The 57,153-nt window shown below is 68.9% G+C and carries 49 protein-coding genes (1 of these 49 only partly in view); 30 read left to right on the top strand and 19 right to left on the bottom strand.

Annotated elements, in window-relative coordinates:
* Together BQ2383_RS00675 and BQ2383_RS00670 are read right to left on the bottom strand one after the other, a co-directional pair.
* Positions 1–14, bottom strand: the 5' end (the start) of a protein-coding gene (locus BQ2383_RS00675) for a beta-N-acetylglucosaminidase domain-containing protein (RefSeq protein ID WP_091027633.1). The gene continues 2,968 nt to the left of window position 1, outside the view; the window shows 14 of its 2,982 coding nt (coding positions 1–14); the start codon lies at positions 12–14; its stop codon lies beyond the left edge, outside the window.
* Between the two features lie 99 nt (positions 15–113).
* Positions 114–899, bottom strand: coding sequence for a GntR family transcriptional regulator (locus tag BQ2383_RS00670; protein WP_091027630.1), 786 nt, complete (start codon positions 897–899; stop codon positions 114–116).
* A gap of 187 nt (positions 900–1,086) precedes the next feature.
* Here BQ2383_RS00670 and BQ2383_RS00665 point away from each other — a divergent pair, with 187 nt between their 5' ends.
* The 6 genes from BQ2383_RS00665 to BQ2383_RS00640 are packed head-to-tail and all read left to right on the top strand — an operon-like array spanning position 1,087 to position 7,167.
* Positions 1,087–2,364 carry an ABC transporter substrate-binding protein gene (locus tag BQ2383_RS00665; RefSeq protein ID WP_091027627.1) on the top strand — a complete coding sequence of 426 codons (1,278 nt, stop codon included), beginning with the start codon at positions 1,087–1,089 and terminating at the stop codon, positions 2,362–2,364.
* Positions 2,361–3,287 (top strand): carbohydrate ABC transporter permease, encoded by a 927-nt coding sequence (locus BQ2383_RS00660; RefSeq protein ID WP_244175837.1) that lies wholly within the window; start codon positions 2,361–2,363, stop codon positions 3,285–3,287. The genes BQ2383_RS00665 and BQ2383_RS00660 overlap by 4 nt, the downstream gene beginning before the upstream one ends.
* Positions 3,287–4,192 carry a carbohydrate ABC transporter permease gene (locus BQ2383_RS00655; RefSeq protein WP_091027623.1) on the top strand — a complete coding sequence of 302 codons (906 nt, stop codon included), beginning with the start codon at positions 3,287–3,289 and terminating at the stop codon, positions 4,190–4,192. Before BQ2383_RS00660 ends, BQ2383_RS00655 begins: the two co-directional genes overlap by 1 nt.
* Positions 4,189–5,136 carry an N-acetylglucosamine kinase gene (locus tag BQ2383_RS00650; protein ID WP_091027620.1) on the top strand — a complete coding sequence of 316 codons (948 nt, stop codon included), beginning with the start codon at positions 4,189–4,191 and terminating at the stop codon, positions 5,134–5,136. The genes BQ2383_RS00655 and BQ2383_RS00650 overlap by 4 nt, the downstream gene beginning before the upstream one ends.
* On the top strand, positions 5,130–6,395 hold the full coding sequence (locus tag BQ2383_RS00645; RefSeq protein WP_091027616.1) for a hypothetical protein: 1,266 nt from the start codon (positions 5,130–5,132) through the stop codon (positions 6,393–6,395). Before BQ2383_RS00650 ends, BQ2383_RS00645 begins: the two co-directional genes overlap by 7 nt.
* 22 nt (positions 6,396–6,417) lie before the next feature.
* Positions 6,418–7,167, top strand: coding sequence for a sugar isomerase domain-containing protein (locus tag BQ2383_RS00640; RefSeq protein WP_208617594.1), 750 nt, complete (start codon positions 6,418–6,420; stop codon positions 7,165–7,167).
* Positions 7,168–7,204: 37 nt separating this feature from the next.
* On the opposite strand, the gene BQ2383_RS19270 is transcribed toward BQ2383_RS00640, so the two are convergent.
* Positions 7,205–7,420, bottom strand: a complete 216-nt coding sequence (locus BQ2383_RS19270) for a hypothetical protein (RefSeq protein WP_091027609.1) — start codon at positions 7,418–7,420, stop codon at positions 7,205–7,207.
* A gap of 167 nt (positions 7,421–7,587) precedes the next feature.
* Here BQ2383_RS19270 and BQ2383_RS00630 point away from each other — a divergent pair, with 167 nt between their 5' ends.
* Positions 7,588–8,160 carry a hypothetical protein gene (locus BQ2383_RS00630; RefSeq protein WP_140403274.1) on the top strand — a complete coding sequence of 191 codons (573 nt, stop codon included), beginning with the start codon at positions 7,588–7,590 and terminating at the stop codon, positions 8,158–8,160.
* Positions 8,161–8,505: 345 nt separating this feature from the next.
* Positions 8,506–9,090 (top strand): recombinase family protein, encoded by a 585-nt coding sequence (locus tag BQ2383_RS00625; RefSeq protein WP_091027604.1) that lies wholly within the window; start codon positions 8,506–8,508, stop codon positions 9,088–9,090.
* A 30-nt stretch (positions 9,091–9,120) separates the two neighbouring features.
* Here the strand turns inward: BQ2383_RS00625 and BQ2383_RS00620 are convergent, their stop codons facing one another.
* Complete coding sequence (locus BQ2383_RS00620; protein WP_167381503.1) at positions 9,121–12,087, bottom strand: NACHT domain-containing protein; 2,967 nt, start codon at positions 12,085–12,087, stop codon at positions 9,121–9,123.
* 229 nt (positions 12,088–12,316) lie between these two features.
* On the opposite strand from BQ2383_RS00620, the gene BQ2383_RS00615 reads away from it, so the two are divergent.
* Positions 12,317–12,823, top strand: a complete 507-nt coding sequence (locus tag BQ2383_RS00615) for a DUF1016 N-terminal domain-containing protein (RefSeq protein ID WP_244175834.1) — start codon at positions 12,317–12,319, stop codon at positions 12,821–12,823.
* Positions 12,824–12,836: 13 nt separating this feature from the next.
* Here the strand turns inward: BQ2383_RS00615 and BQ2383_RS00610 are convergent, their stop codons facing one another.
* A complete protein-coding gene (locus tag BQ2383_RS00610; protein WP_091027597.1) occupies positions 12,837–13,346 on the bottom strand; it encodes a hypothetical protein in 510 nt (169 codons plus the stop codon).
* A 238-nt stretch (positions 13,347–13,584) separates the two neighbouring features.
* Between BQ2383_RS00610 and BQ2383_RS00605 the strand changes: the two genes are divergently transcribed.
* Positions 13,585–18,780, top strand: coding sequence for an isopeptide-forming domain-containing fimbrial protein (locus tag BQ2383_RS00605; RefSeq protein ID WP_244175832.1), 5,196 nt, complete (start codon positions 13,585–13,587; stop codon positions 18,778–18,780).
* A 94-nt stretch (positions 18,781–18,874) separates the two neighbouring features.
* Here BQ2383_RS00605 and BQ2383_RS00600 read toward each other — a convergent pair whose 3' ends face one another.
* Positions 18,875–21,406: a LuxR C-terminal-related transcriptional regulator gene (locus BQ2383_RS00600; RefSeq protein ID WP_244175831.1), complete on the bottom strand. Its 2,532-nt coding sequence runs from the start codon at positions 21,404–21,406 to the stop codon at positions 18,875–18,877.
* Between the two features lie 151 nt (positions 21,407–21,557).
* On the opposite strand from BQ2383_RS00600, the gene BQ2383_RS00595 reads away from it, so the two are divergent.
* Positions 21,558–22,055 (top strand): ECF transporter S component, encoded by a 498-nt coding sequence (locus BQ2383_RS00595; RefSeq protein WP_167381502.1) that lies wholly within the window; start codon positions 21,558–21,560, stop codon positions 22,053–22,055.
* Positions 22,056–22,069: 14 nt separating this feature from the next.
* Here the strand turns inward: BQ2383_RS00595 and BQ2383_RS00590 are convergent, their stop codons facing one another.
* From BQ2383_RS00590 to BQ2383_RS00575, 4 genes are all read right to left on the bottom strand, one after another.
* Positions 22,070–23,413 (bottom strand): threonine/serine ThrE exporter family protein, encoded by a 1,344-nt coding sequence (locus tag BQ2383_RS00590; RefSeq protein WP_091027590.1) that lies wholly within the window; start codon positions 23,411–23,413, stop codon positions 22,070–22,072.
* 1 nt (position 23,414) lies between these two features.
* Entirely contained in the window at positions 23,415–24,770 is a 1,356-nt protein-coding gene (locus BQ2383_RS00585; protein WP_091027589.1) for an anaerobic C4-dicarboxylate transporter family protein, read from the bottom strand.
* The gene (locus BQ2383_RS00580) at positions 24,767–25,507 is read right to left on the bottom strand and encodes a peptidase E (RefSeq protein WP_091027587.1); all 741 of its coding nucleotides are present in this window, start codon (positions 25,505–25,507) and stop codon (positions 24,767–24,769) included. The genes BQ2383_RS00585 and BQ2383_RS00580 overlap by 4 nt, the downstream gene beginning before the upstream one ends.
* A 104-nt stretch (positions 25,508–25,611) precedes the next feature.
* Positions 25,612–26,349 (bottom strand): SGNH/GDSL hydrolase family protein, encoded by a 738-nt coding sequence (locus BQ2383_RS00575; RefSeq protein ID WP_091027585.1) that lies wholly within the window; start codon positions 26,347–26,349, stop codon positions 25,612–25,614.
* A 173-nt stretch (positions 26,350–26,522) separates the two neighbouring features.
* Here BQ2383_RS00575 and wecB point away from each other — a divergent pair, with 173 nt between their 5' ends.
* From wecB to BQ2383_RS00545, 6 genes are all read left to right on the top strand, one after another.
* Complete coding sequence (gene wecB, locus BQ2383_RS00570; RefSeq protein ID WP_091027583.1) at positions 26,523–27,674, top strand: non-hydrolyzing UDP-N-acetylglucosamine 2-epimerase; 1,152 nt, start codon at positions 26,523–26,525, stop codon at positions 27,672–27,674.
* A gap of 36 nt (positions 27,675–27,710) precedes the next feature.
* Positions 27,711–29,057 carry a glycosyltransferase gene (locus BQ2383_RS00565; protein WP_091027580.1) on the top strand — a complete coding sequence of 449 codons (1,347 nt, stop codon included), beginning with the start codon at positions 27,711–27,713 and terminating at the stop codon, positions 29,055–29,057.
* Complete coding sequence (locus BQ2383_RS00560) at positions 29,057–29,587, top strand: hypothetical protein (protein WP_140403273.1); 531 nt, start codon at positions 29,057–29,059, stop codon at positions 29,585–29,587. Before BQ2383_RS00565 ends, BQ2383_RS00560 begins: the two co-directional genes overlap by 1 nt.
* A 159-nt stretch (positions 29,588–29,746) precedes the next feature.
* Entirely contained in the window at positions 29,747–30,877 is a 1,131-nt protein-coding gene (locus tag BQ2383_RS00555) for an MFS transporter (RefSeq protein ID WP_091027576.1), read from the top strand.
* 37 nt (positions 30,878–30,914) lie between these two features.
* On the top strand, positions 30,915–31,442 hold the full coding sequence (locus BQ2383_RS00550; RefSeq protein ID WP_091027574.1) for a cytochrome C5: 528 nt from the start codon (positions 30,915–30,917) through the stop codon (positions 31,440–31,442).
* Between the two features lie 12 nt (positions 31,443–31,454).
* Positions 31,455–31,880 carry a hypothetical protein gene (locus BQ2383_RS00545; RefSeq protein ID WP_091027572.1) on the top strand — a complete coding sequence of 142 codons (426 nt, stop codon included), beginning with the start codon at positions 31,455–31,457 and terminating at the stop codon, positions 31,878–31,880.
* Between the two features lie 115 nt (positions 31,881–31,995).
* Here BQ2383_RS00545 and BQ2383_RS00540 read toward each other — a convergent pair whose 3' ends face one another.
* Positions 31,996–33,000, bottom strand: coding sequence for a magnesium and cobalt transport protein CorA (locus BQ2383_RS00540; RefSeq protein WP_091027726.1), 1,005 nt, complete (start codon positions 32,998–33,000; stop codon positions 31,996–31,998).
* Between the two features lie 353 nt (positions 33,001–33,353).
* Here BQ2383_RS00540 and BQ2383_RS00535 point away from each other — a divergent pair, with 353 nt between their 5' ends.
* From BQ2383_RS00535 to BQ2383_RS00520, 4 genes are read left to right on the top strand one after another with little or no spacing between them, the layout of a single operon-like run.
* Complete coding sequence (locus BQ2383_RS00535) at positions 33,354–33,920, top strand: SipW-dependent-type signal peptide-containing protein (protein WP_091027570.1); 567 nt, start codon at positions 33,354–33,356, stop codon at positions 33,918–33,920.
* A 19-nt stretch (positions 33,921–33,939) separates the two neighbouring features.
* Positions 33,940–34,563 carry a SipW-dependent-type signal peptide-containing protein gene (locus tag BQ2383_RS00530; protein WP_167381501.1) on the top strand — a complete coding sequence of 208 codons (624 nt, stop codon included), beginning with the start codon at positions 33,940–33,942 and terminating at the stop codon, positions 34,561–34,563.
* Positions 34,560–35,798, top strand: a complete 1,239-nt coding sequence (locus BQ2383_RS19430; protein ID WP_208617593.1) for a S26 family signal peptidase — start codon at positions 34,560–34,562, stop codon at positions 35,796–35,798. The genes BQ2383_RS00530 and BQ2383_RS19430 overlap by 4 nt, the downstream gene beginning before the upstream one ends.
* Complete coding sequence (locus tag BQ2383_RS00520) at positions 35,795–37,837, top strand: hypothetical protein (RefSeq protein WP_140403272.1); 2,043 nt, start codon at positions 35,795–35,797, stop codon at positions 37,835–37,837. Before BQ2383_RS19430 ends, BQ2383_RS00520 begins: the two co-directional genes overlap by 4 nt.
* A 27-nt stretch (positions 37,838–37,864) precedes the next feature.
* Here BQ2383_RS00520 and BQ2383_RS00515 read toward each other — a convergent pair whose 3' ends face one another.
* A complete protein-coding gene (locus BQ2383_RS00515) occupies positions 37,865–38,659 on the bottom strand; it encodes an SDR family NAD(P)-dependent oxidoreductase (protein WP_091027723.1) in 795 nt (264 codons plus the stop codon).
* A 432-nt stretch (positions 38,660–39,091) separates the two neighbouring features.
* On the opposite strand from BQ2383_RS00515, the gene BQ2383_RS00510 reads away from it, so the two are divergent.
* The gene (locus BQ2383_RS00510) at positions 39,092–39,406 is read left to right on the top strand and encodes a hypothetical protein (protein ID WP_091027562.1); all 315 of its coding nucleotides are present in this window, start codon (positions 39,092–39,094) and stop codon (positions 39,404–39,406) included.
* A 27-nt stretch (positions 39,407–39,433) separates the two neighbouring features.
* Here BQ2383_RS00510 and BQ2383_RS00505 read toward each other — a convergent pair whose 3' ends face one another.
* Genes BQ2383_RS00505 through BQ2383_RS00480 form a run of 6 tightly spaced genes read right to left on the bottom strand, consistent with a single transcriptional unit; the run spans position 39,434 to position 45,449 of the window.
* Entirely contained in the window at positions 39,434–40,234 is an 801-nt protein-coding gene (locus BQ2383_RS00505; RefSeq protein WP_091027561.1) for an amidohydrolase family protein, read from the bottom strand.
* Entirely contained in the window at positions 40,231–40,980 is a 750-nt protein-coding gene (locus BQ2383_RS00500; RefSeq protein WP_091027560.1) for an amidohydrolase family protein, read from the bottom strand. Before BQ2383_RS00500 ends, BQ2383_RS00505 begins: the two co-directional genes overlap by 4 nt.
* The gene (locus BQ2383_RS00495; protein ID WP_091027559.1) at positions 40,977–42,194 is read right to left on the bottom strand and encodes an aminotransferase class III-fold pyridoxal phosphate-dependent enzyme; all 1,218 of its coding nucleotides are present in this window, start codon (positions 42,192–42,194) and stop codon (positions 40,977–40,979) included. Before BQ2383_RS00495 ends, BQ2383_RS00500 begins: the two co-directional genes overlap by 4 nt.
* Before the next feature lie 38 nt (positions 42,195–42,232).
* Positions 42,233–43,258 (bottom strand): Gfo/Idh/MocA family protein, encoded by a 1,026-nt coding sequence (locus tag BQ2383_RS00490; RefSeq protein WP_091027557.1) that lies wholly within the window; start codon positions 43,256–43,258, stop codon positions 42,233–42,235.
* The gene (locus tag BQ2383_RS00485; protein WP_091027555.1) at positions 43,255–44,268 is read right to left on the bottom strand and encodes a Gfo/Idh/MocA family protein; all 1,014 of its coding nucleotides are present in this window, start codon (positions 44,266–44,268) and stop codon (positions 43,255–43,257) included. Before BQ2383_RS00485 ends, BQ2383_RS00490 begins: the two co-directional genes overlap by 4 nt.
* Positions 44,265–45,449, bottom strand: a complete 1,185-nt coding sequence (locus BQ2383_RS00480; protein WP_091027552.1) for an ROK family transcriptional regulator — start codon at positions 45,447–45,449, stop codon at positions 44,265–44,267. Before BQ2383_RS00480 ends, BQ2383_RS00485 begins: the two co-directional genes overlap by 4 nt.
* A 189-nt stretch (positions 45,450–45,638) precedes the next feature.
* Here BQ2383_RS00480 and BQ2383_RS00475 point away from each other — a divergent pair, with 189 nt between their 5' ends.
* From BQ2383_RS00475 to BQ2383_RS00440, 8 genes are all read left to right on the top strand, one after another.
* Complete coding sequence (locus BQ2383_RS00475; protein WP_091027550.1) at positions 45,639–46,880, top strand: ABC transporter substrate-binding protein; 1,242 nt, start codon at positions 45,639–45,641, stop codon at positions 46,878–46,880.
* Between the two features lie 75 nt (positions 46,881–46,955).
* On the top strand, positions 46,956–47,861 hold the full coding sequence (locus tag BQ2383_RS00470; protein ID WP_029263160.1) for a carbohydrate ABC transporter permease: 906 nt from the start codon (positions 46,956–46,958) through the stop codon (positions 47,859–47,861).
* Positions 47,858–48,775, top strand: a complete 918-nt coding sequence (locus tag BQ2383_RS00465) for a carbohydrate ABC transporter permease (protein ID WP_029263159.1) — start codon at positions 47,858–47,860, stop codon at positions 48,773–48,775. The genes BQ2383_RS00470 and BQ2383_RS00465 overlap by 4 nt, the downstream gene beginning before the upstream one ends.
* A gap of 19 nt (positions 48,776–48,794) precedes the next feature.
* A complete protein-coding gene (locus BQ2383_RS00460) occupies positions 48,795–49,829 on the top strand; it encodes an NAD-dependent epimerase/dehydratase family protein (protein ID WP_091027548.1) in 1,035 nt (344 codons plus the stop codon).
* Complete coding sequence (locus tag BQ2383_RS00455; RefSeq protein WP_091027546.1) at positions 49,829–50,890, top strand: dihydrodipicolinate synthase family protein; 1,062 nt, start codon at positions 49,829–49,831, stop codon at positions 50,888–50,890. The genes BQ2383_RS00460 and BQ2383_RS00455 overlap by 1 nt, the downstream gene beginning before the upstream one ends.
* Positions 50,887–51,912 (top strand): hydroxyacid dehydrogenase, encoded by a 1,026-nt coding sequence (locus BQ2383_RS00450; RefSeq protein ID WP_091027544.1) that lies wholly within the window; start codon positions 50,887–50,889, stop codon positions 51,910–51,912. Before BQ2383_RS00455 ends, BQ2383_RS00450 begins: the two co-directional genes overlap by 4 nt.
* 13 nt (positions 51,913–51,925) lie before the next feature.
* Positions 51,926–52,864, top strand: coding sequence for a GNAT family N-acetyltransferase (locus tag BQ2383_RS00445; RefSeq protein ID WP_244175830.1), 939 nt, complete (start codon positions 51,926–51,928; stop codon positions 52,862–52,864).
* 109 nt (positions 52,865–52,973) lie between these two features.
* Entirely contained in the window at positions 52,974–55,127 is a 2,154-nt protein-coding gene (locus BQ2383_RS00440) for a peptidase C14 (protein WP_244175829.1), read from the top strand.
* Between the two features lie 339 nt (positions 55,128–55,466).
* Here the strand turns inward: BQ2383_RS00440 and BQ2383_RS00435 are convergent, their stop codons facing one another.
* Positions 55,467–56,909 carry an APC family permease gene (locus BQ2383_RS00435; protein WP_091027543.1) on the bottom strand — a complete coding sequence of 481 codons (1,443 nt, stop codon included), beginning with the start codon at positions 56,907–56,909 and terminating at the stop codon, positions 55,467–55,469.
* Positions 56,910–57,153: the final 244 nt, after the last annotated feature.

Below are 57,153 nucleotides of genomic sequence, written 5' to 3'. Positions count from 1 at the left end.
GGAGAGGACTTCATGGGAGAGCGCCCTTCTGGCAGGGCCGCACGGATTGCGGCGCGTACGCCAGATACTGGTCTAGAGCAGTTTGGCTGTCAAGGGTGCTCTTCGATTCCGCGTCATCCGTCGGCGGCGCGCCCTACGTGCATCTCGATCACGTAGCGGTCCCCGCGATAGAGCGATCGACCGAACTCGACCGTCTTGCCCATGTTGTCGCGCGCCTTGCGCTCGATCGCGAAACAGGGCTCGCCGGCCTGGGTCTCCAGGCGCACCGCATCCTCAGGGGAGAGCCGGTCGATGGCCACGGTCTGCTCGGCGTTCTCCGGGCGCACGCCGTAGGAGCGATCGAGTACCTCGTAGAGGGAATCCGTCTCGGACATCTTCTCGATCAGATCGGGAAAACGCGAGGCTGGCAGGTTCGTCGTCTCGTATGCCATGGCCGTGCCGTCGGCGGTCCTGACGCGCTCGATGCGCACGACCGGGTCGCCTTCGGCGATGTCGAGCGCGGCCGCGACGGCCTCGGTAGCGGCTTCGAGGCGGGCGGAGAAGTCCCGCGCGCCGGGCTCCATCCCGCGGAATCGCATGTCCTCCGTGAAGGATCGGAAGATCTCCGAATGGGTCAGTCGCGGGTGCTGCACGAAGGCGCCGCGACCGGGCTCCCGGCGGACCAGGCCCGCCGATTCCAAGCTGTCGATCGCCCCGCGGACCGTCATCCTCGCGACCCCGAACTGCTCGGCGAGAACCCGCTCGGACGGCAGTAGGGTGTCTGGCCGGGAGGAGGCGGCGAAGGCCGCGAGCGCCTTGCGGATCTGCTCACCCTTGCCCGGTTCGCCGGTGAGGTCTCCCACCTGCACGGCCAGCAGGCCAATCTCCTCGCCGCCGTCGGAATGCTTCGACCGTGCCACCGTGGAAAGCTCCTTCTCATGCGCTTGCGCGCGTAGTGAGTCATCTTAGGCCGGTGGGGTGGGAGATTGGTCTATACCGGACCGTTGACAAACGGTATAGACCAGTATTACGGTGGCCCCACCTACACATGCACCGCCTCATCACTGACCGAATCCGATTCGGAACAGTCCCACCAAGAGGAGCACGATGTCGAAGTTCAGAAAGGCCACGCTGGCGGCAGGAGCACTGACCGTCAGCACACTCGTCCTCGCCGCATGCGCACCGAGCGCCGGTCCCGCCGGCGCGGAGGGCGACGACTCCACGATCACGGTATGGGGATGGAGGCAGGAGGACGCCAAGACGTACGACAAGATCTTCGCCGCCTTCGAGAAGGAGCACCCCGGCGTGACCGTCGAGTACGTGCCCTACCTCAACACCGAGTACGACACCATCCTCTCGACCGGGCTCAAGGATGCGAGCGGCCCGGATGTCGCCCAGCTGCGCTCCTACGGACTGCTGCAGCCGCTCGTGGAGTCCGGTGACCTGGTCGCCCTCGATGACGAGGTCTCCGAGCTCGCCGACTTCTCGCCGTCGGTCCTGGACGGCGCCCGCGGCGTCTCGGACGGCGCGGTTTACGGTGTTCCCTTCGCGATCCAGACGCTGCACGTCATCTACAACAAGGCTGTCTTCGACGAGCTCGGGCTCGAGGAGCCGACGACCTGGGACGAGATGATCAGCGCGTTCGACGAGATCAAGGCCTCGGGCGTCACCCCGCTCGCCAACACGGTGACCGACACCTGGATGCTGCCCATCGAGCAGGAGATCTTCGGCGCCGGCACCTATGGCGGCACCCCCTACCTCGAGAAGATGCTCGACGGCGAAGCATCTTTCACCGATACGCCGTGGGTGGACTCGGTCGATGCGTGGACCAGCACTCGCGACTACTGGGGGGACGCCTACCAGGGCACCAGCTATGAAGACGCACAGGCGCTCTTCACCTCCGGCAAGGCCGCTGCATTCCCCGGAGGCATCTGGGAGCTGGCGAACTTCCGCAAAGCCAACCCCGACCTCGAACTCGGCATCTTCAACGCGCCGGCTCCCGACGGCTCGGGTGTGCCGGTGCCCGGATACGTCGATGGCTCCTTCGGCGTCTCGGACGCCAGCGACAACAAAGAGGCCGCGCTCGAGCTCGTGCAGTGGATGGCGACCGCCGACTTCGGCCAGGCGTTCACGGATGAGCTCGCGCAGATCTCGCCCGTCCCCGGTGTGACGCCGTCCGATCCGCTGCTCGCCGAAGCGGTGGAGGCGTACGCCGCCGAACCGAGCCCGTACATCACCTATGCCTACTTCTCCGGTGGTACCCCCGGTGCCTGGGACCTCGCGTCCTCCTCGTTCTCGAGCCTGATCCTCGACGAGATCGATGCGGGCGGCGCGGCGGACAAGATCCAGCAGGGTGTCGATCAGTGGTTCAAGCCCCGCTCATGATGCGGACACGAGCGCGGGGCCGCTACTCGCCCGAGCATGTCTCGTTCGGGTGGATCGCGTTGTTCAGCGGCCCCGCGCTCGTGTTGTACACCGTGCTGGTGATCGTCCCGATCTTCACCGCGTTCGTCTACGGCCTCTTCACCTGGAAGGGGACCACGCCGGATGCCTTCGTGGGATTCGGGAACTACGTCGAGCTGTTCACGCGCTATCCGGTGAACGAGCAGCTCGGCGCCGCGCTCTGGCACAACGTGCTCTTCTTCATCGGCACGATGGCGGTGCAGAACACGATCGGCCTGGGACTGGCGGTACTGCTGCATCGGACGAAGCGCGGCAAGCGGCTGTTCCAGACCCTGTACTCCACGCCCTATCTGCTCAGCCCGCTCATCGTCGGCTACCTGTGGGCGATGCTCCTCAGCCCCACGTTCGGGCCGATCAACGAGGCGCTCCGGGCCATCGGTCTCGACGCCTTCGCACTTCCGTGGCTCGGTCAGCCGAACACCGCGCTGCCCGTGCTCATCCTGATCAACGCCTGGCAGTGGATCGGCGGGCCGCTGCTGATCTTCGGAGCAGCGTTGGGCGGCATCCCGGCCGAACTCGAAGAGGCGGCCCAGTTGGACGGGGCCTCCCACTGGCGTCTCTTCTGGGCGGTGCGATTCCCGCTGATCATGCCGGCCGTCGGCGTCATCACGGTGCTCACCTTCATCGGATGCTTCAACATCTTCGATCTCGTCTACGCCCTCGGCGGTTCGAACGGCGGACCGTCCGGGTCGATGGACGTGCTCGGCCTCCTGTACTACCGACTCGCGTTCGATGGCGGGACCAACGCCATCGGAGACTCCTCGGCTATGGCCGTGCTCATGTTCATCCTCGTGTTCGGTGTGGCGATCGCCCTCGAACGACTCCTTCGGCGCCGGGAGGCCTGATGACTTCCACACTCACACGGCCGCGCACGCCGAAAGCCCCGCCCCCTGAGTCGGCAGCCTCCTCGTCGCCGCGCCGTCGCGCTCGGGCCGGGCTCGGCACCCGCATCGGGGTGCAGGCGGTGCTGTGGATCTACGCGGCGATCGCGTTCGGACCGATCCTGCTCGTGCTCCTCGGATCGCTGCGACCCACCAACGAGATCCTGCAGAATCCCATCGCGCTGCCGACGAGCTTCGATCTGTCGAACTACGTGCGGGCGTGGGAATCCGCGTCGCTGGGCACCTATTTCATCAACTCCGTGTTCATCACCATCTGCTCGGTCGCGCTGTGCGTGACCGTCTCGGTCGCTGCGGCCTTCGTCATCACGCGACGGGTCTTCCGCGGACGGGCGTTCCTGGCCGCCTTCTTCATCGCCGGTCTGATGGTCCCCGCGAAGCTGGGCCTGCTGCCGATCTATTACATGTTCCAGGCGGGCGGCCTCGTCGACACCCATCTCGGACTCATCCTGCTCTACGCCGCCAGCGGCATCCCGTTCACGATGTTCGTACTGATGGGGTTCATGCGCGGGCTTCCGGTCGAGCTGGAAGAGGCGGCTCGTCTGGATGGTGCGAACGACGGACGCATCTTCTGGTCGGTCATCCTGCCTTTGGTCAGACCCGCACTGGCGGTCGTGACGATCTTCCAGTTCGCGCCGACCTGGAACGACTTCTTCTACCCGCTGGTGCTCCTGCGCGACACAGACAAGTACACGATCCCCGTCGGTCTCACCCAGTTCTTCGGGGAGTACTCGGCCGACCGCGGCACCCTGTTCGCCGGTCTGATCATCGCGCTGCTTCCGCTCGCCCTGGTCTTCGCGTTCGCCTCGAAACAGATCATGTCGGGCCTGACCGCGGGAATCAGCAAGTGAGCGCGGTCGCTGCGATCGACGGCGGCAAGTCCGGCCTCCGGATGCGCATCGTCGGCGCGAACGGCGAGTCGGAGGGACGTGGATCGGGGTTCGTCTACGCGGGTGAGCGTGAGGACCACGCTTCGATCGTCGCCTCGGTGCAGGAAGCGCGGGCCGACGCCGATGCGGCGCAGACCCTCGACCATGTCGTCCTCGGCCTCACGGGTGTTCCCGGCGAGCCTGCGGAGCGTGCAGCCCTGGCCGCCGCCCTCGAGCGCGAACTCGCAGCGCCCGTGCTGCTGCTCGACGATGCCATCCTCGCGCACGCCGGCGCGATCGCCGGACCGGGGACCATCGTGTGCGCGGGGACGGGAAGCATCGTCCTCAGCATCGACGAGCAGGGATCGGCGAAGTCAGCCGACGGATGGGGGCCGACGCTGGGGGATCGCGGCAGTGCCTACGCGATCGGTCTCGCCGGCCTGAGGGCGGCGGCGGCGGCGATCGACGGCGCCCACATCCCCACCACCCTCTCCGCGGAACTCCGCGGCAGGCTGGGGGGAGACGTCTCGATCGCCGCCCTGCAGCGGTTCTACCGGGACGGCTCGACCTCGACCCCGTCCGTGGCATCGTTCGCCGTCGACGTCGCGCGGGCGGCTGAGGCCGGCGATGCGGTGGCGGGCTCGATCCTGAACGGTGCGGCCGTCGATCTCGCCGAGACGATCGCGGCGACGGCGGCGCACGCTCCGGGGTTCCCGATCAGCTACTCGGGCCGGATGCTCGCCGCCAACACGTACCTCCGCGCGACGCTCGACCGTGAACTGCAGGCCAGGGGGCTCACTCTCTCGGATCCCCTGAGCGACGCACTCGCCGGCGGGATCCACATCGCGCAGGAGCGGGCTCGCGGTGAACGCGCGGGTCTTTATGAGAAGGCGATCCGCGCCTGGGAAGAGGGGTCGCTGTGCTGATGATCGGACACGGGGAGGCCAGGCTGAGCGTCGTCCTGGGCGAGCCTCTCGGAGGCTATATCGACCGGACGGAGGGCGTTCTCGGCTCGATCGAACCGCTCGAGGTGCACGCCATCAGCGTCGGCGGAGACTCCTCACGGCTGGTGCTCCTCATCATCGACCTCATCTGCGTCAACACCGACCTCGTCGCGCGGATCCGTGCGGCCGCCGACGACCTCGGCGTCTCGCGGGTGTGGGTCTCCGCGACTCATGCGCACTCCACTCCCGAGGCCGGATGCTACCCCGGTGGGGCGGCGACTCCGGAGGCGCTGGCCGAACGGGTCGTCGCGTCGGCACTCGTCGCGATCCGGAGCGCGATCGCCGCGGAGGAGCCGGGCCGGGTGCGAGCCGTGCGGAGCATCGTCTCCGGTGTCGGCGGGCGCCGCAACGTGCCACCGGACGAGACCCCTCAGGTGCCGATCGATGTCCTTCTCTTCGAGGCGAGCGGCCCCGCGGGCCAGGCGCCTCGCCTGCGCGGGATGCTCGTGGTCTCGCCCGTGCATCCCACCGTCCTCCCTCCGGACAACAGACTCACGAGCGCTGATCTCACCGGCGGAATCCGGCGGGCGCTGGCATCCGAGGCCGAGTGGGTGGTCGCTGCGACCGGCGCTGCCGGCGACATCAGCACGCGGACGACGCGGCAGGCGCGGGACACGGCCGAGATCGACCGCATCGCGTCACGGGTCGCCGACGCCGTGCGCTCCACGCTCCGCGCGGGCGCCGACGACGAGCATCCAGAAGGGGACGCATCGCTGGCGGCCCCGCTGGCGGTGACGCTCGACCTCCCGGCGAGACCCCCGCTGCCCGACACGGCCGACCACGCCGCGGAAGCATCGCAGGACCCGTTCTCGGCGCGCCGGCAAGCCGTGCTCGAGCAGGGCATCGCGCTCGCCGAGGAGAGCCGGACCAGGTTGTCGACCACCCAGCACAGCGTCACGATCGAGGTCGGCGTCATCGACGCCGTGCGCCTGGTCGCGGTCCCCGCCGAGCTGTATCTCGGGCTGGCCGAGCAGATCCGCGCGGGGTACCCGGCGTACCCGACCGTCGTTCTCGGGTACACCAACGGCTACCTCGGCTACGTTCCGGATCGCGAAGCTCCGCTGAGCTATGAGACCGTCGTCAGCCCGGTGGCCGCGGGAAGCGGCGAGGCGATCGTCGAGGCCGCCCTCGGTCTGCTCGCCGAGGCTGATGCCGATGCGAACACCACCGTCGCCACATGAACGCTCTCCTGAAAGGGGCATGATGACCGAACTCGCCTATCCCAGGATGGCGCTCGACCACATCGGTCGGGTACTGGAGACGCAGCAGGAGGCGATCGCGCAGGCGACCGTTCTGCTCACCGACGCCATCGGCCGCGGTGGCATCGTCCAGGCGTTCGGAACGGGTCACTCCCGCGCCGTCACGCTCGAGCTCGCCGGTCGCGCCGGGGGTCTGGCCGCCGTGGGGATGATGGCGGTCAAGGACCTCGTGCTGTTCGGCGACGTCGCGGCCGCCGACATCCTCGATCCTAAGTACGAACGCACCCCCGGTCTCGCGGCACGGATCTACGAGCTGGCGGCACCGCAGCCCGAGGACGCGTTCGTCATCGTGTCGAACTCGGGCATCAACGCCGCGATCGTCGAGATGGCGGCGCTCGCTCGCTCGCACGGGCATCCGATCGTGGCGATCACCTCCCGCATCCACAACGCCAGCGTCGCCACGAGGGACGACTCGGGTCGCAACCTCGCCGATCAGGCGGATGTCGTCATCGACAACTGCGCTCCTGCGGGCGATGCCACCATCGATCTCGGCGACGGAGTGCGCATCGGTGCGGTGTCGAACCTCACCGGCATCCTCATCGCGCAGATGCTGGCCGAAGGGATCACCCGCGAGCTGAAGCGGAGTACCGGTGCCGCACCGGTCTTCATCTCGGCGAACCTGCCCGAGGGGGACGCGCACAACGCTGCGCTGTACACCGCCTACGGTTCCCGGGTGCGGCCGATCGAGCCCTGAGCGGGAGGTCTTGTCGTCGGGCGGCGTCCGGAGAGAGTCAGGCGACCGGCGTCAGGGTGACAGGTCGCCGTGACGCCACTGCTGACTGCGCCGCGTGCGAGCGCGCGCAGACAGCCACGTGGAACGCCGCAGACAGCGTCGACGTCAGCGGCAGTGCGACGATCGCCACCGTCGGGAGCACCCAGCTCCCGACAAAGGCGAAGGTGGCAGTAAAGCTGAACATCACACTGACGAGCCAGCCTCCGGTCGCCACACCTGTCGTTCCAGACCGGCGCTGAGTTCGCGAGGAGCCGGCGCCAGTTTCGGCACGGTGCCACTGCAAGCGGGTGAACCGGACCGACTTTGCATCGATGCGAACGCGCCCTCCGCTCGAGGTCGCGTGTCCAGCACGAGCCGGGTCACGCGGATAGGATCCATCGAGTGGAATGGTCAACGGCGCTGGCAGTGGTTCCCGCTGTGACGGCAGGTGTAGCGGTCCTCAGTGCGATCGGCGGCTGGTGGAGAGCGCGCAACTGGTCATCGCTCGACGATGCGCGGAAGATGCTTGAAGAGGTCAGCGTCTCGAAAGACCCGCGCGTGGGCTCCGAGATCACTGACCGGGCTGCGGAAGCAGCGACCGGTCTGATGCTCGAGCTCGCCACGCGAGCGCAACTGCGCGCGAAGCGTGTCGCAAGACGCAACGACGGTTCTCACCTCCTCTGGTCGACAATCGGCGCGTGCGTGCTTGTATTCGGAATGTCGGCTCTCTGCTCCTGGGGGTTCGTCGCCACAATTCTCGGGGAATCGATCCTTGATGTACCGCTGTGGGCGACGTACGTCTGCTTCGGGCTCTTCGCCGCGGGAAGCGCCGCGATTGGGGTAATGCTCATCAGAGAACGAGTGGGTATCTGGCGGCGAACAAGAAGCCTGCGCAGCCTCTACAAGGACATCAGCTGGCAGAACACCTTCCTTCATATGCCTGACACACCAAAACCGGCGGAGCGCGCACAGTAGGCTGCGCCGCGCCCAAGCGACGGGCTCGATTAGGGGCGAACTCTATCGACCAGGCGAGCCCGGCTACAGAGCCCGTCACCGTGGAGAAAGTGGGGGCCTCGTCCCCTTTCTCGCCCGTCCACTCGAAGTAGCCTCACATCGGGACGATGCAGCGCGCGGCGGGGAACGCCGGAGCCCAGAGCCCGGTCGCGAGTTTCACTGAAATACGCAGGCACTCACCGAAACGATCGTTTCCGGCAGTCTCGTCACCTCCAGTCACCAGGTGGGCGACACGCCGATGATCGAACTGCCGAACCCCCTGCCGAAACTTAAACGCGCCGGAACTTCGGCGGTACCGTTTTCGGCATGGCACACGAAGTCGGGTACGCCCGCGTCTCGAAGCGAGAGCAGAACCCTGAGGCGCAGGAAGCCGAGTTGCGCGCCGCGGGCTGCGCAAGAGTGTTCGCGATCACGGCGAATCCAGCCGCGTCACCGAACGACCGCAATGGCTCGCGTGTCTCGACTACCTCAGACCGGGGGGACACCCTCAAGGTCCGCCGCCTCGATCGCCCTGCAGGCAGTGAGCGCATTCTCATCGAGACGCTACAGGACCTCGACGCCCGCCAGGTTAACATCGTCAGTCTCACCGAACCCATGATCGACACGACAACCCCGATGAGGCGGGCGCTCTACGGCATCGTCGCCGTATTCGCACAGCTCCGCGTCGACACCATCCGAGACAACACACAGCGCGGCCTCAATTACGCACGCAGCCAGGGCCGCGTCGGCGGCCGGCCGAGCGTGATGACGCCCGAGCGGATCGCGACCGCCGAGAGGATGCGCGCCGAGCACCAGAGCTGGGAGAGCATCGGGCGTGTACTGGGTGTGGGAGCGTCAAGTGTCAGGCGCGCCCGGGCTGATCGCCCCACTGAGGCGGTTGCAAGGGCTTGAGAGCGCGACGAGCCTCGCCGCTGACAAACTTCAGGCAACTGTCGCTGCGCCGCTGCGGGCCACTGTGGGGCGGATAGTCCTTCCGGGGTCGTTGATTAAAGAGTTCTCGAATACAGTTTTCTCGCGGTCGAACCATTGCCTCGCGAACTCAGCGATCGGTGCGCTTGCGCCTGCGCGTAGAGCAGCGAGCGGTTCTCCGTCGTCATCCCGCTGCCAGTGCCTGGTGAAGAGTTCGCGGTGGGAGGATTGATTCCTTCGGTTCGGAGCGGCAGAGACGAACAGTTCGATAGACGCGAGATGCGTGATGAGGACTGCATCTGTCACAGATTGGTTCGATGGAACCGTCGCGCCGTAGAACATGAACACCCGACGCGCTGACAGGCGGCGTCGCGCCGGAGAATCAGGCAGCCGGCGGTTCATACTCGCGAAGTCCTCGACGAACCCGCCACAGAAGGCCGCGAACCAGTCCTGTTGGCGACTGCTATACACCTCCCAATGGAGGTTCGTCCCGTAGAAGAACAGCTCGCTTAGGGAGGGTCCGACATAAAGTCCCGATGTGAGTTTCTGTTCGTCAAAATAGCGAGAGCAGAAGTCACTCGAAGACTCGCTCACGGAAACTCGGGCCTCTTCGACAGGGGCGATCCCATGCCAAGCAAAAAGCTGAGGGATCATGAAGACCGGGTCGGCGACAGAGGCAAGAAGCTCACGGTTTTCCTCAGCGAAGGACACATCCGCGGAGAGCCATTCCACTTCCGGACTCACGCCCATCATCTCATTGAGCTGATCACGCGCAAGCCAATACAGAGCGATGTAGAGAGCCGCGCGCCGGTGGGGTTCGCTCCCGAGCGCAGCCCCTAGATCAGTCTTGACCTGGTCGGCAGCGTATTCGGCTTCGAGGCCAAGAGTGGAGCCCCTCAAAATATGCAGCGGCTTTCCCCCCTCACCCATCATCCGCAAACTAGGTGATTGGTTGAGGGCGTGCTGCACGCAGGCGCTTGCTATCTTTCGGACAAGCGCAGGCGGAATGACCGCAAAAGATAGGCATCGGGCGATGAAAGCTAGCACGTTGCCTCGGTTGCTAGTTGACCGCTTCCGCCGTTCCCCAAGCATGGCCCCTAGAGCACGTGCGGTGCCCTGATCGGTCTTGCCATCTACCTGCTGAAGAGCGAGCTGAGCCACTACGTCCCACTCTTCACGAGCGACGTACGGCAGTAGAAGGTTTGCGAGCGCCTCCGGAGTATCTGTGATGCGCGTCAAGTGAACCGCGGCAAAATACTCCATGAAGGTTCGGTGGGTGAACGTGAAGATGGGTTCGTCATCGCTGGTCAGCCCAGCGTCCGTAAAGACCCATGCGCGCCCCGCGCAGTAGTCGACAAATTCTTTAGCGGCTCGAGCTGCGCTCTCAGCGCTATCCACGGCGCGGGGGTGAAGATACTCAGCAAGCATGCTGACCACGAGCTTCTCTTCGATTCCAGAGTCGCCAGAACCGGAAGTGATGAACCGATACGCGATGTACTTCATTGCGGAGTCGACGTGATCCCGAGCTTGCAGCGGCACCTCGATACCGCGATGACCGTCCCACTTCTCGAACAGAAGGGTGGCGCATTTTTCGTAAACAGCGGGTCTGTTCCGGGGGATGTAGTTCTCGCCGCGAAAGATGATGCACATGAGAGCAAGCATCAGTGGGTTCGTCCGCAGATCCGGTACGGCTGCGCTCTGCTGCACGAACGCCTCAGCCTGCTCAGCGGCCTCTTGTTCGTCATACTCGTCTTGCAGCTGGAACCAGTTGTTCACGTAGCGCTCGACTTCCGAGTCTTCGAAGCCATCTATGAGGTACGCATCGAAGATTGCCGGGTCGAGCCGAGCTTGATCGTACCCGACGCGACGCGACGTGATGAGGATGGGGGTGTTGGGGTATCGCACGCCGAAAAGCTCTACGCTCTTCGTCACTTCCCTTCGTTTCGATGCGTCAATCAGCTCGTCTAAGCCGTCGAAGATGACGATGGCTTTCCCGGTTACGAGTAGATCTTCGACCAGTCCGGGGACGGGTGCGACCTGGTAGCGAGGCTTCAACTCGCGTTCGATGAAGTCGAGTAGTGAGATGTCTTCGCTGAAAGCAGCGAAGTTTCGTAGCGTGACATGGAACGGGACCGGGCCGTCTTGCTTCGCGAAAGTTGAGGCGATGAAAGCCGAAAGTGTTGACTTACCACCCCCCGGGTCTCCGAGCACTACCGAGCGATCAATGGTTAACGCAAATTCAGCGACAGACTTGCCTTGCTCGCGATCGGGTGCGCCCCTCTCGCGGATGTTCGGTGCTACGTACAACTGCTCGATCGGGAGCTTTCGATTAGTCTCAAAATCCGGCGGTGTGATGTAGCCATGTCTCTCGATGCAAGCTCGACGGTAGGCCTCGACGAAGACGCGCCGAGGCTCGCGGGTGTCAGGGTCGGCGAGGCGCACCAATGCATCATGATGGGCCGAGACAACATCAAGCATGGATACAAGTCGCTTGAGTAAAGCGGTTTGCTGGAGCTGCTGAGCGAGCGATGGGTCCGCTTCGTGAAGAGTGCGCGACGCCACCTGCGACAACTCAACTAGCCGCGTCGAAAGAGCCTCCCCGAAAGCGCGCGCGTCCTCACGCGAAGCCTCCGGCTGCAAACCGATCTCCGAGTACAACTGGAGAGACGCCCTTGCCGTTTCCGTGGTCGTCGAGCCTGCGGGATCCGCAACGCATGCCAGGAAGAGTTCGCGGCTAAGGGCGTTGAACTCGGTCTGTTCCATCATCTTCTTGACGGCGTTCGCGGAAACACCGCCTCGCATGAACGTTGCGAGAGACACTGGGCTGATCGAGTCCCAGAGAGCCTGCGGATCGAGCGAGCGGAACGCTTCTGAGAGGCGAAGGTTGTCCTTCGTCTTCTTACGACGAACTGCCTCGAAGCTCAGGTTGACCCCAGACTCGACCATCTGCACAAATAGCGCTAGCAGCTCAGCATCCATGATTCCCCCGTGTAAGCAACATTGCTGTACGAAGCATAGAGGTACTGCTAGCGGATCGAGGACCGGCGTCGGAACGGACAGGTTCGCAACGCAGCTGACAAGATTACGCCTTTCAGTGGCGCTCGCGGCCGCAGCCGTGGCTGCAGGGGAGGGGCGCGAGTCATCTGCCCAACGGCCCGTTGGGCTCTTCGTGTTCGGCCCTGCGGTGGAGAACATGAAGAGTGACCTGGTGCCCGACGACTACGCCGCCACGCTCGAAGACCTCAAGAAGCACGTGCGCGCCGTGCGCCTGGAGGTGCAGCGCAAGGTCAACAACGAGCTTCTGCAGCTGTGGTGGCGCATCGGTCGCACAATCTTGGACCGGCAGGCGGCGGAGGGTTGGGGCGCGAAAGTGCTGGACCGACTTGCCGCAGATCTGCGTGCCGAGTTCACCACGATGAGAGGCTTCTCCCGCCGGAACCTGCTCTACATGCGGGCCTTCGCCCAGGCCTGGCCCGACGAAACCGATCTTGTGCAACGACCCATTGCACAATTGCCATGGGGCCACGTGATCGAGCTGCTCGATAAGCTCGACGACCAGGAGTTGCGCGACTGGGACGCGGCGAAAGATGCACATCACGGCTGGAGCAGACCCGTGCTCCAGCACCAGATCACCACTCGTCTTCATGAGAAGGGGCCGCACCGCGACCGGTGCGACATGGACGACGTCGAAGCGATCCTGGTTGCTCTTCTCTAGGTCTCGATCGCGATCACGCGTTCATCGTCTTCTGCTCCCGACGCGGCGGTGGACGCAGATGCATCGTGGCGAACGCCAGCGCGAAGAGTGAAGGCACGAAGAGGCGATCGTCCGGCGAGTAGCCATCCGTGGAAGGCCACTCGGAGTCGGCGTAGTGAACGGGTCCGGCGTCGCCCACGAAGTACGACACGACCATTCCGCCGACTCCCAGGATGAGGAGCGCGACGAACCACATCCCGTGGCGGAACCACCACCGACGGGCCGGGCGCACGATGCGCAGAGGAAGGCCGATCACGAAAGCCGTGATCGTGATCAGGGCCGATCCGATGGCGAACCCGACGACCTGCAGCCCTTCCGTGTACCCGGACGCAGTGATCGCCCAGAAGTCAATCGCGATGTACGTGATCAGACCGGTGAGAAAGATCTGTACCGCCAACAGGACCCAGTCCCGTGCGGCCATGGTCGTCCCCTCCTGAACCGCTGCGGTGAGCTCCACGGGCTCGAGCTGATTCTGGGCGGGCACAGTCGAATCGTAAAGGGCAAGACGTCTGAGCGGAAGCGATGACCCCCACCCCCGAGGGGTGAAAACCAGGGGTGAAAACCAGCCGATCGGCGATCCCCCTTCCTCCCCGCCGGGCAGGCTTGCGGAGGCCCTGACCGCGCGCGTCGATCTGCGATGCGAGCCGTCAGCATGTCGCCTGAGGGGGCGGGGCCTTCCGTGGCGCGAGTGCGCGCCCGGTATGTACAAGGGGAGAGCAGTCTTGACAATTCGTGTTGCCCAGGAGCATCCGACGGGGTCGGCGTCCGAGAGTCGGAAGGGCCGGTGGGCGCGAAGCGCGAAGCGGCTCCTCGCCGGCATCGCCAGCACGGCGGTGGTCGCCTCGACCATGATCTTCGTCGGTGGCACGATCACCGCCGCCCCGGCCGCCGCAGACGACCCGTTCCTGTGCACCCCGGGTGCCGTGTACGTGCAGAGCACGACGCAGATCCGTGAGTTCGCGGTGAACGAGCAGGGCGGTGCCCCCGGCAACGGCGGCACACTGGGCGCGATCGGCTTCGGCGCCGACCACTCCGACAACGGTCTCGGCATCTCGGCCGACGGTCAGTACGCCTACACGGTCACCAACTCCGCGTCGAGCAAGGTGCTGGCCAAGCACGACCGCGTCTCGAACCAGACCACCCGCACCTCCTTCAGCCTCACCTCCGCCGTTCTCCGCGGCGCGGTGCACCCGGTCACCGGCGTGTACTACTTCGCGAGCGGAACCACGAACAACGCGATCAACCTCTACGCGTGGAACGAGAACGCGAGCCCGCAGACCTACGTCCAGGTGGGAACGTTGCGCCCGACCAGCGGCAGCAGCGGCTTCGGCGCGAACGGCGACATGGCGTTCAGCGCCTCCGGACAGTTGGTGCTCGTCGCCGACCGATACATCTACTCGGCCGACCTGCCTGCGACCCTCACGCCGAGCACGGCGACCATCGGCGCCAAGCAGGTGCACGACATGGGTGACGGTGTGCAGGGCAACGGCATCGCCTTCGGCAACCTCGGCCACATCTTCGTGTCGGTCTCGGGCGGCGGCAGCCGCATCATCGAGGTCGACCTGCCCCGCGGCGAGACCGTCAACTCGACCCCGCTCGGATCCTTCTCGCCGACCGACATGTCCAGCTGCACCTTCCCGAACACGATGACCCTCAAGAAGGATCTTCCGGGTGGGCGCCAGGCCGCGACGGATCAGTTCGCCCTCGGCATCCAGTCTCCGGCCGGATACCAGGTCGCGCAGACGAACAGCACGACGACGGGCAACGCGTCCGGCATCCAGCCCGATTACGCGGGTCCGGTCTTCACCAACCAGGGCGATATCTTCGGCCTGTCCGAGACGCCGACCGGCACCGCGGACCCCGACCGCTACGCGACGACCCTGACGTGCGAGCAGCTCAACCCCGACGGCTCGACCACCCCGGTCGCCGTCGACGGATCCGACCGCGTCACGCAGCCCGCCGGTTCCCGCGGCACCGACGTCGTCTGCACGTTCGCCAACGCCCGCCTCGTTCCCGGGCTCGATCTGCGGAAGACCTCCGACCCCGCCGCCGGAGCGGCCGTGACCGCCGGCCAGCGCATCACGTACACCGTCGAGGCCGAGAACACCGGCAACACTGCGCTCGACCCCGTCACGATCAGCGACGACCTCGCCGGCGTCTTCGACGACGCGCAGTACCAGACCGACGTGAGCACCGCGATCGACGGCACCGAGGTCACCTCGGGCGCAGCGACCGTGACGGGTGAAACCCTGGCGTGGACCGGATCGCTCGAGCCCGGACAGATCGTCACGATCACCTATTCCGTCATCGTCGATGAGGGCGTGGAGGGTGCGAGCATCACCAACAGCGTGACGGCATCCGGCACCCCTCCCGGCGGTCTCGACCCGATCGTGCCGCCCGCCGTCGTCACCGAGCACCCGGTCGCCGGGTTCGTGATCGACAAGGCATCCGACCCCATCGCCGGCAGCGTCGTCGAGCCCGGGCAGGTCATCGAGTACACCGTGACCGGCACCAACACCGGTGCGATCACCCTCTCGCCGGCCGCGATCGCGGACGACCTGTCCGGTGTGCTCGCGCACGCCGAGTACAACGCCGACATCGCCACCGCGATCGACGGCACCTCCGTCACCGCGGGCGCCGCCACCCTCACCGGAGACGACCTCGCCTGGAGCGGCGCTCTGCAGCCCGGCCAGACCGTGACGATCACCTACTCGGTCACCGTCGACGAGACGGCATCCGGAGAGATCCTGCAGAACGTGGCATCCGGCTCGGCCGTCCCGACCACGACCGACCCCTCCGACCCGACCGGACCGCAGATCCCCGGCACCCCGATCGTGCCGCCGACCGCGACCACCGAGCACCCGGTCATCGGATCCGGCTTCACCCTCAGCAAGTCCGCCGACCCCGCATCCGGCACGGCCGTGCAGGCCGGTGACACGATCGAGTACACGATCACCGGAACGAACACCGGCGACACCGACCTGAACCCGGCCCAGATCGTCGACGACCTGGCAGGTGTCCTCGACGACGCGTCCTACAACGACGACGTCACGGCCGATCGCGGCACCGCCCTTGTCGACGCTGCGACGCTCACTTGGACCGGATCGATTCCGCGGGGCGAGTCCGTCACGATCCGCTACAGCGTGACCGTCGACGAGGGCGTGCAGAGCGCCCTGCTGCGCAACGTGGTCGACGGCGAGGCGACTCCGTTGATCCCTGTGGACCCGAGCGACCCGAACAGCCCGACCACACCCGGAACGCCTCTCACCCCGCCGCCGGCCGAGACGACGCACCCCGTGGTCGACACCGGCTTCGAGGTCGCCAAGACGGCCGATCCCGCGTCGGGCACCGCCGTGCAGGCGGGTGACACCATCGAGTACACCGTGACCGGGACGAACACCGGCAACACGGTCCTCGACCCCGCGACCATCACCGACGACCTCTCGGCCGTGCTGACGGATGCCGCCTACAACGGCGACGTCACCGCGACCACCGGCACCGTCGAGGTGGTGGACTCCACCCTCACCTGGAGCGGCAGCCTCGCCCCCGGTGACGACGTCGTGATCACGTACTCCGTGACGCTGAGCGACACCGCGACCGGCGTGCTGCTGCGCAACACCGCCCAGGGCGAGGCGACACCGCTCATCCCGGCCGATCCCACCGATCCCGAGAGCCCCACCGTTCCCGGTGAGCCGGTGACGCCGCCACCCGCGACGACCGAGCACCCCGTGGTCAACCCCGGGTTCACCGTCACCAAGTCGGCCGACCCCGCCACGGGCACCCGCATCGATCCGGGCAGCGTCATCGAGTACACGGTGACCGGCACGAACACCGGTGACACGGTGCTCGAACCGGCCGCGATCACGGACGACCTGTCCGCCGCGCTCGCGCACGCCGCCTTCAACGACGACGCCTCCGCCTCGCGCGGTGACGTCGACGTGACGGATGCGACGCTCGCCTGGAACGGACGCCTCGAGCCCGGCCAGAACGTCGTGATCACCTACTCGGTGACGGTCGACGCGGATGCCGGTGGCGAGACCATCCGCAACTCGGCATCGGGCACGGCGACTCCGCTGTTCCCGCAGGACCCGAGTGACCCGCAGAGCCCCACCACGCCCGGCACGCCGATCGTCCCGCCGACGACGAGCACCGAGCACCCGGTCAACGAGCCCGGCTTCACGCTGTCGAAGACGGTCGATCCGGCCTCGGGCACCGCGGTGGATCCCGGTCAGGTCCTCACCTACACGCTCACCGGCACCAACTCCGGGCAGACGGCGCTGAACCCGGTCGCGATCGTCGACGACCTCTCGAAGGTCCTCGCCCACGGCTCGCTCTCGGGTGATGCTGTCGCGACCATCGGCGGCACGGCCGCTGCGCCCGTCGAGATCGTCGGCGACGAGCTCTCGTGGACCGGTGCCCTGGCCGTCGGTCAGACCGTCACTATCACCTACGCGGTGACGGTGGGCCCCGGCGCGGTCGGAACGGTCGTCGAGAACTCCGCGACCGGCACGGCGACGCCTCCCGGCGGTGCCGAGATCACCCCGCCGCCCGTGACGACGGAGAATCCGGTCAACGAGCCCGGCTTCTCGGTGTCGAAGAGCGCCGATCCGGCATCCGGCACCGCCGTCGATCCGGGTGCGACGATCACCTACACGGTCACCGGCACCAACACCGGTGAGACGGCACTCGATTCCGTCGAGATCGTGGACGACCTCGCAGGCGTGCTCGCTCATGCAGAGCTCGACGGAGCCCCGACCGCGACGATCGCCGGATCGGCCGTGACCGCCCCGTCCGTCACGGACGAGCAGCTCTCGTGGGTCGGCGACCTGCGGGTCGGCGAGACGGTCACGATCACGTACTCCGTGACCGTGGCGGCGGACGCCGGTGGAGCCGTGATCGCCAACTCGGTGACCGGCAGCGCGACGCCTCCCGGTGGTGTGCCGCCGATCGAGACCCCGCCTGCTCGCACGGAGAACCCGGTCAACCAGCCCGGCTTCGAGGTCGTCAAGACCGCCGACCCCGCGTCGGGGAGCCGGGTCGACCCGGGCAGTGTCATCACCTACACGGTGACCGGCATCAACACCGGCCAGACGGCGCTCGACCCGGTGACGATCGGCGACGACCTCTCGAACGTCCTCGCACACGCCGAGTACAACGACGATGCCGCAGCGGTGGTGGACGGCGCGTCCGTCGCAGCACCGGTCGTGGGCGACGATGCGCTCAAGTGGCAGGGCCCCCTCGCTGTCGGCCAGCGCGTCATCATCACCTACTCGGTGACCGTGGACGGTGCTGCCGGCGGCCAGACCCTCGCGAACATCGCGGAGGGCACGGCGGTCGCGCCCGGAGGTGACCGGCTCACGCCACCGCCCTCGGTCACCGAGCACCGCGTCGGCAAGCCGGGCTTCACCTTCGAGAAGACCTCGAACCCGGGGTCGGGCACCGCGGTTGCCGCCGGCAGTGTCGTCACCTACACGCTGACGGGCGTGAACACCGGTGAGACGCGGCTCGACGAGGTCGTCATCACCGACGATCTCGGGCAGGTGCTGCGCCACGCCGAGCTCACGGGGACGATGACGGCGGCGGTGGGAGACCGCGGCGTCGCCGCTCCGGTGCTCGACGGCACGATGCTGCGCTGGGGAGGCAGCCTCGCCGAGGGCGAGACCGTCACGATCACCTACGCGGTGACCGTCGACGCGGATGCCGCCGGTGCCACGCTGGAGAACGTGGCGGCTGCGGCAGCCACACCTCCCGGCGGGCAGACGATCACGCCGCCGCCCAGCGCGACCAGCAACCCGGTGCAGACGCCGCTGGCGATCACCGGTGGGCAGCTCGCCCCCTGGGCCATCGGGCTCGCCGTCAGCCTGCTGCTCGCGGGCGGGATGCTGCTGCTCGTGCGTCGTCGGAGGATGACGGCCTGACGCGGTCGCGTCTGCGCGGCACTCGGCCTGCGGCGTAGACGCGACCCACCCTCGACGGGCGCTCGCCTCGCGAGCGCCCGTCGTCGCGTGGCCGCTAGGCCTCCGAGAGCAGGTCGTACGCCGCGGCCTTCTCCACGGCGTCGGCGCGGTTCGCGGCGTCGAGCTTGCGGTAGATGCTGCGCACCTGCGTCTTGAGCGTGTTCGGGGAGACGTTCAGGTCGGCCGCGATGGTGCGCAGCGACGCCCCGGTCATGAGTTCGCGGAGCACCACGCGCTCGCGGGAGGACAGCCGCGGTCGGTCGGACGTCGACGGGAGCACCGCCGCCGCAGGCAGGGACCCGCGACCTTCCTCGGCGAGGACACCGCGGAGGAAGGCGAAGTCCTCGGGGGGCAGGAGCGTCAGCGGGGTCGAGAGCTCGCGGTCGGCGGACTGGATGGCCAGTGATTCGACGGCCCGACGTGCCGCGGCGACGCCGGCCGTGTGGTGGAGGGCGGCCGCCTGCACGGCTGCGGCCTCGGCGCGTTCTCGGGGTGTCTCGGGTTCGAGTCGCGTCTGGGCCAGCAGGCGGGAGGCATCGGTCGCGCGGCCCTCGACCAGTGCGAGCCTGGCGCGTTCCACCACGGTGCCGAAGCGGTCGGGGCGGGCGTCCTGCTGGACGGTGCTCCGGGCCGCCGCGGTGTCACCGACCGCGAGTTGCAGCAGCGCGCGCGGGCGGCTCAGCGTCTGACGCGCATGCGACGACGACGCCTCCCGTCCGCGCAGACGGCGGAACGACTCGAGCTGCTCGAGTCCGGCGGCGGGTGTCTGCGCGTGGAGCGCGACCCAGGCCTCGGTGAGCGCCATCGTGGCCCAGTGCTCGCTCGTCGCGCGGTGGGGACCGAAGGCGCGGATGTGCTCCCGCGCCCGCTCGGGGTCCTGAGCCTCGATCGCGAGCAGCGCCTCGGCGACGCGGTAGAAGGTGCCGCGGTATCCGTCGAGCTGCTCGCGGGGCCAGGAGCTCTGCCGGACGAGCTCGACGTAGTGCAGCGCTTCGGGCATGTCGCCGTTCAGGGCGTGGATGCCGCTGAGCAGGGCGATGCTGTGGAACGCATGGCGCATCTCGTGCACCGCCGCCAGGGAAGCGGCGTAGTCGAACCACTCGACCGCCTTCTCCTGCTGGCCCGAATAGTAGAGCGAGATCCCCAGGTGCGTGCAGAGCAGTGGAACCTCCGCGGCATAGGCCTCCCATTCCGCCTCATCGGTCTCCTGGAACAGGGCGAGGGCGCGCGAGGCGACCTGTCCGCCGCGCTCGGGCATCCCGATCAACCGGAGGGCGGCGCTCTCGGCCGCCCAGATGAAGATGCGCTCCATCGCCGGTGGAGGCTTGCGGCGGGAGTTCGCGGCCGAGATGGCGACGCGCATCAGCTGCAGCCCGCGGATGCGCCGCAGCTTGCTGGCGTTGAAGCAGATTGCGAGGATCATGGCGATGAGCGGCTGATCCTTGAGGCGGGCGACCGGGAGCCGGCCGAGCAACCCGACGAGCGCCTTGCCGTCGTTCTCGAGAAGGTGATTCCAGCCCTTCATGATGATGTGCGAAGCGAGTGCGAGGTCGTCCTGCTCGACCGCGAGCCGGAGTGCTTCGATCGGTGCTCCGCGGCGCAGGGCCCCGTCGACGGCGGCGCGGGTCAAGCCGGGGATCTCCTGCGCATGCGAACGCTGGAGCTCTCGTCGCAGCAGCACGGTCGCCACCGGCGTGAACGTGAAGATCGGCGGATCCGACCGGGACCAGTGCCCGAAGCCGAACTCCTCGGCGTCGTCGAGCAGGGGGATCACGTCGTCGCGCCCGGTCAGCGTGCGGGCGAGGTCCGGATCGACCGCGTCGGTGATGCTCAGGCGGATCAGCGCCGTCCGCACGGCGGGGTCCGCATCGGAGCGGTCGACGCGGGACTGCAGGTAGTCCTCGAGCGCACGCGTGGCGGCATCCAGGATCGAGCCCGTCCCGCCCTGCGGTGAGCGCTTCGCTGCGGCGTGGATGACCGCGGGGAAGCCGCCCGTGGCGGTGCGGACTTCCTCGGCGGTCGAGACGTCGACGCCGAGTGCGCGCGAGATCTCCTCCGCATCGAAGAGGAGATCGTCGGCGGCGACGGTGGTCCGGTCGATGACGAGGTCGAGTCCCTCGCTGTCGAAAGCGCTGCGTCGATTGCTCCCGGCGATGAGCCGTGCGTTCGGGGCTTCCGCGACGACGCGGCAGATGTCGAACACGCTCTCGCGGCTCGACCCCGCGGCATCGTCCAGGACGATGACGATCGGCTCCTGCCGGTCGCGCAGGAACGTGGACACCGTGTTCCAGGGGCGGTCACCCGTGTCGGGGAAGTCCCCGACGCCCGTGCGAGCGAGTGCGCGCAGCAGCGCCTGGGCGAGGCCACTGCTCGTCGCGGCATCCGCATCGACGGAGACCCAGACCACGGATGAGGTGGTGGTGCGCGCCCACTCGGCCATCGCCACGGTCTTGCCGGCGCCGGACGCGCCGTGGATCACGGTCAGTGGACTGTCGTTCTCGAGCGCTGCGGTGAGGCGCGGTCGCGGGATGACCCCGCTGGAAATGCGGGGCACGCCGGTGATGGTGCGCACGGCAGCAGCCGACATCGTTCCTCCCCGAGTGGTCCCGACACCAACGATATTCCGAGATGTTCATCTCTGCGCGGATGGGCCGTGGATTCGGGCGCCGCTCTAAGCTCGAGGGGTGGATGGGGAGAGGCCGGAGAGAGCCCGGGGAATACCGACGAGTGCGCTCCTGGTGACCGCAGCCTTCGGCGCCGTCCAGTCCCTGCTCTTCGTCGCCCTCGTGCCGATCACGAGCGTGCTCGCGGTCTCCTCGCCTCCGGCGTACGCGCTGGTCGCCAGCATCCACGGTCTGATGCCGTTCCTCGCGCGCGTGATCACCCGGACCCCGGGAATGGCGACGTTCGCGGCCTTCGTGACGGGGCTCCTGACCTCCGCCGTCTCGCCCATCGGGCCGCTGGCGGCCGTGCCCATGCTGATCGCCGGGCTCGCGCTCGATCTCTCGCTGCCCCTGCGGCGCGGGCAGCAGCCGACCGCGGCCCGCATCCTGCTCGCCGGCGCGATCGTCGGCGTCGTGCTGTTCTTCGTCGCGCTCCCGGTCTTCTCACCCGACCATCTGGTCCCGCCGGTGCTGCTGGCCACACTCGCCGCGCGGATCGTCGGCGAACTCGCGATCGCGTCCGTGGTGATCGCCCTCCGGCGGCTCCTGACGCGAGCCGGCGTGGCCCGCTAGCCGGTCCGCATCGCCTACCTCCGGCGATCCGCCCGGTTCAGGCCCAGCCGCCGCCAGGGTTCGGTGAGCCGCGACCAGACGGTCGGCTCCCTCTCCGCCTCCGGAGCGGCGGGCAGCGCCACGGCGAACTGCACGAACTCCTCGGCCCCGTGATGCACGACCCGGTACAGCGCGGTGCCGATCAGCACGCCGAGGGCGATCGACATGATCGAGGTGAGTGCCGCCGTGAAGTCGGCGAGCCCGTTGTCGGTGGCGAACGCCTCGGTGAGACCCACGAGGCCGGCGGCGCCCGGCACGAGCAGCCAGAACGCGGGGAGGAAGGTGAGTTGCGACGGGGCCCCGTGGCGCAAGCCGGCTATCCAGAACACGACCGGGGTGACGGCGACGGCGCCCACGAACCCGCCGATCGTGGGGTCGATGAACTCGGTTCCGGCCCACTGGCCGACGTACGCGACCACGAGTGCCAGGAGCACCCATCCGAACGTCGAGGCGGGGGCGGAGAAGTGCAGATAGTTGCCGATGGCGAACACGAGCACGCCGAGGAAGCCGACCCACCAGGGGAGGAAGGAGGAGGCGGGGAGCGGCTCGTATGACCGGGACTCCACCCCGACGACGGCACCGGCGGCGAGGATGCCGAAGGCCAGGAGCGCGAGTTGCACGAACCCGTAGACGAGACGCGCGGCCCCCGAGATCATCTGGCCCGCGGCGAGTTCGACGGTCGCCGTGGTGAGCACACCTCCGGGCAGGAAGGTCACCAGCGGCGCGATCAGCAGACGGATGGGGTCGCCGATCTCGATCACCTCCGCGAGGAGGAAGACCGCGCCCGCGCACACGAAGGCCGCCGCGATCGGCAGGATCAACTGCAGTGTCGGGGACCGGACGAGCTTCAGCAGTCCGATCCCGAATCCGAGGATGAACGCGACGATCACGCCCTGCCAGGTCGGGGCCAACAGCAGCGCCAGACCGGCGGTGAGCACTCCGTGTCCGAGCGTGCGCGTGAACCAGCCGAGTCGAGGCCGCATCGCCCCGATCTCGTTCAGCCGGCGGATGCCGTCGAGCGGTGGGACGCCGCCGGTCCGTGCCTCGCCGATCAGGTCGTACAGTGCGGCGATCTGATCGAACCGGAACGAGGCGTTGGTCGCCGAGCGGATGGCGACCCTGGACTCATCCGACTCCCCGGTCTCGACGAGGATGATCGTCGGCAGCACGACGAAATCGGTGTCGTCGCCACCGTAGGCCCGGGCGACGGCGGTGAGCGTGTCGCGGATGCGGTCGACGGACTCCGCCGACGCGTTCATCCCCTGCGCGAGCCCGAGCAGGAACTGGCGGAGCGCCGAACGGTCGACGGTGTCGGTCATGTCAGCTGATCAGGAACGAGAGACCCACCCCGACGACGATGGCGACGCCCACGTAGATGAGGTTCGGCAGCTGGAACGAGTGGTCGAAGACGTACTTGCCCATCTTCGTCGTGCCGGTCTGGTCGAAGGCGACGGTGGCGACCTGGCTGCCGTTGGCGGGCAGGGTGTAGATGCCCATGGTCGCCGGCCACAGTCCCACCAGCAGCGGCGCCGGCAGCCCGATCGTGATGCCGATCGGGACGATCGCGTTGGTTGCACTCGACTGGCTGGTGGTGAGCATCGCGACCGCGAACAGCGCCATCGCGAAGAGCAGCGCCCCGAGGAACGCCGACGATCCGGAGACGACCGATCCGAGCCCGTCGACGATGAGCGTCTGGTTCGCCGCGACGAAGGTGTTGGCGAGCCACGCGATACCGAAGAGGGCGATCGCACCGACGATGCCGGCGGGGAAGGTGGGCTGCTTGGGGACGTCGGCGGCCTTGACCTTGCAGAAGACGAAGATTAGGGCGGCGATGATGCCCATCGTGACCTCGATGATGACCGTGACGCTGAGGCGCACCGGGTCGCCGGCGTCGTCGGTGCCGATCACGGGGCGCAGTCCTTCGAACAGGCCGAAGAACACGATCACCCCGACGCCGATGAGGAAGAGCGTGGCCGAGAGCACGGCGGTCTTCGGCAGCTTGTTCTCGTGCGCGTCGGTCTGCGGCGGCTTGATCTGCCCCTCCTTCAGACGGCGCTGGAACTCCGGGTCGTCCTCCAGGTCCTTGCCGTGCCGCATCATGACGAGCGCCGCGACGAAGAGTCCGGCGATCGATGCCGGCCACATGATCAGCAGCAGCTGGCCGAGGTCGACGCCCTGCGGCGCGAGCAGCACGACCATCGAGGCGGTCGCGGCCGAGACGGGCGAGCAGAGGATGCCGACCTGCGAGGCGACGGCCGAGACCGACAGGGCGCGCTCGGGGCGGATCTTCTGCTGGTACGAGACGTCGTAGATCACGGGCAGCAGCGGGTAGAAGATGTTCCCCGTACCCGCACCGACCGTGAAGAGGAACGACATCGCCGGGGCGAGGAACACGACCGATTTCGGCTTGCGTCTGATCACCTTCGCCGCGACCGACACCATCCAGTCGATGCCGCCGGCCGCTTGCATGGTGGATGCCGCGGTGATGACCGTGATGACGATGAAGACCGCGTCGACCGGGGCATTGCCCGGCGCTTCGCCGAACACGAAGATGAGCACGGCCACGCCGACCAGGCCCCAGACACCGAGGCCGATCCCGCTCGTGCGGGTGCCCATGTAGATCGCGCCGATGACGACGATCAGCTGCGCGATGAGGATCCACACGTTGTCGTTCATGACGACGGCCCCTTCGCGATCGGGGCGTTCCCCGTGAGTACCTTCGTCGACAGCTGCGTCTCGACGATCTTGCCGTCGATCGCCTCGACCCGGAGCGCCAGGGCGTCTTCGACGGGGCTGATCGCGGTGACGAACTCGGAGTTCTCGAAGTGCAGCGACTGCAGGTTGCCCACCGCGTATCCGGTCGAGAGCTCGCCGCTCAGCAGCGAGGCGTGGAAGAGCGGACGCCGCTGATCCTCGGCGTCGTAGTGCGGGCAGAAGCTGCCGTGCAGGAAACCGAGCCCCTCGGGCAGCACCTGCAGGGTCGGGCCGTAGCTGTCGGTCGTGCCGCCCTCGAACCAGCAGATGCCGCCGGCGCTGCCTCCGGTGAACACGACGTTCGAGTCGGGGTCCTCCCACATCTCGCGCATGATCTCGTCGAGACCCTGCCGCTTCCACACGTCGAGCATGTTCGCGGTGTTGCCGCCGCCGACGTGGATCACGTCGAAGCCCTTCACGAAGCCCGCGAGGTCGTCCACCGCCCGATGGAACAGCGGCAGATGGTGCGGCGCGCACCGGTCCGAGTCATAGGTGGAGTAGAAGCTCAGGATGTACGCGGCGTCATCGCCGGTCGCCGTCCCGACGAAGAGGACCCGGGGTCGCTCCTTGCCGGTCAGCTCGAGGATGTAGTCGTGCGTCGGATCGTTCCGACGCTCCATCATGGCCTTGCCGGCCCCGGTTGCCACCACGTGAGACATGCCCCCACCTCTCGACGACTGCGAATGCGCTCAACCTAGCGGCGCACCGCGGCCAGCGTCCAGAGTGCTTTCACCCCGGAAGGGCGACCCGTCGGCCGGGCTGTTCAGCCGTTGACGCGCGCGGTGGCGACGAGGCCTTCGAGGAGGGCGTGCGTGCGCGCCCGAGGCCCGTCGGGGCGCAGGCCGAGCACGTTCGCGAGCTCGAGGGCCAGGGCGGCGTGGCCGGTGGCGCTCGGGTGGAACGGGTCGTTCATGAGTCCCCAGGGGACTCCGCCGGCGCCGAGCTCGGCGAAGCGCGCGAACTGGTCGACGAGGATCACGTCTTCGCTCGCGGCGACTTCGCGCACCGCCTGGGCGAACTCGCCGATCCGCGCGCGCTCCGGGGCGTTGCGGGTGTCGATCGCCGGCGGGGTCTGCAGCACGGGGATCGCCCCGAGCGCGCGCACCCGCGTCACGAAGTCCCGCAGCGATCCGGCGTAGTCCGCCGCCGAGATCACCTCGCGCGGGCCGCCGTCGGAAGCATCGTTCGTGCCGATCATGAGGGTGACCACATCCGGCTGCCAGGATGCGACGCGGCGGTCCCAGTCGTCGAGGAGGTCGACGATGCGGTTGCCGCTGATCGCCGTGTTCAGCACGACGTCCCGCACGCGTCCCAGCTCGCCGCGGATCAGCTCGTGCAGGTGCTCCGGGTAGCTGCGCCCACCGTGCGTGTGCACCAGGCCGTGCGTGATCGAGTCGCCCGTGATGATCCAGTTCAGCGGAATCGGATCGGCCAGCGCGGCGGCGAGGCGGCCGAGGTCGGAGGCGGCGGATGCGGGAGCGGAGGATGCGGCGTTCGACACGGCTCCGAGCTTATCGGCCGGGGCGATTCGGCCGATGTATGCCGGAACGTCGATATGTGAAAACGGATTCGATCGAGGGATGCCGTGGAGGAAAGGTACCGTCGTCCGGACCACCGCTCACCACTCATCACATCGGCCACGGGTAACCCACCCGGGGGCCGATCGAGGTACCCATGAACAAGTGCTCCGCACCGTCCGCAGGCGTCGAACTACCGCGCTCGTCGGTGATGATCGTCTTCGGCACCCGCCCCGAGATCGTCAAGCTCGCCCCGCTGGTGCGCAGCCTGGGCGAGGCCGCCTATGTCGTCCACACCGGCCAGCACTACGACCGTGACATGTCGGCGGTGTTCCTGAAGTCCTGCGGAATCACGCGGGTGCACCGCCAGCTCCGTGTCGGCGGACTCCCGCGGGCCGCGCAGATCGGGCGGGGAGCCGAGCAGATCGCGCAGACCATCGCCGAGGTCGAGCCGAGCTACGTCGTCGTGCAGGGAGACACGAACGCGACGATCGCAGCCGCGCTCGCCGCCAACGCCTCGGGTGTGCGGCTCGGTCACGTCGAAGCAGGGCTCCGCGCCAATGATCGCCGGATGCCCGAAGAGCACAACCGGATCATGGTCGACCACATCGCCGACGACCTGTTCGCGGCGACCCCGGCGAACCGCGCCAACCTGCTCGCGGAGGGCATCGACGAGGAGCGCATCCTCGTCACCGGGAACCCGGTGGTCGAAGCCGTCCGGACACAGCGTGCCGCCGCCGGATCCGACGTCGCCGAGCTGGAGCGTCTCGGCCTCGAGCCCGACGTGTATGTGCTCGCCACGCTGCATCGGCAGGAGAACGTCGATTCCCCGGACAACCTCCTCGCCACGCTGCACGCCTTCAACGAGATCGCCGCGTCGGGGTGGCCGGTCGTGTTCCCCGTGCACCCGCGGACCCGGGCCATGCTGTCCGCGCTGGATGCCGACCACCTGCTCGATGCGCTGATCGCCGAGGAACCGTACACCTACGAACGGTTCCTCGCTCTCGCGTCGCACGCGGCGGTGCTGGTCTCCGACTCGGGCGGCATCCAGGAGGAGGCGACGGTGCTCGGACGACCGGTCCTCGTCGTCCGCGACTCGACCGAACGGCCCGAGGCGCTGGGCTCCTTCACCCAGTTGGTCTCCCCGCAGATGCTGGCGCGAGAGACAGCCGCCCTGCTCTCGACGGTGACCCGCACTCTCGCCGACCTCGATGCCCTGCCGTCGCCGTTCGGCGACGGCCATGCCACGGAGCGCATCGCGGAGCACATCCGATCCGCCGTCGCCGCCGCCCGCGACGAGAGCGCATGATGCGTCCTCGGCTGTCCGCCGCTGTTCGAGGTCGCGATGCTCGTCGCCGCTAGCGCCATTTCGTTCATCGTCACGCTGACGTTCCTCGTCTACGTCTTCATGATCATCGTTCCCTTCGTGCGCCGCACGCCGGACCCCGATGGTCGCGTGGATGCCTTCGCATGGCACATCTTCGTGCCGTGCCGAGATGAGGAGGTCGTCATCTCGCGAACCATCCGGATGCTCCGCTCCACGGTGCCGGAGGCACACGTCTGGGTGATCGACGACGACAGCGACGACCGCACCGCGTCGATCGTCCAGTCGGCCGCCGAGGCGGACGCCTTCGTGCATCTCGTCCAGCGCCGGCGCCCCGAGGCGAGGACCGGCAAAGGGGATGCGCTCAATGCCGCGTACTTCGAACTGAACGCGTTCCTTCCCGCCGACACCGACCGTTCGCGCGTCGTCGTGTGCGTCGTCGATGCCGATGGCGAGGTGGCCGAGAACATCCTCCGCAAGGCCGCCTCACCCCACGCGTTCGGAGATCCCGAAGTCGGGGCGGCGCAGGTCACGGTCTACATGAAGAACCGCGATGACCGGCAACCCGTCCCGGGAGCGGGATGGGCCCGGAACACGTTCGGGCGATTCCTCATCCGGATGCAGGACCTCGAGTTCCGCGGGCCGATCGCCGCGATCCAGTCCCTCCGCGGATGGACCGAGACCGTGGGCCTCGGCGGCAACGGCCAGTTCACGCGCCTCTCGGTTCTGGATGACATCGCCGCGAGGTCCGACAGGCCGTGGCACGGTTCGCTTCTGGAGGACTACGAGCTGGGCATCCACGTGCTGCTGGCCGGGCATAAGAACCGACACCTGCACGACACCTACGTCGCCCAGGAGGCGCTGCACGATTTCCGACGGTTCACGGTCCAACGCACACGCTGGGCGCAGGGAAACATGCAGTGCATCCGCTACATCCCCGAGATCGTGCGCTCTCCGATGCTCACGAACGCCGGCATTCTCGAGATCTGCTACTACCTGCTCCTGCCGGTCTTCCAGGTGGTGGCCAGCCTCGCCGCTGTGACCCTGGTCGTCGGAGCGATCGTGGGGGTGGCCTCCGGGGCATTCGCCCTCCCCTGGAGCCTCCTGCCCGTCCTCGCCATCCTCTTCCTTCTCTTCGGCATCGGCCCCTTCTTCATCTGGGGGCCGCTCTACCGTCGGTACAGCGAGCCCGATGCCGGATTCTGGACGGGCATCCTCTGGGGCTTCGGGATGTGGGTGTACGACTACTACGTCTATCTGACGGGTGCCCGCGCGCTCTACCGGATCGTCCGAGGGCGGAACGGGTGGGCGAAGACCCGCCGCAACGGGGAGATCGATGTGGCCGGTCCGATCGCGAAGGACGCCTGATGCAGCCCACGGCTTCCCTGCCTCCCACCGTTCGCGTCAGGACTCCTCGCCGCTCTTCGCTCTCGATGAAGGTGCGGCTGTTCGCGGGGGTGGGGTTGATCGCCACCGCTGTCGTGCTCGTCTTCCTGGCGCCGCAGGTCGTCTTTCTGGAAACGGAGGTCGCTCGCCTCTGGCTGCCCACGATCACCCCTGGCGCATTCACCGCGGCGGTCGAGTCCCCGGTGGCTTTCCTCGCTGCGCCGCTGTGGGGGCTGGGGGGTGTGATCCTGGCTGCGACACGCGTCAGCGGGCTGCGGGTGTGCATGTCGGTGGTCCTCTCCACGGTGCTGATCCTGGTGACGAATCAGGTGCGGCTCGGCGCCATCGGGTGGGGAGCGGTGACGGCGGGATCCTCTGAGGGTTACGAGGTCGCCCTGCGTCTGGGCGGGTCCGTGCTGAGCGTCCTCGGGTTCAGCGCCGCCTACCTGGTCTTCGTGATCGTGATGGCCGACCTGCCCCTGTTCGGCCGGAGGCGGACGCCGACCGGCTGATCCTCGTCGGATACGCTGGGCGGGTGAGCCCTGAGTCGGATAGACGCTAGATCGCGGGTGTGAGCACACGTCGTGTGCTCCCCGCATCCTCGTCGACCTCACTCACCCGCCGCTCGGTGCGTTTCGCAGCGCCCGCGGCTCTGCGCGTCTGGATGCTCCATGCCGTTCCTCATCCCCGTCCTCGCTCTGGCGATCTTCGCCCAGGGCACCAGCGAGTTCATGCTCGCCGGTCTTCTCCTCCCCCTGTCCGCCGATCTCGGTGTCGACCCATCGACCGCCGCCCTGCTGACCTCCGCGTTCGCGGTGGGCATGGTGGTGGGTGCGCCGCTGATGGCCGTGTTCGCCAGCCGCTGGCGTCCGAGGCAGACCCTCGTGCTGCTCCTCGTGATCTTCATCGCCGCGCACGTGGTCGGTGCGCTCGCGCCGTCGTTCTCCCTGCTGCTGGTCACGCGGGTGCTCGCCGCGCTGGCGAACGCCGGATTCCTGGCGATCGCTCTGGCCACCGTGCGGGGCATCGTCGCACCGGCGCAGACGACCAGGGCCGTCGCGGTCCTGCTCGCGGGCACCACGCTCGCGACGATCGTGGGCGTCCCCGCCGGTGCGATGCTCGCGAACGCCTTCGGATGGCGCTCGACCTTCTGGGCCGTGGTGCTGCTCTGTCTCCCTGCCGTGGTCGCGCTGCTCCTCGACCGCACGCTCGGCGCCGTTCCGCGCTCGCCGCGGATCGACGTGCGCGCGGAGGTCTCCGAGCTGCGTCGTCGTCCGGTGCTCGTCGCCGTGGTGCTCGCCGTGCTCGTGAACGCCGCGACCTTCGGGGTGTTCACGTTCCTCGCCGTCATCGGGGCGGATGCCGGGGTCGGGGCATCCTGGATCCCGGTGCTCCTCGCCGTATTCGGAGTCGGGGCCTTCCTCGGGGTGGCCGCCACCGGTCGGTGGGGTGCCCGCTGGGCGCGCACATGGATCGTGGTCGGTGCCGCGGCCACGACCGTCGTCTGGGTGGTGTTCGGCCTCGCCGCCGCGTCGGTGCCGGCCGTGTTCCTCGGCGGGTTGATCGGCGGGCTGCTGTCGTTCGCTGTCGGCTCGGCGCTGATCGCGCGCATCGTCGGCCAGGCCGAGGGCGCTCCGGTTCTGGGCGGCGCGTATGCCACGGCGGCGTTGAACCTCGGCGCGGTCGGCGGGCCCGTGCTCGCCGGGATCGGGTACTCCGGCGTCGGTGCGCCGGGCGTGCTGTTCATCGCGGCGGGGATCACCGCCGTCGGCGTCGTGCTCACGCCGCTGCTGCGACGATGATCGCCCCGTGACGCGAGGGATGCGAAAGACTGGGGGTATGACTTCGCCTGTGCTCGACTCGCTCCTCGCCCGCATCGTCGAGAGCGGGCTGCTCGAAGACCCGGTCGCCGAGAACGGTCTCGTCTACGGGCGTGCGAGCATCGACGCGGCCGGCACCGTGGTGAACGTGAACGTCGACCCGGAGCTGGACGAGCATGGCGAAGACGTCGATCACGACGCGCTGATCGCGGCGGTGTCGCGGATCCTCTCGGTCGGGGAGACCCGGTGGCGTGCTGTGGTCGACGAGGTCGCCACCGACATCGATGACGCCGTCGACGACGAGCCCGTCATCGAGCAGATCGACCTGCGCGACGATCTCGAGGCGACGTCGGTCGTCGTCTTCGCCGATGCCGCCCTGCTCGCGTTCGTCGCGCCGAAGCAGTTCCCGGAGTCGCGGATCCTCGTGCAGCTCGACGAGGAGCTCGAGGTCGAGGGCGTCGAGGTGCGCGAGATCGACGGCACCGCCACCGTCGATCTCGACACCCTCGACGACCTGCTCGACGAGATCAGCCGCGCCGACGACTGACCGCTCGATCGCATGGAAGACATCGCCGCTTCTCGCTCGGCCTCACCGGCCGTTTCATGCCGGCCGGGACGCGGCGGCATCCTGCTGTCCGCGATCGGCGCGACGGCGGTCGGCGTCGTGGTGACGTGGTGGATCACGACCGCGCAACGCGTGTCCGTGGCATCCGATGCCGACCTCTCGTCCGTGCCGTTCGGCTTTCCTCTGCCCTGGATCACGCAGGACCACTCGTCGAACCCCTTCACGGCGTATCCGGCCGACGTCGCCCTGCGGCTCACCGGTCGCACCGGCATCCCCTATCCGACCTCGTACGAGTGGCTGCCCTTCATCGGCGATGCGCTGATCTGGGGCGCGGTGTTCTGGGTGCTCGGGATGGTCGTTCTTCCGGCCGCGGTCCGAACGATGCGCGCGAGGTCAGGCCCCGACCGTCCACGCTCTTGACGGCGGGCGACTATCCGAGGTTCAGCGCGCCGTCGGGCGGAGAACTCCGCATCGGGCGGAAGAATGCACCTGGATCCTCCGCCCGGCGGCGAGTTCTCCGCCCGTCGCGGTGGCGCTACAGCCACTTCTTGTAGCGGAAGACCCCGTAGAGCGCGACGGCGAACGCAGCCATCGCGCCGATCGCCATCGGATACCCGAAGGCCCAGTGCAGCTCGGGCATCACGTCGAAGTTCATGCCGTACACCGTGCCGACCAGCGTCGGCGCGAAGATGATCGCCGCCCAGGAGGAGATCTTCTTGATCTCGTCGTTCTGCGCCAGCCCGGCCTCGGTCTGACGGCGGGCGACGAGCGCGGAGTGCACGGTCAGCGCGTTCTCGAGGATCGCCCGGAACGAGTCGACGCGCTCGTTGACGCGGATCGTGTGGTCGAGCACATCGCGCAGCGACCGCTGCAGCTCCTCGTCGATGCGGTACTTCTCCGACCCGCGGCGCAGCCACTCCAGCATCCCGCTCAGGGGATGCACGGCCCGCTGGAAGTTGATGACCTCGCGGGAGAGCTCGTAGATGCGCCGGGAGAGCGCGCTGTCGTCGTCGCCGTCGCCGAAGAGCTGGTCCTCGATCTCGTCGATGTCGTTCAGCAGGCCCGCCACGATCGGCTCGTACCCGTCGACGACCTCATCGAGGATCGCGTAGAGCACCGCCTCGGGGCCCATCGCGAGCAGCTCGGGGTTGGCCTCCATGCGCATCCGCACGGCGGCGAGGTTCGGGGACTCGGCGTGCCGGATCGTCACCACGAAGTCGGGGCCGACGAACAGGTGCAGTTCGCCGAACTCGATCGACTCCTCCTTGTCGCGGTAGCGCGCCGGCCGCAGCACGGCGAACAGGGTGTCACCGTAGCGCTCCACCTTCGAGCGCTGGTGCCCCGAGAGCGCATCCTCGACCGCGAGCGGATGCAGGTCGAACTCCCGCGCGACGGACGCGACCTCTTCCGGGCTGGGTCGATACAGGCCGATCCAGGCGATGCCGCCGGCGGCATCCAGCATCCGGTAGGTCTCGTCCAGGTTCTTCGGGGTCTCCACGCGACGTCCGTGGACGTACACGCCGTTGTCGATGAGCGCCATGATGCGGCTCCGTTCTCGCAGGTGCACGGCAGCAGAAGCTCCGTGCGCGGATTCCTCAGGGGGCGGATGACGCCGCCGACGGCTGCGGGAAGGACGTGCGAGAGCGGACCCGAAGGTCAACGCATGAACGCAGGGAGTCGCGACGCAGCGAGGGCGGCGTCGTAACTATCACCGGACATCGCCATCACCGCCTTTCGGGACTCTGCGGGTCGAACGACCCAACGGGTCAGCATACCCCCGTCGCCTGGGAAGAGGCGCCCGCGGCGGGTCTCGAGAGCGGCGAACATAGGCTTTTGCTGGATGAATCCTATGTATATGCTGCACGCGGGGGAGCAGGATGACCAGGAGGAATCATGGTACGAACTGTTCTGGAGGGGTCCGAGCGCGCTGCTCAGACCCGGAGAAAGATCTACGCCGTCCTCGCCGGTGGGCTCGTCGTCGGCGTGGGATCCGCGCTGACACTCGCCGCGTGGAATGACTCGGAGTTCGCGACGAGCGACTTCGCCGCAGGGACGTTCGAGTTCCAGGGATCGACCGATGGGGCGGCCTGGGCCGACCACGCCGTCGAGGGCGACGCGGCGGTGCTGACGTTCAGCACCGGCTTCGACAACCTCGCGCCGGACGACGTCGTGTACGCGCCCTTCGCGCTGCAACTGACCGCGGCCAGCACGTCTCCCGCGGGACTCACCGCCGTCGCGCCCGTCGTGACGGGAGACCTCGCCGGTCAGCTGACGTTCGGCGCGGTGTCCACGACGACCTTCGGATGCGACGCGACCGCGTTCGCCGGGGGGACCGCGGTGCCCGCCACCATGGATCCGGGCGACATCGTCTACCTGTGCCTGCAGGTCACCGCCGGTGCGACGATCACGCAGGGCGACACCGGCACCGCGGTCTGGCAGTGGGACGCCGTCTCGCAGTAGTCACCTCGGCACGGCCATCGTGGTTCGACAGGCGCGGGTTCGCGGCCTGAAGACGTTCACGCGTGTTCAGGCGCTGCTCGCGTGCGCCCTCCTGCTCGGAGTGGGCGCAGCCGGGAGCCTCGCCTCCTGGTCGGACAGCGAGCTGGCGGGCTCGCCGTTCACGGCGGGAAGTTTCGCCCTCGCATCGCGGACGGATGCCGGTGGCTTCACCGCGCACCCCGAAGACGCCGCCGCCGCCCTCAGCTGGACGCTCTCCCCGCTCTTCCCCGGGGAGAGCGCGGCCGCATGGGTGCAGGTCCAGGCGACCGGATCGGTGGAGGGGGACGTGCTCCTCAGTGGGGTGTCGCTCGCGGTCGAGCCCGCGGCGGGCAGTCCGGAGGAGGCGCTCCGGGATGCGCTCCTGGTGCGGGCATCGGTCACGTCGTCGACCGATCCCACTCCGCCCGAATGCACCGCGAGCACGCCGGGTGTCGAGGTGACGGGGCTCACGCAGGTCCCGGTGCTCCCCGCGCAGCAGATCGAACCGGCCGGCGCCTCCACCGTGACGTACTGCGTCGTCCTGACGCTCCCGCCCGATGCGCCGGCGGCCGCCCAGGGCGCACAGCTCACGCCCACCTGGGTCATCACGGGGAGCACGGGATGACGGCCTTCTCGCGCCGTGCTGCACGGACGGGCCGCCTCGTCCGTGACATCCTGCTGGCCGCGGCGGCGGTCGGCGGAGCGGCGTGCCTCGTGTTCGCCCTGCTCGCGTTCACGGGCGGCTACTCGCTGATGATGTTCAAGACCGGCTCGATGTCTCCCACGATCCCGGCGGGTTCGGTCGCACTGGTCCAGCGGATCCCCGCATCCGAGATCGTCGTCGGCGACGTCGTGACCGTCGACCGGGCAGGGACGCTGCCGATCACGCACCGGGTCACGAGCGTCGGCGAGGGGAGCGTAGCCGCAGAACGCGTGATCACGATGCGCGGAGATGCCAACGTCGTCGACGACCCGATGCCGTACACGCTCGCCGAGGCGCGGATCGTGCGCGGTTCGGTGCCGTATCTCGCACCGGTGATCGCACAGTTCGGCAACCCCTGGGTGCTCGGATCGCTCACCCTCGCCACCGCGTTCCTCGTCGGCTGGGCCTTCTGGCCGAGGCGGCCGCGGACTGACGACGCAGAAGCCCCGCCCCCGGAGCCTGCCGACGCGGTGGACCCGCCCGGCGACGGGGAGAGCGCGGGCCGCGCGGCGGCGGGAGCCCGTGTGCTGGCGGCGCTCTTCGTGCTGGCGGTCTGCGCGTCGAGCGCGACTCTCGCTCCGGCACCGGCATCCGCGGCGACCGGATCGGACTACCTCAGCGTGCGCTCCGACCTCGCCGGTGCCGGCGTGCAGGCGCTCGACCCGCTGGTCCCGCTGCGCTGGCACCTCGACGTGGACGCGTCGGCGGCCCCGGCTGACGGCGACCTCGCCATCGCCATCTCGTCGGTGGGCGACCCGGCGTTCGGACTGCGGGCCGAGGTCCGCGCCTGCGGGCAGCCGTGGCTCTCCGACGGCACCTGCCCCTCGGGCGAACGGCTGCTGCGTCCGGAGGGGCCGCTGCCGGCGGACGGCGTCTGGCAAGACCTGCTCTCCACCGCGACACCGGCCGTCGCGTACGTGCAGGTGGCTCTCACGGCGCAGCCGCAGTCTCCCGAGGCCGGCGCGGCGGGCGCCTCGGTCACGGTGCGGGCCACTGCGGGCGGAGACACTGTCGACACCGGGATCGACGGCGAATCGGAGCTGCCTCCGACCGGTGGCTCCGGTCTGGCGCTGCTCGCCGCGCCCGCCGCGGTGCTGGTCGGCATCGGCATCGCGCTCCTCGCCCGCCGACGCCCGAGCCCGAGGGGGCGGCGATGAGGGTGCTCCGCAGACTCCTCCTGCTGCTGACGGCCGCCTGCCTCGCCGCGATGACCCTCACGGCGTCGCCCGCCGGTGTGCGGGGTGATGCGCTGCTCGGCATCACGGAGGCGGCGTGGCTCGATGCGCAGTACGCGCGCGGACCCGTCGAAGCCGGAACCCTTGACGTCCCCACCATCACCGCCTGTACGACGGAGAACGAGGGAACGAACGGCGCCATGAGCGGGGTCACGCTCACCTGGACGTCGGTGCTCGACGACCCGGCACGGATGCTGCTCGCCTTCTCGGTGACCGCGGGAACCGTCTTCGAAGCGCCGACCGATCGCATCGTGGTGACCGGGCCGGCCGCCGGCCTCTACACGTTCACCTTCACCGCGACGGCGTCGGAACTCGACGCCGCGCTGGGGCCACTCGCGGGCGCGAGCGTAGGGGCAGCGGTGTCCACGCGTGCCGGGACAGAATGGCGATCGGATGTCGCGACCCGGACCGTCTCGGTCGGGACCCTGAGCGGAGGGCTCGGCTCGGCGACCTGCGACCTGGGGCACACCCTCACGCTGACCGGGTTGACCGCGGCGACGCTGCCGATCTCCCGCGTGATCCCCGTCGGCACCTCGGCCACGTCGTCGCTGCCGCCGGCGCTGCAGGACCGCCGACGCACGCCGGTGTACACGGTCACCGTCCGCGACATCGCCTCGAATGCGGTCGTCCCGAACGCCGAGGTGACGATCGTGCTCCCGGATGGCCTGGCGTTCGAATCGGGCACGTTCGCCGACCTCGGGGAAGGCACATTCACCACCAGCGCGACCGGAACCGTCGACTTCCGCGTCGTCGCCAACCGCTCCGAGCCCGCGCAGGGGCCGGTGCGCGTCGAGTCCCCTCGCGCCTTCACGATCCTCTCCGGGCAGCCCGTCACCTCGGTGCCGCTGGTGTCCTGGGGATATTCGGGACAGGGGCAGACCGGCTCGGACAACCTCACCGGCGCCCGGACCAGCGCCGTCCCGCTCTGGGACAACCTCACCATCACGGGTGCCACGGCCGTCGGCTCCAGCTATTCCACGCTGCTCTACGCCGATCAGAACGGCAATCTGTGGGGGCGGGGCTACAACGCCTCCGGCATCATCGGCGACGGCACCGCCACGAATCGCACGAGCGTCGTCGCCGCGCTCACCGCCCCCGGTGCGCAGCTCGGGAACATCACGCACATCGGCACCGGCACGGACCAGCTCTCCTCCGTCGCGGTCGATGCGGCGGGCGGTGTGTGGGCGACCGGCATCAACGAGCTCGACGGTTTCGGCGCTGCCTACACGAACACCCGCTACTGGCAGCGCGTGAGCGACAACTACACGATGCCCGCGGGCGCACTCACCGCCGAGGTCAATCCCTTCGGCGCCGTCTTCATGGTGCTGAGCAACGGGCAGGCGATGGTCGCGGGCGCCGACAGCTACGGCTACTCCGCGCAGGGCGCATCCGTGAGCGCCGCGGCCGGATCGGCGGGGCTGCTCATGCTCACCGGTCCGGGTGCGCCCATCACAGGCGTCTCCTCCGGTGGCATCGGCTGGCAGTCGTCGGCCGTGGTCACCGACGACGGCCGACTGTTCACGGCGGGCACGACGGCCTACGGCGGCAGCGGCACGTTCTATCTCGCGGAGAAGACGCTCCCGGCGGGGAAGACTGCGGCGAAGGTCGTCGTCGGGCAGTACCGGATGCTGGTCATCATGACCGACGGCACGGTCTACGCACTCGGCGCCAACACCAGCAGCTCCCAGGGCACCGGCAGCTCGGCCGCGCCGGGCGCGACGCTCACCCCGGTCGCACTGCCGGCGGGTACCGTCGCCACCGATGTCGCGATGGGCAACGACTCGACGGTATTCCTGCTCGAGTCGGGCGAGGTCTACTTCGCCGGGCTGAACGACACCGGCGGGGCGGGGGCGGGTACCACCACCGGCACCTTCAGCACGCCGGTGCGCGTGCCCCTCGCCCACACGGCCACGAAGGTCATGGCGTCCTGGTATGACAGCTTCCTCGCCGTGCTCGGGTGACGGCCGGGCGGGCCAGCAGCCGCCGTCTCAGGGGACGATCGAGTCGATGTAGCCGCCGTCGACCCGCACCGCGGCGCCGGTCGTCGCGGAGGCGAGTGGGGAGGCCAGGTAGGCGACCATGTTCGCGATCTCCTCGGGTTCGATGAGCCGCTGCAGCAACGACTGCGGGCGATGCAGCCGCATGAACTCGCGCTGCGCCTCGTCCCACGGCAGCTTCGGGTCGACGAGCTCGTACACGAAGTCCTCGACGCCGCCGGTGTGGGTCGGACCCGCGAGAACCGAGTTGACGGTCACCCCCGTGCCCGCGGCCTCCTTCGCGAACCCGCGCGACACCGCGAGAAGGGCCGTCTTCGACATGCCGTAGTGGATCATCTCGGCGGGGATCACCACGGCCGAGTCGCTGGCGATGTCGAGCACCCGACCCCAGCCGCGAGCGGTCATGCCGGGGAGCGTGGCGCGGATGAGGCGCACGGCTGCCAGCACGTTCACGTCGAAGTAGCGGCGCCACTCGTCGTCGGTGATCTCGAGTGCGGGCGTCGCGCCGAAGATCCCCAGGTTGTTGACGAGGATGTCGATGTCGCCGGTCGCGGCCAGCACCTCATCCGCTCCGGCCTGATCGGTGACATCGCCCGCGGCGGCGACGAGATCGCGTTCGGAATTCTCCTGCTGCATCTCGGCGATGACGGAGGCGACCGTGTCGGGCTTGCGGCCGTTGACCGCCACGCGGGCGCCGGCGTCGGCCAGTGCCGCGGCGATCGCCCGCCCGATGCCCTGCGTGGAGCCGGTGACGAGTGCGGTCCTGCCCGCGAGATCGATGCGCATGGTGGTTCCCTCCGTGACGGATGCTGCCTGCTGATGCAACGGTAGTCGCGTCGATTCCATGCCCGTGGGGTCGGAGTGATCCGGCGAGATCGTGGACGAAGGTAAAACGTTAGCTGGTCGAATGTCATATAGAGTGGACTCATCGTTGTTCGAGAACGGCACTGGGGAGTGGCCGGCTCGGACGAGACGCGGATCTCGATCCACTCGAGACCACCGCGACTGGCCGCGGCGAAAGCCGCCTGTTCTCGGTGCGCCTCCCCCTCCCGCACCGGGCTGCGCCCCCCGACGTGGGCCTGTGAAGGTTCACGCCGGGGGGACGTGCGAACGCGGGGCACCGCCCCCGCGTTCGCCTCGTTTCGTTGAGCGTCGAGGGGGCAACGTGTAACATTTCACAGGACGGGGATGGGTGCGGTAACGGATTGCGGGGGCTTCATGGACGACGATGCGGATCGGACAGAGCAGCTGCGGGTCCGACTGCGATGGCTCGCCGGATGCTCCGCGGTCGCGATCATGCTGATCGCCGGGTGGTTCGCGTACGGCGCCATCGTTCGGTCGCCCGAGATGATGACGGTCGCAGCGGGCGGCTTCGCGGCCGTCGTGACCGGATGGAGCAGCCTGCACGCTTCCCTCACGACACGACTCGACCTGATCGCCGCGCAGGCGGACTTCGTCATCGACGCACCCGGCCTGTTCTCCGGGTCGCGCGACGACAGTCGTCCCGACATCAAGAGCTTCCCCATCGGCTGACCACCGCGCACCGGGTGGCGCGCGGCGTCAGGTGAGCAGGGTGGCGGCGTTGCCGGACGTGATCGCCCGCAGGGCGTGGTCGGGGAGCGCAGAGGTTGCGAGTTGCAGCGCCGTGGCCTCCGGGGTCTGTACGGGGAAACCGCTGCCGAACACCCAGCGCTCCGGGTCATCGCCGAGACCGTCGGCGACAGCGGTGGGGCCGTTCACGTGCCAGAGGTCGAGCCGCAGCCACTCGGGCGCGGCGTCGCCGAGATGCCGCTTCAGCTCGATCCCATCCGCGCGGTTGAGGCCGCTCAGCAGCAGCGGAGCAGCCGGACTCTCGCGCACGAGGTCGGCGATCCGGTGCATTTCGAGGTCGACGGCGGGGGAGAGCGGATGCCGAACCCTGGCGTCGTCGAGCCGGGCGATCAGCTGTACGGGGAGCCCGCGGTCGGCGCACGCGTCGAGCACGGGGCGTACGGCAGAGACCTCGTACCGGTGGAAGCCCGGGGCGACGCGCACGCCGCGGGCGCCGGCGGTCACGGCATCGTCGAGCTCCTCGCGCCAGGTCGGGTCGCGCGGATCGATCGTCGCGAACACGCGGAAGAGCGGGTCATCGGCACACGCGGCGAGCACGGCCTCGTTGCCGGTGCGGGTGTCGAAGCCGAACAGGGACGCCAGGTGCGAGACCCAGACCGAGCGCAGGCCGAGGCGTTCGGCGTGAGCGCGCAAAGCATCGGCATCCGCGGCGGCGGAGAGCCGGTACGGCCACTGTCCGAAGAAGCACGTGGTGTCGGTCGCACCGAGGTCGGCGAACGCGCGGAGCATCCGTCGCGCCTGGACGGTCATGACGCGACCTCCGCAAGCCAGCGGGCGACCGTGCCGCCGAACACCCGCTCCTCGGCATCGGGGTCGAGCCCTGCGCCGAGCACCTTGCCGACGTTGGCCGCGAGGTCGATGTGGGGCAGGTCGGATCCGAACACCACCCGGTCGGGGCCGAGGCGCTCCACGGCGAGTGCCACTTCTCCGGCGCCGATGATCGTGCCCGAGGTGTCGACGGCCACGTTCGGCACGGAGCCGACCGCGTTCACGGCCGACTCAGGCTGGCCGCCGAGGTGCGCCATCAGGAAGCGCACGTCGGGATGACGGCGGGCTGCGGCGGCGATGTGGTCGGCCGTCGACTCGTAGGGGAACTGCCCGACGGTTTTGCGCCAGGCATGCGCGAGCACGATCAGCCGGTGCTCGGCGGCGTACTCGAGGATCGGATCGCTCAGTGGATCGTCGGCAAGAGTCGCGATCCAGAGCTTGATGCCGATCATCCCGCGGTCCTCGACGTTGCGGCGCAGATCGTCGAGACTGTCGCGGCCGAAGCGCGGATTGACGTAGCAGTAGCCGCGCAGGCGGTCGGGGTATCGGCGCAGCTCGCCGGCCAGCACGTCGTTCATCTCCCGCACTTCATCGAGGCTCGGGTGGGCCTGGAAGCTTCCGAGGTTGCTGCACAGGAACAGCTCGATGCCCAGGCGGTCACCGGCCTCGAAGACCGCGGGGTCGAACCGCCCTTCGTCGAGGTGCGTGTGCGCGTCGATGCCGGTCATGTCGTCGCCTCACGCACGGCGACCGCGGCGCGTTGCAGCGTCTCGTCGATGTCTGCGTCGGTGTGCGCGGCGCTGACGTAGACGACCCGATAGAAGGAGAGTCCGTGGCGGAACGCCGCCCGCAGGAAGGCCTGGATCTCGGCATCGGCGCCGACGAACTGCGGGCACGCCGGGTGTCCCACGAGCCGGATGCCGGAGCCGGTCTCGGCGAACACCGCGTTCAGGCCGTTCTGCAGTCGCGTGCCGGAGGCGAGCAGCCGCGCGATCACGTCACGGTCGCGGATGGCGGTCATCGTCGCGGTGGCTGCCGCGAGCGACAGCGTCTCGCCGCCGTAGGTCGACGTGACGACCACCTCGCCGCGGTCGAGCACGCCGAGCACCTCCCGGCGCCCGCAGTAGACGGCGAGGGGCATCCCGTTCGCGATGCCCTTACCGAAGACCGACAGGTCGGGGAGGACTCCGGTCGCCTCGGCCATGCCGCCGATCGCCACTCGGAAGCCGGTGACCATCTCGTCGTAGGCCAGCAGGGCGCCGTGCCGGTCGGCGACGTCGCGCAGGTAGCGGTAGAAGCCGGCCGCCTCGGGAATCGCCGGGTAGTCGGCGGCGACGACGATGACCGCGATCTCCGAACCGCGGGTGAGGAACAGGCGATCCAGGGTCGCGCGGTCTTCCCAGTCGACCGCGTGGTGCAGGGCGGCGAGAGCGGCCGGAACGCCGGGCACAGCATCCGTCGTCGCCCCGGGCAGCACCCGCGCGCCCGCCGCGAGCGAGTTGAGCCAGCCGTTGTAGCCGATCTGCACGACCCGGTCGCGACCGGTGTGTGCGCGGGCGATGCGGATCACGGCTGCCAGCGCCTCGCCGCCGGTCTTCAGGAAGCGCGCGGCCTCGGCACCGGGCACGAGGGAGCAGAACAGCTCGGCCGTGGTCGTCTCGAGCGGATGCGGGTGGCCGAACAGGATGCCGTCGTCGAGCTGGGCGCGGATCGCGGTGTCGACGGTCGGATCCGCATAGCCCAGGGTCACGGGTCCGAGCGCGCAGCGGTAGTCGATGAACTCACGGCCCCGGTCGTCCCACACCCGGCATCCGTGCCCGCGGACGATGACCTCGGGCTCCTCCGGCAGCAGCGTCGGCGCCTTGGAGTTGGTGCTCGACCCGACCGGCATCACGGCCAGCGCGCGCTGTCGCCATCCGGTGGTGCTGTGCGCGGTGTGCATGCTGGCCTCTCTGCCGTGCGGATCCTGCGGTGCGGTGTCTAGCCGAGGGTGATGACCTCGCCGGCGCGGGCTGCGGAGAGCTGGGCGGCCTTGGCGATCTCGACCGTGCGGATGCCGACGCCGGCATCGGGTTGCGGCTGCCGGCCCTCGCGCACGGCGCGGACGAACTCCTCGAGCAGCAGGGCGTCGAGGTCGGCGCCGACGGGGCTCCAGGTCTCGCCGTGTGCGTCGTGCCCGGCCACGCCCTTCGCGAAGGGGCTGACCGTGACGGTGCCGCGTTCGGCCACGACCTGCAGCGTGAGTCCGCCCCAGGTGGCCGAGCTCATCGGCCAGCTCCACGAGCAGTCGATCGTGGCGATCACCCCGCTCGGGTACTGGATCGTGACGAGTCCGCCGGTCTCGACCGCGAGCTCGCGCTCCGCGTGCAGGATGCTGTTCGACACCGCGCGGACCGACTGCGCCCGCTCGCCCAGCAGTTCGTCGAGCAGGTCGGCGCAGTGCACGACGTGGTCGACGAGGGCGCCGCCGCCCGCCAGCTCGGGATCGGTGAACCAGGCGCGATCCTGCGGGAGCTTGCCGTTGTTGATGCCGGTGACGCCGAGGACCTTGCCGAGGCGGCCGCTGCGCAGCTCGGCGATCGCGTCGCGCACGCTCGGCGCGAAACGCACCGGGTACGCGACCATCAGGATCACTCCGGCCTGCTCGCACGCCTCGCGCATCGCGATGGCGTCGTCGACGGTCGTGGCCAGCGGCTTCTCGCACAGCACGTGCACCCCGGCGGCGGCCGCGCGCTCGACGAGCGCGCGGTGCCGGGAGTTCTCGGCGGCGATCACGACGGCATCCGGCTTCCAGGCGAAGGCCTCGTCGTGGGTCTCGACGTACGCGACACCGAGCTCGGCGGCCAGTGCGGCACCGCGGGGGGCGTCGTCCGGAGCCGTGGCGCCGTCGGGGTCGGCGGCGATCAGCTCGACGCCCGGCATGTCCTTCAGCGCGTGCACGTAGCTCAGGGCGTGCGTGTGCGCGAACGACAGCACGGCGATCCGCAGCGGGGTGGGGGCGGTCATCGGACGGCCTCCTCGGCCTCGGTGCGGTCGGGGGTGGGGAGCGCGACGGCGGCGCCGGCGGCGATCGAGGCGTAGGCGGCCTCGGCGACCGCGACGGCTTCGATGCCATCCGCCGGGCTCACCCTGGCGTCGCGGCCTTCGCGCAACGCGGCCACGAAGTCGACGATCTCGGCGTAGTACGGGCTCTCTTCGGGCGACATCGGCGGCAGGTAATCGGTGGCGCCGGCGTCGAGCACGGCATCCGTGCGCAGCGACGCGTCCTCGGCGCTGTCGTAGCGCAGCCGGCCCTCGGATCCCGCGACCTCGACGCTCGTGCGGAACGGCATGCCCGGGGCGACCCAGCTGGCGTGCAGGTGGCTGATCACGCCGCTGCGGTGCGTCAGCACGACGTGCGCGGTGACGGGTGCGGGAACTCGGTCGTCGACGGTCGGCGGGTTCTGCACCGCGAAGACCGTGGCGACGGGGCCGGCGAACCAGACCGCCTGATCGATGTCGTGGATCATCAGGTCGCGGATGACGCCGCCGCCGGTGCTCTCCGAGAAGAACCAGGGCGTCTGCGGGGCGGAGCCGGCGCGGCTGAACCGCTGCACCGCGAGGGTGCCGATGCGCCCGGCGTCGATGCCGGCCTTGATCTGCGCGTACTCGCCCATGTACCGGACGACGTGGGCGGGGAAGAGTCGCACGCCCGCCTCCTCGGCCGCGCGGGCGACGGTGGTGGCGGCCTCGGCGGTCGCGGCCAGCGGCTTCTCGCAGATGACGTCGCGCCTGTGCGCGATGGCCCGCAGGGCGAAGTCGGCGTGGGTGCTGCTGGGGGTCACGATGTCGACGATGTCGACCAGCCCGATGAGTGTGTCGACGTCGGAGACGAGCTCGAAGCCGTACTCCTCGGCGATCTCCTCGGCACCGGCCAGAGAGGTGACGTACCCCTCGGCGCCCAGCGCCCGCCAGGCGTCGGCGTGCACGCGCGAGATGCCGCCGGCTCCGATGAGTCCGACCTTCAACGTGCTCACTGCTTCTCCTCGGGGTCTTCGGGGGTCGTGTCGTCCGCCCCGACCGGCTCGACCGGCAGGGGGGTGATGGGCGGGGCCGGCATGTCGTCGATGCCGTAGATCTCGGCGGCGTGCCGCTGGAACGCGTGCACGACCGCACCGTGCGCCGCGGCCTCGGCGCCCAGGCGGGCCTCGGCGAGCGGCACCTGGAACGGCAGGCCGAGGTGTCCGGGGAGCGCTGCCCGCAGCGGGTCGAGCAGCTGCTCGTGTGCGGCGGAGAGTCCGCCGCCGATCACGATCATCGCGGGGTCGACCGTCATCGTCAGGGTCGCGATCCCGTGGGCGAGTTCGTCGATGAAGCCGTCGAGCTCCTGCTGCGCTGCGGCGTCTCCGCCGCGTGCCCTCGCGAAGACCTCGGCGGCGGTCGGCGCGGTGCGCCACGAGATCTGCCCGGTCTCGGTGTTCAGCCCGCGGAAGGCGAGGCGGCCGATGTCACCGGCGGCGTTGTGGATGCCGCGCCGCGGGCGACCGCCGAGGATGAGGCCCATCGCGATGCGGTTGCCGACCGAGAGGTAGATGACGTCGTCGACGAGCTGTGCGACACCCAGGTGGTGCTCCGCCACGGCCGCCAGGCGCACGCCGTTGTCGACCGCGACGGGGCAGCCGAACGCCTGCCGCAGCTGCGAGCCGATGTCGATGCCCGACCACTCGGGGATGACGACCGAGGTGGTCACGCGCCCGGCGTCATCGACGATGCCGGGGAGGGAGACGCCGACCGCGCGCAGCTTCGACGCGGGGATCCCGGCGTCGGACAGGGTGCGGCGCACGTCGTCGATGACGGCGGCGAGTTTGGAGGCGCCGTCGGGCTGCTCGGCGACGCCGGCGTAGCTGCGCTGCACGATCACGGCCCCGGCGAGGTCGGCCAGCACGACGCGCACGCTGGCGACGCCGATGTCGACGCCGACCACGGTGCCGGCGGCCGCGTGGAAGGAGTAGCGGCGGGCGGGGCGACCGGCTCCGCCGCCGTTCTGCGCCGGGGCGTCGACGATCAGTCCGGAGTCGGCAAGGACGGTCACGGCGTTCTCGACCGACGTGCGCGAGATCTCGAGCGAACGGGAGAGGTCGTTGACGGTCGCGGGGCCTGCGTCACGCAGCTGCAGAGCCGATCGAGCGACGATCGAACGCGGACTGTTCACGGCCATGTGCTGCCCCCTCTTCTTCTCCGTCGTCGGGTGCGATCAAATTAGCACACCGAATTCTCAGATCAAGCTTTGTTGTTCTCGAACGGGAAACACGCCTGAAACAACCGTCTGGGAACTTGTACTTGACGAATTATCCCATCCCAGTGTCATAATGAACCGTACTCAGCACGGTTCAAGCAAAGGAGCACCATGCGCGTCAGCAAGTTCATCGGCGTCGCCGCGGGAGTCGCGGCCGCCACCCTGTTGGCCGGATGTTCGGCCGGCGGAGGCAACACCGCAGAGGGTGAGCAGGACATCACGGTCTGGCTCTACCCGGTCATCGCCGACGAGGCGGTGCACAAGGACTTCTGGGACTCGACGATCGCCGACTTCGAGAAGAAGAACGAGAACATCAACGTCAAGTACGAGATCTTCCCGTGGGCCAACCGCGACGAGGCCCTCCAGACGGCGATCGCCGCCGGCAAGGGTCCCGACGTCGTCTACCTCATCCCCGACCAGCTCGCCGCGTACCAGAAGTCCATCGCGCCGCTCAACGACCTGCTGAGCGAAGAGCGTCAGGGCGACCTGCTGCCGAACGTGAAGAAGTCGGTCACGCTCGACGGCGACATCCTCGGGGCTCCGCTGCTCACCAGCGCCCAGCCCCTCCTGTGCAACGCGGCTGCGTTCGAGGCCGCCGGCGTCACCGAATACCCCGAGACGTGGGACGACATCGCCGAGATGGCCCCGAAGTTCACGGAGAAGGGCATGTACGCCCTCAACTACCCGGCATCCGCCGAGAACACCCTGAACCTCACCTACTACCCGCTGCTGTGGCAGGCCGGTGGCGAGGTCTACACGAAGGACGGCGACATCGGGTTCGACAGCAAGGAAGGCGAGAAGGCGCTCACGTTCCTCACCGACCTGGCCGATGCCGGAGCGCTCGACCCCGAGGCCCTCACCACCAACGTCCCGCTCGAGCAGACGGCCGTCGCTCAGGGCAAGGTCGCCTGCACGTGGAACAACGCGGTCCCCGAGGTCCTGCCCTTCTGGGGCGAGGAGAACGTCAAGGTCCTCGCACCGCTGACCGAGAAGGAGACCGTCGCCTACGGCACGGTCGGCTCGCTCTCGGTGCTCAAGGGCTCCAAGGCGCAGGATGCCGCGGCGAAGTTCGCGGAGTACGCGACCGGCGCCGACGTCATCGAGCCGTACCTGAAGGCCGCCGGCTTCTTCTCGGCGCTCAGCACCACCGAGCCGCTGTACGCGGATGACCCGCTGCTCGGCGAGGTCGAGAAGTACGTGCCCGACACCACGGTCGGCGAGCTCAACGCCTCGTCGCGTGCGCTGATGGGTGTGCTCGCTCCCGAGATCCAGGCGGCATTGCTCGGGGACAAGTCCCCGGAGGATGCTCTGAAGGATGCAGCGACTGCCGCGGCACCGCTCATCAAGAAGTAAGCAGCACCGGGGGCGTGCGGAGCCCGAACTCCGCACGCCCCCGTTCCCTTCACTCCCCCACGTGAGGAATCACTGATGACGACGGCAACCACGGCCAAGAGGCCCGCAGGGCGGGTCGCACGGGTGCTCGCACGGCGAGAGGCACGCATCGCGTTCCTGTTCGTGCTCCCCGCGTTCCTCCTCTTCATCGCCTTCCGCTTCGGCCCCAGCATCGTCGGCGTCGCCCTGAGCTTCTTCGACTACGACATCACCGGCGAGATCTCGTGGCGCGGGCTCGACCACTTCCAGCGCATGATCGCCGACCCGCTGTTCTGGCGGGCGATGGGCACCACGCTGATCTACACCGTGTTCGCGGTGCCGATCGCACTCGTGCTCTCCACCGTGATGGCGCTCGGCGTGCGCCGCGCCTTCCGGGGCGCACGCTTCTTCCGCTCGATCTTCTTCCTCCCCGTCATCACCTCGCTCGTGCTGGCCGGCTCGATCTTCGTCTGGATCTTCTCCGCCAACGGTCCGTGGTCGGCACTGATGACCCCGCTGGGGCTCGGCGGCTCCTGGCTGGGCAGCACCGTGCTCGTCATCCCGGCCATCGTCGTCGTCGGCGTCTGGTCGCGATTCGGCTACGGGATGATGATCCTCATCGCCGCGCTGCAGGACGTGCCGCGCGAGCTCGAAGAGGCCGCGCTGGTCGACGGCGCCAACGCCTGGCAGCGGTTCCGGTACATCATCATGCCGGTGCTGCGCCCGACCTTCTTCTTCCTCGCGGTGATCGAGACGACCGCCGCGTTCCAGGTCTTCGACGTCATCTACGTGATGACCCAGGGCGGGCCGGCCAACGCCAGCTACTCGCTCGTCTACATGCTCTACGACCAGGGCTTCCGCTACTTCGATTACGGCTACGCGGCCGCCATCGGCGTGGCCCTGTTCATCATGACCCTCGTCGTCGCGCTCATCCAGCGCCTGGTGATCGGAAAGCAGAAATGACCGCTCTGTTGCAGCCTCCGACACAGCCGCCGACGCAGTCGCCGGTCATGCCGCCGAAGATGTCGACCAAGCAGCGCCGCGCCTACCGCGCGCTCCAGCCGACCGGGTGGGGGATCGTCGGGCGATGGATCTGGCTGAGCCTGGCCGGCATCCTCAGCTTCTTCCCCTTCTACGCGATGGTCGTGCTGAGCCTGAAGCCGGGCATGGTCGTCGAGCTCCCCGGCTCGCTGCTGCCTTTCCAGGACATCTCGTTCGAGGCCTACGAGCAGGTGCTCGCCGGGCAGAACATCCTCGGCTGGCTCGGCAACACGCTCATCTACTCGCTCGTCTCGGTCGTCGCCGTGCTGTTCCTCTCGGCGCTCGCCGGCTACGCCTTCGCCAAGAAGCGGTTCCGCGGCAAGGAGGTGATGTTCTGGTCGTTCCTCGCGATGGTGATGGTCCCGTTCCACGTCACCCTCATCCCGACGTTCATCCTCATGGCGAACCTCGGCGGCGTCGACACATACTGGGGCCTGATCCTGCCGTCGCTCGCGAACGCGCAGGCCGTGTTCCTGATGCGGCAGTTCATCTCGGGCCTCCCTGACGAGCTGTTCGAGGCCGCCCGCATCGACGGCGCGGGTGAGTTCCGCATCTTCCTGCGGATCGTGCTGCCGCTGTGCAAGCCGATCCTGGCGACCCTCGGCATCTTCGTCTTCCTGTGGCACTGGAACGATTTCCTGTGGCCGCTCATCATCGCGAAGTCCAACGCGATGTTCACACTCACCGTCGGCATCTCGTCGCTGCAGCAGCAGAACGTCCCGCTGAGCACCATGCTCGCCGGATCCGTCGTGGCGCTGCTGCCCATCTTCCTCGCGTACCTCATCGCTCAGCGGTACGTGCAGGAGGGTGTGGCCGGTACGGGCATCAAGGGCTGAGAAGAAGGGAAAGCACCACATGACTCAGCACAATTTCACTTCAGAGGCCGATCTCGAGGAGGCGCTCGCCACACCGAGCGCCGGCCTGATCGACGACCTCGCACGCGGGGCGGGCGACCTCGTGATCCTCGGGGCGGGCGGCAAGATGGGCCCGACCCTGGCGATGCTCGCGCGCCGCGGGATGGATGCCGCCGGCCGCCAGGACGACGCCGTGTACGCGGTCTCGCGCTTCGGCGATGCCGTGATCCGCGAGCGCCTCGAGGCCGCGGGCGTGAAGGTCGTCCCGTTCGACCTGATCGAGAACGACGACTTCACCGCGCTGCCGGATGCTCCCAACGTGGTGTTCATGGTCGGGGCGAAGTTCGGCGCCGCGACCAACGCCTCCTGGGCATGGGAGGTCAACGCCGCCCTGCCCGACCGCGTCGCCCGCCGCTACCGCGACAGCGCCATCTCGGTGCTCTCCACCGGCAACGTCTACCCCTTCCTGCCTGCCTCCTCGGGCGGAGCAGCCGAAGAAGTGCAGCCGGCACCCATCGGCGAGTATGCGCAGTCGTGCCTCGGTCGCGAGCGCGTGTTCGAGTTCGGGGCGCAGGAGCGCGGCACCAAGGTCGCGATCATCCGCCTCAACTACGCGGTCGACCTGCGCTATGGCGTGCTCGCCGACATCGGCAGCGCCGTGCACGCGGGGCAGCCCGTCTCGGTCGCCACCGCCAACGTCAACGTGATCTGGCAGGGCTACGCGAACGAAGTCGTGCTGCGCAGCCTCGTGCACGCCTCGACCGCCCCGTTCACGATCAACCTCACCGGGCCCGAGCTGCTGAGCGTCGACTCGATCGCCCGGCGCTTCGGCACCCTCTTCGACCGCGAGGTCGAGATCGTCGACGAGCCGCAGCCCACCGCGCTGCTCAGCGACGCCCGCCGGTGCATGGCGTTGTTCGGCTACCCGGCTGTCTCGGCCGAGACCCTGATCGGGCTGCAGGCCGACTGGATCGAGAAGGGCCTCCCGATGATCGCCAAGCCGACCAAGTGGGCAGTCCGCGACGGGAAGTTCTGATGACCGTTCCCACCCTGCGACCGGAAGCCGCGGCCACCCTCGCCCGCGGTGCCGTGATCCCGGCGCATCCGCTCGCCCTCACCGCCGAGCGGCGCATCGACGAGCGTCGCCAGCGCGCGCTCACCCGCTACTACCTCGACGCGGGTGCCGGGGGCATCGCCGTCGGGGTGCACACGACCCAGTTCGAGATCCGCGATCCCGAGCACGCCCTGTTCGAACCCGTGCTCGCGCTCGCCGCGGAGGAGTTGGATGCGCGGGCGAGTGCCGACGTGGTGCGCATCGCCGGCGTCGCCGGCGGCACCGCCCAGGCGGTCGCCGAGGCCGAGCTCGCCCGCGGGCTGGGCTACGACGCCGTGCTGGTGAGCCCGCGCGTGGCCGGCGCCGACGAGCGGGCCCTGCTCGAACGCGCCCGCGCCGTGGGCGAGGTGCTGCCGGTGGTCGGCTTCTACCTGCAGACCGCGATCGGCGGCCCTGTGCTCGACCGGGACTTCTGGCGCGAGTTCGCGTCGATCCCGGCCGTCGTCGCCGTCAAGGCTGCGCCCTTCGACCGATACCGCACGCTGGAGCTGGTGCGCGGGGTGGCCGCCTCGGGCCGCGCCGATGAGATCGCGCTCTACACCGGCAACGACGACGCGATCGTCGCCGACCTGCTCTCCGAGTTCCATGTGGAGTCGCCCTCCGGTGCACGCACGCTGCGCTTCGTCGGCGGACTGCTCGGCCAATGGGCGGTCGGCACGCGGGCCGCGGTCGCGCTGCTCGAACGCGCGCAGCGCGCGATGGCCGGAGACGAGAAGGCGTACCGCGACCTGGGGCTCGTCGCCTCCGACATGGTCGACGTCAACCAGGCCGTGTTCGACCCGGGCAACGACTTCCAGGGAGTGATCGCGGGCGTGCACGAGATGCTCCGCCAGCAGGGGCTGCTCGACGGCACCTGGTGCCTCGACCCCGCAGAGGGGCTGTCGCCCGGCCAGGCGGAGGAGATCGAGCGGGTGCGCCACGCGTACCCCGACCTGAACGACGACGCCTTCATCGCCGAGAACCTCGAGGCCTGGTTGCGATGAGCGCGGCGGCGAGCGTGGGAACGGCGGTGCCGACCGTGGTCGCGGTCGTCTCCGAGGAGCTCTTCGCGGAGTTCTTCTCGGGTGAGGATGCGGAGCGGCTGCAGGCGGTCGCCGCCGGTCTGGGCGGGTCGTTCGTCCGGGTGGATCGGCTGTCCGATGCGGAGCTCGCCGAGGCGCGCATCGTGATCACGAGCTGGGGCGTCGGCCCCTTCGACGCGGCGGTGCTCGCCTCGCTGCCGACGCTCGAACTCATCGCGCACACCGGCGCCACGATCAAGCCCTTCGCGACGGATGCGCTGTTCGATCGCGGTGTCGTCGTGACCCAGGCGGGTGCGGGCATGGCGCGGCCCGTCGCCGAGGTGTCGTTGACGTTCACGCTCGCGCTGCTGCACCGGGTGCCCGAGATGCACAACGCCCTGCGCGCCGACGATGGCTGGTACGACGCGGATGCCGCGGGCGTGCAGCGCGAGATCCTCGGCACTCCCATCGCGGTGATCGGTGCCTCCCGCACCGGACGGGCGTATCTCGAGCTGATCTGTGCGCTCGGGGCCGAACCGCTGCTGGTGGACCCGACTCTCGATGCGGCCGCCGCCGCGGGGCTCGGGGCCGAGCTGGTCTCCCTCGACGAGGCGCTGCAGCGTGCGCAGATCGTCGCCGTGCACGCGCCGACCCTGCCCGAGACGCATCACCTGATCGGCCGCCGCGAGCTCGCACTCCTGCGCGACGGCGCGGGGCTCGTGAACACGGCACGCTCGTGGCTGGTCGACGAGTCTGCGTTGATCGACGAAGTGCGGAGCGGTCGACTGAGCGCCGCGATCGACGTGTTCGACGAGGAGCCGTTCGCCGCGGACAGTCCGTTCCGCTCGTTGCCCGGCGTGCTGGTCACCCCGCACCGGGCGGCCGGCACGAGCCAGGGACGCCGGCGTCAGGGGCGGATCGTCGTCGACGAGGTCGAAGCCTTCGCGGAGGGGCGCACCCTCACTCACACCATCTCCCGCGACCAGCTGTCTTCGATGGCATGACCGGGCCGGCGGGATGCGCGGCCGCCGCGCGGGCATCGTGAGCGCGGCGACGATCCGTGCCGCCCGCGCCACGGACCAGCAGGCGCTCGCCGCGCTGTGGGCGACGGCGTTCACGCCCCCGCTCGCTCCCGACCAGTGGCTCGTCGACGACGAACGGCTCGCGCACACGCGGGTGGCCGAAGATGACGAGGGCCTCTGCGGGTCGATCTACGGACTGCCCAAGCGGCTCCGGGAATCCGACGGCGGGATCGCCGCGGTGCACGCCATCGGCAGTGTCGCGGTCGCCGAGCGGGCACGGGGGCAGGGACTCGCACGCCGGCTGGTCGCCGCGACCCTGCAGGCGGCGGGCGACGCCGACTGGGCACTGCTGTTCACCGGCACCCCCGAGGTGTACCGCTCCAGCGGGTTCGAGACGTTCTCGATGGCGCGGACCGTGGCCGGGCCCTGGCGCGCTGCGACGCCTGCCGGAGCCGACGGTCGCGTGGTGCGCGAATCCGTTGGGCTCGGGAGTCTCCGCCCGCTGCGCGAGGTCTACGAAGGTTCACGGTCCGTCCTGGTCCTGGCGCCGGTGCGCGGTGATCGGGACTGGGCGATGGCCGAGGTACGGCTGCGAGGCGCCACTCTGTATCGCCGGATCGAGGGATCGAGCGTGGTCGGCTACGCGATCGCCGAGCGTCTCGGTGCGGTCGGCATGCTCCTGGAGAGCGCCGTGCTTCCGGATGCCGACGGTGTGCGTGATGACCTGCTCTCGGCCGTCGCGGTGGACTGGGCATCCGCCGGGGTGACGTCGTGCGAGCTCGCCGTGCCCGCCCTCCCGGAAGAGGACCGCGCGCTGCGTGCGTTCGCACCCGAGGCCGTGCGGCAGGACGACCGCACCGGGATGATCCGCCCGCTGCGGCGCGCGGCGCGACTGCACGGCATCCGCCACTTCACGGCGGGCGACTACTTCTGAGCACGGGCTCGGAGAACGGCACTGGGGACTGGGGATCGATCGGATGATGCGGCTCGGCCGGACGGCCGGACGCCTGACCGCGGCGATGACGCCGCACGGAAGGATGAGCATGACCCCGCAGGAGATGACCCAGACCGAGACGGCTGCGCTGCGCAGTCGGCGCATGCTGCTCGCCGGATTCGGCGCTGCCGCGATCGGTGGAGTGGCCGCCGTCGGCATGCCCACGGCCGCGCAGGCCGCCGGACCCGTGGCACCGCAGAGCTCGTCGGGCTCGGCGAACGTCGCCAACGGCGGCACCGCGACCGAGCTCGCGAAGCGCAAGGGCAAAGACGGCGACCTCGTGCGCACGACCGGGTACGCGGCGGCCGGAGACGGCGGCGACGGGCTGTACCGGTTCGTGAAGAAGGATGCCCCGGCGGCGAACGGCGGTACCGTGCTCGCCGGTCCGAAGGGCGGTGCCTGGCTGCTCCTGCACGACGGCGTCGTCGACTTCCGGATGTTCGGCGTGATGAACGCGAAGGTGAACGCCGACGACGCGCTCGACGCGATGGTGAACGATGCGAGCATCCACCGCATCGAGGCGCACAGCGACCTGAACTTCGTGCGCCGTCACAAGTTCTCGCGGTCGCGCATCGCGTTCGACTTCGGCGGACACCTCATGACGACGGTCGGCATCGAGAACGCCGGCAAGGACGACCCCTTCGCCGCGGTCATGTTCTTCCGCGGCGAGGTGACGGATGCCGTGCACGAGGCGCGGCTGAACGAGGTGGTCCCCGACCTCGGCGACGTCTTCCCGGTCGCCGACTCCTCGTTCTTCGCGGTCGGCGACTGGTATGCCGCTGAGGTGAACGCGCTGGCCGGGCGCTGGGAGCGCGAGCTGCAGCGGCTCGTGCAGGTCACGCAGATCGTCGACGGCACGCACATCCGCATCAACTACAAGAACGGCTGGCCGCTCGGCAAGGACCGCACGATGACCTGGCGCCGGGTGGTGCCGGTGCAGGACGTGACCGTGTCGAACCTGAAGTTCCTCGGTACCGGGAAGGACGAGTACACGGGCTCGCACCCGCTCGCCTTCGAATACGCGGTGCGCTGCGACGTCGACCACATCGACGGCACGGGAACCTTCTGGCCGCTCATCCAGCGCCGCTGGAACACGTACTACTCGACCGTGAGCTGCACGCTCAAGAACCCCACCTCGGTCACCTGGGGCGGTGCCGGCTACCTGACGCAGCAGATCTACTGCCTGTACGGATATGTCGCCAACTGCCACACCGCCAACTCGCGGCACCTGAATGACTTCACCGCGAGCGCCTACTGCCTCGTCGAGAACTGCCACGGCGACGGCGACGACCAGGGGCCGTTCGTCACGCACGGCCAGTATGAGCACGACCTCACCTACACCGGCAACTCGGGGCTCATGACGTTCGCGAACTCGGGGGCGGCCTGGGGATCGGCGGCCAAGCGCATCACGGTGCGCAAGCACGTGTGCTCGTGGTTCGTCGCCCGCGTGCGCATCACCGACCTCACGCTCGAAGACGTGCAGGTGATCGGCAAGCCGTCGCTCGCCGGCTCCGGGATGCTGTGGATCAATGCCGACGGCGCGCAGCTGCGGGGGTGCACGGCATCCGACACGCTCGTGATCACGCAGGCGTCGGACAACTCCGGGCGCCCGACGGTGATCGCCGACTCGCACTTCACGTTCGTCGCTCCGGGTGAGCTCACCAACGCCACCGTGAAGACCCCAGTCACGTTCGTCGACACCGTGCTCGACCGCGTGGGCGGCATGAAGATCGCGGGCTCGGGTGCGGTCACGTTCCGCGGCTCGACCCTGAACGCGGCGGATGACGCGGCACCGATCGTCTCGTCGTCGGCGCAGCTGCGGTTCGAGGGGGCGACGCTGCGCAACGCCCGCATCGAGGCGGCGCGGAGTGAGCGCCAGGTGGTCGAGGTCGCCGGTTCGGATGTGTCGATCAAGGGCGGCACCGGTGTCTCGCGGACCGGCGACGGCGAGCTGCACCTGACACTGTCCGACAGCAGCTTCCGCGCCGAGGGATCATCCACCCACGTCGCGGTCACGAAGGGGGCGACGAACTACCGCGCGGTCGGCAACCGCTTCGAGGGCGGCGCGCTGGAGCTGGCGGATGCCGCGTTCGGCGACTCGTCGACCCTGCTGCATACCGGCAACGTGGAGTCGGGCGTGACCCGCACGGCCTTCCCCGCCGAGGGCGACCGCGTCGTCGACACCGCCAACCTCGTGGTCTGACAACCGGTCCCGGTCCCGTCCCCGCTCCCGCGCGCGCACCCGTCCCGGTCGCCGAGTGCACGGGCTACTCGCGAGTGCACGGCTTCTCGACGTGAAGAAGCCGTGCACTCGGCGGGAGGTCGTGCACTCGGCGGCCGCGCAGCGCCCATAATTCGCGCCCGCACACCGCGGCCGCCCAACATGAAGGAGAACTCCCGTTATGAAGGAGGATCTGCCGATCCTGGTCCTTCATAACGGGAGTTCTCCTTCATAGCGGGCCGCGGGCTGCGCGACGAGCGCCGGCGGACGAGAGTTCTCCTTCATAGCGGGCCGCGGGCCGCGGGCCGCGGCGACAGGGCGTCAGCGCGGGCGGCGGGGGCTGTCGGGGTTCATCAGCGAGTGGCGGCGGCCGTAGGCGAAGTAGACGACGAGTCCGATCACGAGCCAGACGCCGAAGCGCAGCCAGGTCTCCCAGTGCAGCTGCGAGATGAGGAACAGTGAGAAGCCGACGCCGACGATCGGAACCACCGGCATGAACGGCAGCCGGAAGGTGCGCGGAGCCTCCGGCTTCGTGTACCGGAACACGACGACGGCGATGCATACGACGACGAACGCCGCCAGGATGCCGATGTTCGTCAGGTCGGCCACAGCGCGGATGGGGAAGATCCCGGCGAAGAACGCGGAGCCGATGCCCGCGATCCAGGTCACCCGCTGCGGCACACCGCGGCCGTCGACCTTCGAGAACCAGCCGGGGAGCAGTCCATCGCGGCTCATCGAGAACCACACGCGGGTGGCGCCGAGCAGGAACGTGAGCATGACCGTGAGGATCGACAGCACCGCGAACACGGAGATGATCGAGGCGATGACGGGCAGCCCGACGCTCGAGAACGCCGAGGCGAAGCCGGCCTTCGGGTCGATCTCCTGGTAGTTCTGCATTCCGGTCAGGACCAGTGTCGCGGCGACGTAGAGCAGCATGGCGATGATCAGCGACAGGATGATCGCCTTCGGCATGTGCTTGCGCCCGTCCTTCGCCTCCTCGGCGGCGGTGCTCATCGCGTCGTAGCCGAACACCGCGAAGAACACCGTCGCCGCGCCCGTGAAGACCGGGCCGAACCCGGAGGGCATGAACGGGGTGTAGTTGTCGGTGTTGATGTAGAAGATGCCGAGCCCCACGATGAACAGGATCAGCAGGATCTTGATCCCGACCGCCACCAGCTCGAACCGGCCGAAGGTCTTGGTGCCGCGGCTGAGGAGGAACGTCACGAGCAGACAGATCAGGATCGCCGGGATGTTGACGACGCCGCCGGGCTGGTCGAACGTCTCGGTGACCGCGGTCGGCAGGTGCACGCCGAAGCCGGAGAGGAACGCATCGAGATAGCCGGAGATCCCGATCGCGACCACGGCCACGATGGCCACGTACTCCAGGAGCAGATCCCAGCCGATGAACCATCCGGTGATCTCTCCGAGCGCGACGTACCCGTAGCTGTACGCCGATCCGGCACGGGGGATCATCCCTGCGAACTCGGCATAGGAGAGTGCGGCCGCCGCAGACGCCAGTCCGGCGATGAGGAACGAGATGACGACCGCGGGGCCGACGCCGGGGTTCGTGGCGTCGCCGTGTGCGACGAGACCGGCGAGCGAGAAGATCCCGACTCCGACGATGCCACCGACGCCGATCGCGGTGAGCTGCCACAGTCCGAGGGATTTGAAGAGACCACTGCTCTCCGCCTCGTCCGTCAGGTCGCCGACCGGCTTGCGCCGCCAGACGGAGTACGCCGGATTCTTCGGATTCGTGCGGGGCATCCTTGCCTCCTTGAGGTTCCGCGCGCCCCGGGTGGGGGCGGCGTGCGAATGGCTGAGCTGGTTGAGCGGTAACACGTTACGCTCGCGGCGGTCGCTCCTCAATCGGACTTATGGCCAGGGTTCGCGTCGCCCCTTCCTCGCCCGCGAGTGCACGGGATGTTCGCGAGTGCACGGCCCCTTTGCGGGGGAAAGCCGTGCACTCGGCAGGAAGCCGTGCACTCAGCGAAGGGGGAGGGGGCGGGGT

It is taken from the genome of Microbacterium oxydans, assembly GCF_900095745.1.
GTDB classification, from domain to species: domain Bacteria; phylum Actinomycetota; class Actinomycetes; order Actinomycetales; family Microbacteriaceae; genus Microbacterium; species Microbacterium oxydans_B.
This window is presented reverse-complemented; position numbering and strand designations above follow the sequence as displayed.

What these genes read in the sequence shown, in the direction of transcription:
- BQ2383_RS00540 (WP_091027726.1), bottom strand. Translation starts at nt 33,000, where the DNA reads ATGGCGCTCATCGACAACGGCGTGTACGTCCACGGACGTCGCGTGGAG.
- BQ2383_RS00510 (WP_091027562.1), top strand. Translation starts at nt 39,092, where the DNA reads ATGGACGACGATGCGGATCGGACAGAGCAGCTGCGGGTCCGACTGCGA.
- BQ2383_RS00505 (WP_091027561.1), bottom strand. Translation starts at nt 40,234, where the DNA reads ATGACCGTCCAGGCGCGACGGATGCTCCGCGCGTTCGCCGACCTCGGT.
- BQ2383_RS00545 (WP_091027572.1), top strand. Translation starts at nt 31,455, where the DNA reads ATGGAAGACATCGCCGCTTCTCGCTCGGCCTCACCGGCCGTTTCATGC.
- BQ2383_RS00655 (WP_091027623.1), top strand. Translation starts at nt 3,287, where the DNA reads ATGACTTCCACACTCACACGGCCGCGCACGCCGAAAGCCCCGCCCCCT.
- BQ2383_RS00625 (WP_091027604.1), top strand. Translation starts at nt 8,506, where the DNA reads ATGGCACACGAAGTCGGGTACGCCCGCGTCTCGAAGCGAGAGCAGAAC.
- BQ2383_RS00445 (WP_244175830.1), top strand. Translation starts at nt 51,926, where the DNA reads ATGCGCGGCCGCCGCGCGGGCATCGTGAGCGCGGCGACGATCCGTGCC.
- BQ2383_RS00580 (WP_091027587.1), bottom strand. Translation starts at nt 25,507, where the DNA reads ATGTCTCACGTGGTGGCAACCGGGGCCGGCAAGGCCATGATGGAGCGT.
- BQ2383_RS00475 (WP_091027550.1), top strand. Translation starts at nt 45,639, where the DNA reads ATGCGCGTCAGCAAGTTCATCGGCGTCGCCGCGGGAGTCGCGGCCGCC.
- BQ2383_RS00495 (WP_091027559.1), bottom strand. Translation starts at nt 42,194, where the DNA reads ATGCACACCGCGCACAGCACCACCGGATGGCGACAGCGCGCGCTGGCC.
- BQ2383_RS00455 (WP_091027546.1), top strand. Translation starts at nt 49,829, where the DNA reads ATGACCGTTCCCACCCTGCGACCGGAAGCCGCGGCCACCCTCGCCCGC.
- BQ2383_RS00440 (WP_244175829.1), top strand. Translation starts at nt 52,974, where the DNA reads ATGACCCCGCAGGAGATGACCCAGACCGAGACGGCTGCGCTGCGCAGT.
- BQ2383_RS00500 (WP_091027560.1), bottom strand. Translation starts at nt 40,980, where the DNA reads ATGACCGGCATCGACGCGCACACGCACCTCGACGAAGGGCGGTTCGAC.
- BQ2383_RS00620 (WP_167381503.1), bottom strand. Translation starts at nt 12,087, where the DNA reads ATGGATGCTGAGCTGCTAGCGCTATTTGTGCAGATGGTCGAGTCTGGG.
- BQ2383_RS00555 (WP_091027576.1), top strand. Translation starts at nt 29,747, where the DNA reads ATGCCGTTCCTCATCCCCGTCCTCGCTCTGGCGATCTTCGCCCAGGGC.
- BQ2383_RS00585 (WP_091027589.1), bottom strand. Translation starts at nt 24,770, where the DNA reads ATGAACGACAACGTGTGGATCCTCATCGCGCAGCTGATCGTCGTCATC.
- BQ2383_RS00535 (WP_091027570.1), top strand. Translation starts at nt 33,354, where the DNA reads ATGGTACGAACTGTTCTGGAGGGGTCCGAGCGCGCTGCTCAGACCCGG.
- BQ2383_RS00550 (WP_091027574.1), top strand. Translation starts at nt 30,915, where the DNA reads ATGACTTCGCCTGTGCTCGACTCGCTCCTCGCCCGCATCGTCGAGAGC.
- BQ2383_RS00470 (WP_029263160.1), top strand. Translation starts at nt 46,956, where the DNA reads ATGACGACGGCAACCACGGCCAAGAGGCCCGCAGGGCGGGTCGCACGG.
- BQ2383_RS00560 (WP_140403273.1), top strand. Translation starts at nt 29,057, where the DNA reads ATGCAGCCCACGGCTTCCCTGCCTCCCACCGTTCGCGTCAGGACTCCT.
- wecB (WP_091027583.1), top strand. Translation starts at nt 26,523, where the DNA reads ATGAACAAGTGCTCCGCACCGTCCGCAGGCGTCGAACTACCGCGCTCG.
- BQ2383_RS00660 (WP_244175837.1), top strand. Translation starts at nt 2,361, where the DNA reads ATGATGCGGACACGAGCGCGGGGCCGCTACTCGCCCGAGCATGTCTCG.
- BQ2383_RS00665 (WP_091027627.1), top strand. Translation starts at nt 1,087, where the DNA reads ATGTCGAAGTTCAGAAAGGCCACGCTGGCGGCAGGAGCACTGACCGTC.
- BQ2383_RS00490 (WP_091027557.1), bottom strand. Translation starts at nt 43,258, where the DNA reads ATGACCGCCCCCACCCCGCTGCGGATCGCCGTGCTGTCGTTCGCGCAC.
- BQ2383_RS00590 (WP_091027590.1), bottom strand. Translation starts at nt 23,413, where the DNA reads ATGACCGACACCGTCGACCGTTCGGCGCTCCGCCAGTTCCTGCTCGGG.
- BQ2383_RS00480 (WP_091027552.1), bottom strand. Translation starts at nt 45,449, where the DNA reads ATGGCCGTGAACAGTCCGCGTTCGATCGTCGCTCGATCGGCTCTGCAG.
- BQ2383_RS00515 (WP_091027723.1), bottom strand. Translation starts at nt 38,659, where the DNA reads ATGCGCATCGATCTCGCGGGCAGGACCGCACTCGTCACCGGCTCCACG.
- BQ2383_RS00640 (WP_208617594.1), top strand. Translation starts at nt 6,418, where the DNA reads ATGACCGAACTCGCCTATCCCAGGATGGCGCTCGACCACATCGGTCGG.
- BQ2383_RS00465 (WP_029263159.1), top strand. Translation starts at nt 47,858, where the DNA reads ATGACCGCTCTGTTGCAGCCTCCGACACAGCCGCCGACGCAGTCGCCG.
- BQ2383_RS00460 (WP_091027548.1), top strand. Translation starts at nt 48,795, where the DNA reads ATGACTCAGCACAATTTCACTTCAGAGGCCGATCTCGAGGAGGCGCTC.
- BQ2383_RS19430 (WP_208617593.1), top strand. Translation starts at nt 34,560, where the DNA reads ATGACGGCCTTCTCGCGCCGTGCTGCACGGACGGGCCGCCTCGTCCGT.
- BQ2383_RS00435 (WP_091027543.1), bottom strand. Translation starts at nt 56,909, where the DNA reads ATGCCCCGCACGAATCCGAAGAATCCGGCGTACTCCGTCTGGCGGCGC.
- BQ2383_RS00565 (WP_091027580.1), top strand. Translation starts at nt 27,711, where the DNA reads ATGCTCGTCGCCGCTAGCGCCATTTCGTTCATCGTCACGCTGACGTTC.
- BQ2383_RS00520 (WP_140403272.1), top strand. Translation starts at nt 35,795, where the DNA reads ATGAGGGTGCTCCGCAGACTCCTCCTGCTGCTGACGGCCGCCTGCCTC.
- BQ2383_RS00450 (WP_091027544.1), top strand. Translation starts at nt 50,887, where the DNA reads ATGAGCGCGGCGGCGAGCGTGGGAACGGCGGTGCCGACCGTGGTCGCG.
- BQ2383_RS00600 (WP_244175831.1), bottom strand. Translation starts at nt 21,406, where the DNA reads ATGTCGGCTGCTGCCGTGCGCACCATCACCGGCGTGCCCCGCATTTCC.